This is a genomic window from Streptomyces sp. NPDC048479 (genome assembly GCF_040651435.1).
Classification (GTDB): domain Bacteria; phylum Actinomycetota; class Actinomycetes; order Streptomycetales; family Streptomycetaceae; genus Streptomyces.
Map to the genome: position 1 here is coordinate 112,457 of NZ_JBEZKA010000019.1, position 54,735 is coordinate 167,191.

Annotated in this window: 53 protein-coding genes and 2 pseudogenes (1 of these 55 running past the window's edge); 26 read left to right on the plus strand and 29 right to left on the minus strand. The window is 68.1% G+C overall.

Going from position 1 to position 54,735, the window contains the following annotated elements; all coding sequences use genetic code 11:
- Window positions 1–544 carry the end of a translation factor GTPase family protein gene (locus AB0D12_RS27260; RefSeq protein WP_362688043.1) on the plus strand. It extends 1,502 nt beyond the left edge of the window, so 544 of the gene's 2,046 nt are visible here — the last part of the coding sequence; its start codon lies beyond the left edge, outside the window; the stop codon is at window positions 542–544.
- A gap of 87 nt (window positions 545–631) precedes the next feature.
- Here AB0D12_RS27260 and AB0D12_RS27265 read toward each other — a convergent pair whose 3' ends face one another.
- A complete protein-coding gene (locus AB0D12_RS27265; RefSeq protein ID WP_362688046.1) occupies window positions 632–1,423 on the minus strand; it encodes a maleylpyruvate isomerase family mycothiol-dependent enzyme in 792 nt (263 codons plus the stop codon).
- A 310-nt stretch (window positions 1,424–1,733) separates the two neighbouring features.
- On the opposite strand from AB0D12_RS27265, the gene AB0D12_RS27270 reads away from it, so the two are divergent.
- Both AB0D12_RS27270 and AB0D12_RS27275 read left to right on the plus strand, forming a co-directional pair.
- A complete protein-coding gene (locus tag AB0D12_RS27270) occupies window positions 1,734–2,945 on the plus strand; it encodes a pyridoxal phosphate-dependent aminotransferase (RefSeq protein ID WP_362688049.1) in 1,212 nt (403 codons plus the stop codon).
- A 92-nt stretch (window positions 2,946–3,037) separates the two neighbouring features.
- Entirely contained in the window at window positions 3,038–3,424 is a 387-nt protein-coding gene (locus AB0D12_RS27275) for a hypothetical protein (protein ID WP_327325747.1), read from the plus strand.
- A gap of 197 nt (window positions 3,425–3,621) precedes the next feature.
- On the opposite strand, the gene AB0D12_RS27280 is transcribed toward AB0D12_RS27275, so the two are convergent.
- Both AB0D12_RS27280 and AB0D12_RS27285 read right to left on the minus strand, forming a co-directional pair.
- On the minus strand, window positions 3,622–4,212 hold the full coding sequence (locus tag AB0D12_RS27280; protein ID WP_362688052.1) for a helix-turn-helix transcriptional regulator: 591 nt from the start codon (window positions 4,210–4,212) through the stop codon (window positions 3,622–3,624).
- Window positions 4,213–4,437: 225 nt separating this feature from the next.
- Window positions 4,438–6,261 (minus strand): phosphoenolpyruvate carboxykinase (GTP), encoded by a 1,824-nt coding sequence (locus tag AB0D12_RS27285; RefSeq protein WP_362688055.1) that lies wholly within the window; start codon window positions 6,259–6,261, stop codon window positions 4,438–4,440.
- Between the two features lie 296 nt (window positions 6,262–6,557).
- Here AB0D12_RS27285 and AB0D12_RS27290 point away from each other — a divergent pair, with 296 nt between their 5' ends.
- Complete coding sequence (locus AB0D12_RS27290; protein WP_362688058.1) at window positions 6,558–7,235, plus strand: hemolysin III family protein; 678 nt, start codon at window positions 6,558–6,560, stop codon at window positions 7,233–7,235.
- A gap of 186 nt (window positions 7,236–7,421) precedes the next feature.
- Window positions 7,422–8,060, plus strand: coding sequence for a TetR family transcriptional regulator (locus tag AB0D12_RS27295; protein ID WP_362688061.1), 639 nt, complete (start codon window positions 7,422–7,424; stop codon window positions 8,058–8,060).
- Between the two features lie 74 nt (window positions 8,061–8,134).
- Here AB0D12_RS27295 and AB0D12_RS27300 read toward each other — a convergent pair whose 3' ends face one another.
- The 5 genes from AB0D12_RS27300 to AB0D12_RS27320 all read right to left on the minus strand — a co-directional run bounded on the left by AB0D12_RS27300 (window position 8,135) and on the right by AB0D12_RS27320 (window position 17,019).
- The gene (locus tag AB0D12_RS27300; protein ID WP_362688064.1) at window positions 8,135–10,570 is read right to left on the minus strand and encodes a galactose oxidase-like domain-containing protein; all 2,436 of its coding nucleotides are present in this window, start codon (window positions 10,568–10,570) and stop codon (window positions 8,135–8,137) included.
- Between the two features lie 73 nt (window positions 10,571–10,643).
- Window positions 10,644–11,828 (minus strand): glycosyltransferase, encoded by a 1,185-nt coding sequence (locus tag AB0D12_RS27305; protein WP_362688067.1) that lies wholly within the window; start codon window positions 11,826–11,828, stop codon window positions 10,644–10,646.
- Entirely contained in the window at window positions 11,825–13,480 is a 1,656-nt protein-coding gene (locus AB0D12_RS27310; RefSeq protein ID WP_362688240.1) for a phospholipid carrier-dependent glycosyltransferase, read from the minus strand. The genes AB0D12_RS27305 and AB0D12_RS27310 overlap by 4 nt, the downstream gene beginning before the upstream one ends.
- A gap of 86 nt (window positions 13,481–13,566) precedes the next feature.
- Window positions 13,567–14,781, minus strand: coding sequence for a glycosyltransferase (locus AB0D12_RS27315; RefSeq protein ID WP_362688070.1), 1,215 nt, complete (start codon window positions 14,779–14,781; stop codon window positions 13,567–13,569).
- 228 nt (window positions 14,782–15,009) lie between these two features.
- On the minus strand, window positions 15,010–17,019 hold the full coding sequence (locus AB0D12_RS27320; RefSeq protein WP_362688073.1) for a thioredoxin domain-containing protein: 2,010 nt from the start codon (window positions 17,017–17,019) through the stop codon (window positions 15,010–15,012).
- 124 nt (window positions 17,020–17,143) lie between these two features.
- On the opposite strand from AB0D12_RS27320, the gene AB0D12_RS27325 reads away from it, so the two are divergent.
- The gene (locus tag AB0D12_RS27325; RefSeq protein ID WP_362688076.1) at window positions 17,144–20,350 is read left to right on the plus strand and encodes a tetratricopeptide repeat protein; all 3,207 of its coding nucleotides are present in this window, start codon (window positions 17,144–17,146) and stop codon (window positions 20,348–20,350) included.
- Between the two features lie 209 nt (window positions 20,351–20,559).
- On the opposite strand, the gene AB0D12_RS27330 is transcribed toward AB0D12_RS27325, so the two are convergent.
- Together AB0D12_RS27330 and mca are read right to left on the minus strand one after the other, a co-directional pair.
- Window positions 20,560–20,811, minus strand: coding sequence for a hypothetical protein (locus AB0D12_RS27330; protein WP_362688079.1), 252 nt, complete (start codon window positions 20,809–20,811; stop codon window positions 20,560–20,562).
- Window positions 20,804–21,685: a mycothiol conjugate amidase Mca gene (mca, locus tag AB0D12_RS27335; RefSeq protein ID WP_362688082.1), complete on the minus strand. Its 882-nt coding sequence runs from the start codon at window positions 21,683–21,685 to the stop codon at window positions 20,804–20,806. Before mca ends, AB0D12_RS27330 begins: the two co-directional genes overlap by 8 nt.
- 151 nt (window positions 21,686–21,836) lie before the next feature.
- On the opposite strand from mca, the gene AB0D12_RS27340 reads away from it, so the two are divergent.
- Window positions 21,837–22,241, plus strand: a complete 405-nt coding sequence (locus AB0D12_RS27340) for a DUF4307 domain-containing protein (RefSeq protein WP_362688084.1) — start codon at window positions 21,837–21,839, stop codon at window positions 22,239–22,241.
- A 184-nt stretch (window positions 22,242–22,425) separates the two neighbouring features.
- The gene (gene greA / locus AB0D12_RS27345; protein ID WP_327325733.1) at window positions 22,426–22,926 is read left to right on the plus strand and encodes a transcription elongation factor GreA; all 501 of its coding nucleotides are present in this window, start codon (window positions 22,426–22,428) and stop codon (window positions 22,924–22,926) included.
- Window positions 22,927–23,061: 135 nt separating this feature from the next.
- Here greA and AB0D12_RS27350 read toward each other — a convergent pair whose 3' ends face one another.
- From AB0D12_RS27350 to ilvA, 3 genes are all read right to left on the minus strand, one after another.
- On the minus strand, window positions 23,062–23,913 hold the full coding sequence (locus AB0D12_RS27350) for an ABC transporter permease (RefSeq protein ID WP_362688087.1): 852 nt from the start codon (window positions 23,911–23,913) through the stop codon (window positions 23,062–23,064).
- Window positions 23,910–24,929, minus strand: a complete 1,020-nt coding sequence (locus tag AB0D12_RS27355) for an ATP-binding cassette domain-containing protein (RefSeq protein WP_362688090.1) — start codon at window positions 24,927–24,929, stop codon at window positions 23,910–23,912. Before AB0D12_RS27355 ends, AB0D12_RS27350 begins: the two co-directional genes overlap by 4 nt.
- A gap of 272 nt (window positions 24,930–25,201) precedes the next feature.
- Window positions 25,202–26,431: a threonine ammonia-lyase gene (gene ilvA, locus AB0D12_RS27360; RefSeq protein ID WP_362688093.1), complete on the minus strand. Its 1,230-nt coding sequence runs from the start codon at window positions 26,429–26,431 to the stop codon at window positions 25,202–25,204.
- 146 nt (window positions 26,432–26,577) lie between these two features.
- On the opposite strand from ilvA, the gene AB0D12_RS27365 reads away from it, so the two are divergent.
- The 4 genes from AB0D12_RS27365 to AB0D12_RS27380 all read left to right on the plus strand — a co-directional run bounded on the left by AB0D12_RS27365 (window position 26,578) and on the right by AB0D12_RS27380 (window position 28,116).
- On the plus strand, window positions 26,578–27,090 hold the full coding sequence (locus tag AB0D12_RS27365; protein ID WP_362688096.1) for a MarR family transcriptional regulator: 513 nt from the start codon (window positions 26,578–26,580) through the stop codon (window positions 27,088–27,090).
- Window positions 27,091–27,122: 32 nt separating this feature from the next.
- The gene (locus AB0D12_RS27370) at window positions 27,123–27,596 is read left to right on the plus strand and encodes a sigma factor-like helix-turn-helix DNA-binding protein (protein WP_362688099.1); all 474 of its coding nucleotides are present in this window, start codon (window positions 27,123–27,125) and stop codon (window positions 27,594–27,596) included.
- The gene (locus AB0D12_RS27375; RefSeq protein ID WP_362688102.1) at window positions 27,593–27,844 is read left to right on the plus strand and encodes a hypothetical protein; all 252 of its coding nucleotides are present in this window, start codon (window positions 27,593–27,595) and stop codon (window positions 27,842–27,844) included. The genes AB0D12_RS27370 and AB0D12_RS27375 overlap by 4 nt, the downstream gene beginning before the upstream one ends.
- 80 nt (window positions 27,845–27,924) lie before the next feature.
- Window positions 27,925–28,116, plus strand: a complete 192-nt coding sequence (locus AB0D12_RS27380) for a DUF1059 domain-containing protein (RefSeq protein ID WP_362688105.1) — start codon at window positions 27,925–27,927, stop codon at window positions 28,114–28,116.
- Between the two features lie 87 nt (window positions 28,117–28,203).
- Here the strand turns inward: AB0D12_RS27380 and AB0D12_RS27385 are convergent, their stop codons facing one another.
- Complete coding sequence (locus AB0D12_RS27385) at window positions 28,204–29,358, minus strand: cystathionine gamma-synthase (protein WP_362688108.1); 1,155 nt, start codon at window positions 29,356–29,358, stop codon at window positions 28,204–28,206.
- A 110-nt stretch (window positions 29,359–29,468) separates the two neighbouring features.
- On the opposite strand from AB0D12_RS27385, the gene AB0D12_RS27390 reads away from it, so the two are divergent.
- The 4 genes and pseudogenes from AB0D12_RS27390 to AB0D12_RS27405 form a co-directional block, all read left to right on the plus strand.
- A complete protein-coding gene (locus tag AB0D12_RS27390) occupies window positions 29,469–30,572 on the plus strand; it encodes a hypothetical protein (protein ID WP_362688111.1) in 1,104 nt (367 codons plus the stop codon).
- A 171-nt stretch (window positions 30,573–30,743) separates the two neighbouring features.
- Complete coding sequence (gene msrA, locus AB0D12_RS27395; protein WP_362688114.1) at window positions 30,744–31,409, plus strand: peptide-methionine (S)-S-oxide reductase MsrA; 666 nt, start codon at window positions 30,744–30,746, stop codon at window positions 31,407–31,409.
- 10 nt (window positions 31,410–31,419) lie between these two features.
- The gene (locus tag AB0D12_RS27400; RefSeq protein ID WP_362688117.1) at window positions 31,420–32,085 is read left to right on the plus strand and encodes a hypothetical protein; all 666 of its coding nucleotides are present in this window, start codon (window positions 31,420–31,422) and stop codon (window positions 32,083–32,085) included.
- Window positions 32,081–32,188: pseudogene (locus AB0D12_RS27405) on the plus strand (peptide-methionine (S)-S-oxide reductase); the annotation flags it as partial. The gene AB0D12_RS27400 and the pseudogene AB0D12_RS27405, both read left to right, overlap by 5 nt.
- A gap of 299 nt (window positions 32,189–32,487) precedes the next feature.
- Here the strand turns inward: AB0D12_RS27405 and AB0D12_RS27410 are convergent.
- Window positions 32,488–33,261, minus strand: coding sequence for a polysaccharide deacetylase family protein (locus tag AB0D12_RS27410; protein WP_362688120.1), 774 nt, complete (start codon window positions 33,259–33,261; stop codon window positions 32,488–32,490).
- Window positions 33,262–33,879: 618 nt separating this feature from the next.
- Between AB0D12_RS27410 and AB0D12_RS27415 the strand changes: the two are divergent.
- Window positions 33,880–33,987, plus strand: a pseudogene (locus AB0D12_RS27415) (peptide-methionine (S)-S-oxide reductase); the annotation flags it as partial.
- The gene (locus AB0D12_RS27420; RefSeq protein WP_362688123.1) at window positions 33,980–34,354 is read left to right on the plus strand and encodes a hypothetical protein; all 375 of its coding nucleotides are present in this window, start codon (window positions 33,980–33,982) and stop codon (window positions 34,352–34,354) included. The pseudogene AB0D12_RS27415 and the gene AB0D12_RS27420, both read left to right, overlap by 8 nt.
- On the opposite strand, the gene AB0D12_RS27425 is transcribed toward AB0D12_RS27420, so the two are convergent.
- Window positions 34,339–34,800: a DUF5958 family protein gene (locus tag AB0D12_RS27425; RefSeq protein ID WP_362688125.1), complete on the minus strand. Its 462-nt coding sequence runs from the start codon at window positions 34,798–34,800 to the stop codon at window positions 34,339–34,341. The genes AB0D12_RS27420 and AB0D12_RS27425 overlap by 16 nt on opposite strands.
- A 221-nt stretch (window positions 34,801–35,021) precedes the next feature.
- Window positions 35,022–35,321, minus strand: coding sequence for a nitrilase-related carbon-nitrogen hydrolase (locus tag AB0D12_RS27430; RefSeq protein WP_362688128.1), 300 nt, complete (start codon window positions 35,319–35,321; stop codon window positions 35,022–35,024).
- 214 nt (window positions 35,322–35,535) lie between these two features.
- Between AB0D12_RS27430 and AB0D12_RS27435 the strand changes: the two genes are divergently transcribed.
- Both AB0D12_RS27435 and AB0D12_RS27440 read left to right on the plus strand, forming a co-directional pair.
- Entirely contained in the window at window positions 35,536–36,528 is a 993-nt protein-coding gene (locus AB0D12_RS27435) for a S1 RNA-binding domain-containing protein (protein WP_362688131.1), read from the plus strand.
- Window positions 36,529–37,045: 517 nt separating this feature from the next.
- On the plus strand, window positions 37,046–37,333 hold the full coding sequence (locus AB0D12_RS27440; protein ID WP_362688134.1) for a hypothetical protein: 288 nt from the start codon (window positions 37,046–37,048) through the stop codon (window positions 37,331–37,333).
- Between the two features lie 1,226 nt (window positions 37,334–38,559).
- Here the strand turns inward: AB0D12_RS27440 and AB0D12_RS27445 are convergent.
- The 4 genes from AB0D12_RS27445 to AB0D12_RS27460 all read right to left on the minus strand — a co-directional run bounded on the left by AB0D12_RS27445 (window position 38,560) and on the right by AB0D12_RS27460 (window position 41,728).
- Window positions 38,560–39,120 carry a hypothetical protein gene (locus AB0D12_RS27445; protein WP_362688137.1) on the minus strand — a complete coding sequence of 187 codons (561 nt, stop codon included), beginning with the start codon at window positions 39,118–39,120 and terminating at the stop codon, window positions 38,560–38,562.
- A gap of 264 nt (window positions 39,121–39,384) precedes the next feature.
- Window positions 39,385–39,606 carry a hypothetical protein gene (locus AB0D12_RS27450; protein WP_362688140.1) on the minus strand — a complete coding sequence of 74 codons (222 nt, stop codon included), beginning with the start codon at window positions 39,604–39,606 and terminating at the stop codon, window positions 39,385–39,387.
- Window positions 39,607–39,873: 267 nt separating this feature from the next.
- Window positions 39,874–40,395, minus strand: a complete 522-nt coding sequence (locus AB0D12_RS27455) for a hypothetical protein (protein ID WP_362688142.1) — start codon at window positions 40,393–40,395, stop codon at window positions 39,874–39,876.
- Between the two features lie 466 nt (window positions 40,396–40,861).
- A complete protein-coding gene (locus AB0D12_RS27460; RefSeq protein ID WP_362688146.1) occupies window positions 40,862–41,728 on the minus strand; it encodes a GNAT family N-acetyltransferase in 867 nt (288 codons plus the stop codon).
- Between the two features lie 361 nt (window positions 41,729–42,089).
- Between AB0D12_RS27460 and AB0D12_RS27465 the strand changes: the two genes are divergently transcribed.
- Window positions 42,090–42,374 (plus strand): hypothetical protein, encoded by a 285-nt coding sequence (locus tag AB0D12_RS27465; RefSeq protein ID WP_362688149.1) that lies wholly within the window; start codon window positions 42,090–42,092, stop codon window positions 42,372–42,374.
- 42 nt (window positions 42,375–42,416) lie between these two features.
- Window positions 42,417–43,292, plus strand: a complete 876-nt coding sequence (locus AB0D12_RS27470) for an IS5 family transposase (protein WP_362688152.1) — start codon at window positions 42,417–42,419, stop codon at window positions 43,290–43,292.
- A gap of 21 nt (window positions 43,293–43,313) precedes the next feature.
- Here AB0D12_RS27470 and AB0D12_RS27475 read toward each other — a convergent pair whose 3' ends face one another.
- Window positions 43,314–43,769: a VOC family protein gene (locus AB0D12_RS27475; RefSeq protein ID WP_362688155.1), complete on the minus strand. Its 456-nt coding sequence runs from the start codon at window positions 43,767–43,769 to the stop codon at window positions 43,314–43,316.
- Between the two features lie 463 nt (window positions 43,770–44,232).
- On the opposite strand from AB0D12_RS27475, the gene AB0D12_RS27480 reads away from it, so the two are divergent.
- On the plus strand, window positions 44,233–46,167 hold the full coding sequence (locus AB0D12_RS27480) for a TerD family protein (RefSeq protein ID WP_362688158.1): 1,935 nt from the start codon (window positions 44,233–44,235) through the stop codon (window positions 46,165–46,167).
- Window positions 46,168–46,907: 740 nt separating this feature from the next.
- Here AB0D12_RS27480 and AB0D12_RS27485 read toward each other — a convergent pair.
- Window positions 46,908–47,195, minus strand: coding sequence for a hypothetical protein (locus AB0D12_RS27485; RefSeq protein ID WP_362688161.1), 288 nt, complete (start codon window positions 47,193–47,195; stop codon window positions 46,908–46,910).
- 585 nt (window positions 47,196–47,780) lie between these two features.
- On the minus strand, window positions 47,781–48,212 hold the full coding sequence (locus AB0D12_RS27490) for an ATP-binding protein (RefSeq protein WP_362688164.1): 432 nt from the start codon (window positions 48,210–48,212) through the stop codon (window positions 47,781–47,783).
- A gap of 179 nt (window positions 48,213–48,391) precedes the next feature.
- Here AB0D12_RS27490 and AB0D12_RS27495 point away from each other — a divergent pair, with 179 nt between their 5' ends.
- Window positions 48,392–49,717: an XRE family transcriptional regulator gene (locus tag AB0D12_RS27495; RefSeq protein ID WP_362688167.1), complete on the plus strand. Its 1,326-nt coding sequence runs from the start codon at window positions 48,392–48,394 to the stop codon at window positions 49,715–49,717.
- Here the strand turns inward: AB0D12_RS27495 and cutA are convergent, their stop codons facing one another.
- The gene (gene cutA, locus AB0D12_RS27500; protein ID WP_362688170.1) at window positions 49,718–50,038 is read right to left on the minus strand and encodes a divalent-cation tolerance protein CutA; all 321 of its coding nucleotides are present in this window, start codon (window positions 50,036–50,038) and stop codon (window positions 49,718–49,720) included.
- On the opposite strand from cutA, the gene AB0D12_RS27505 reads away from it, so the two are divergent.
- Window positions 50,021–50,602, plus strand: coding sequence for a DUF4291 domain-containing protein (locus tag AB0D12_RS27505; protein WP_362688243.1), 582 nt, complete (start codon window positions 50,021–50,023; stop codon window positions 50,600–50,602). The genes cutA and AB0D12_RS27505 overlap by 18 nt on opposite strands.
- Before the next feature lie 162 nt (window positions 50,603–50,764).
- On the opposite strand, the gene AB0D12_RS27510 is transcribed toward AB0D12_RS27505, so the two are convergent.
- Window positions 50,765–51,367: a sigma-70 family RNA polymerase sigma factor gene (locus tag AB0D12_RS27510; RefSeq protein ID WP_362688173.1), complete on the minus strand. Its 603-nt coding sequence runs from the start codon at window positions 51,365–51,367 to the stop codon at window positions 50,765–50,767.
- Between the two features lie 73 nt (window positions 51,368–51,440).
- On the opposite strand from AB0D12_RS27510, the gene AB0D12_RS27515 reads away from it, so the two are divergent.
- Window positions 51,441–52,268, plus strand: coding sequence for an alpha/beta hydrolase (locus tag AB0D12_RS27515; RefSeq protein ID WP_362688176.1), 828 nt, complete (start codon window positions 51,441–51,443; stop codon window positions 52,266–52,268).
- Window positions 52,269–52,484: 216 nt separating this feature from the next.
- On the opposite strand, the gene AB0D12_RS27520 is transcribed toward AB0D12_RS27515, so the two are convergent.
- The 3 genes from AB0D12_RS27520 to AB0D12_RS27530 form a co-directional block, all read right to left on the minus strand.
- Window positions 52,485–52,616, minus strand: a complete 132-nt coding sequence (locus AB0D12_RS27520; protein ID WP_362688179.1) for a hypothetical protein — start codon at window positions 52,614–52,616, stop codon at window positions 52,485–52,487.
- 8 nt (window positions 52,617–52,624) lie between these two features.
- Window positions 52,625–53,203, minus strand: a complete 579-nt coding sequence (locus AB0D12_RS27525) for a hypothetical protein (protein WP_362688182.1) — start codon at window positions 53,201–53,203, stop codon at window positions 52,625–52,627.
- A gap of 161 nt (window positions 53,204–53,364) precedes the next feature.
- Window positions 53,365–54,366 (minus strand): helix-turn-helix domain-containing protein, encoded by a 1,002-nt coding sequence (locus AB0D12_RS27530; RefSeq protein WP_362688185.1) that lies wholly within the window; start codon window positions 54,364–54,366, stop codon window positions 53,365–53,367.
- Window positions 54,367–54,735: the final 369 nt, after the last annotated feature.

The following is a 54,735-nucleotide window of genomic DNA, read 5'->3' on the forward strand; positions in this document are numbered from 1 at the left end:
CGTGAAAGAGACGCTGTACCAAGGGATTTACGGATGGGAGGTCACCGACTGCACGGTCACGATGACGCACTCCGGATACTGGCCGCGGCAGAGCCACGCCCACGGCACCTTCGACAAGAGCATGTCGAGCACGGCCGGGGACTTCCGCAATCTGACACCGCTGGTTCTGATGAGCGCGCTCCAGGAGGCGGGCACCAGGGTGTACGAGCCGGTGCACCGCTTCCACCTCGAGGTCCCTGCGGACACGTTCGGACCGGTCCTGCCCGTACTGGCCCGGCTGCGTGCCGTGCCACAAGCACCGGCGATGCGGGGTCCTTCGTACGTGGTGGAGGGCGAGATCCCGGCGGCCGGGGTGCACGAGCTGGAGCAACAACTACCGGCGCTGACACGCGGCGAGGGCGTGCTGGAATGCGCCTTCGACCGGTACCAGCCCGTCACCGGCACAATCCCGGCCCGTCGGCGGACCGACCACGATCCGCTCAACCGCCGGGAGTACCTGCTGCGCGTGGTGCGGCGGGTCGGCGGGCGTCGGGAGGACGCGTGATCTCCGAGAGTGGCCGGGGTGTCCTGAGGCCAAGGGCCGGGTCCTCGCGAGTCCAGGCTGATCGAGTGGCAGGCCCGCCGGTCAGGGTCAGCCGAAGCCGACCCGCTCCAGCCAGAAGTCGAGCAGCGTCCCGTCGCCGAGGATCTCGATGCCGTCGGCGCGGGCCGGCCGTCTGCGGTACACGACCAGCAGCAGGTCGGTCAGCGAGCCGCGCACCGCCACCGCGGCCTTCTCGTGCGTGCGGCGCCAGGCGATCGCGTCGCCGGTGAGGTCCACCAACCACTCCGCCGCCGCCTCCGGCGCGGTGTCCGTAGCGTGGAAGTGGAGCGTGCGGCCGGGGCCGAGGAGCTCGCGCTGCTCGGGGTGGTACTCGAAGATCTGTGGCAGCGAGCCGAGCTCCATCCACTCGTCCAGGGCGTCAATACCGACCTCCTCGTCGACGGCGAACCCCGCGCCGGCGGCCAAGGCCGCGTCGGCCCGGTGGATGACCGTCTCGTGCGCAAAGCGGCGGGCGTAGAACTTCGCCGTCTCTCCGGGGACCGGCGTCCACAGCTCCGCGTCGGGCCCGGCGGCGCGCAGTGCGTCCGCCAGCCGCGCGGCGCCCTCGGCGAGCCAGGGGCCGAGTACGGCCGGATCCTCGTCGGTGTACGCGGAGAGGTCGCGGAAGTGTTCGTCGGAAAGGGGGGACGCCGCCCGGGTCCGTACGATCGCCTCGGCCCAGCGGAGGCCGCCGCCGAGATGCCGCAGCAGCTGGCCGGTGTTCCAGCCCGGGCAGGAGGGCACGGGGACGGTCAGGTCCGCGTCCTCGATGGTGGACCTCAACAGCTCGGTCTGCGCGACGATTTCGTCGCAGTAGCGGTCATGGCTCAGAAGGCTCATGACACGACGGTAGGGCGCACCGCGGACAGCCGGACGGAGACTCGGCAATGACTCGGCGAGAGCTCGCGCCGGAGCCGTACGGCAGTCACAGGTCAATGCGAAGGAAACAGCGAAGGTGACGCGGACAACACCGAACCGATTCCCTCTCGCCCCCGCGACCCAATCCGCAGGTGTCCGGCCCGTCCGGGTGGCCCTTTCGAAGGGACGGAGCCGCTCTCACCGAGAGATACACCAAACCGGACATTCGCGTCCCCTCCCCGTGGCCGAAAACACGGGGCGATCAGCGTTACGCGCCCGTAAGCTCGCAGACATGCAGGTGATCCAGTCGACGAAGCTCGCCAACGTCTGTTACGAAATCCGGGGCCCGGTCCTCGAGGAGGCGATGCGGCTGGAGGCAGCAGGTCATCGCATCCTCAAGCTCAACACCGGCAACCCCGCCGCCTTCGGTTTCGAGTGCCCGCCCGAGATCCTCGAGGACATCCTCCGCAACCTCGGCGACGCGCACGGCTACGGCGATGCGAAGGGGCTGTTGTCCGCACGCCGAGCGGTGATGCAGCACTACCAGACCAAGGGCATCGACCTGGACGTCGAGGACATCTACCTCGGCAACGGTGTCTCCGAGTTGATCCAGATGTCGATGCAGGCGCTGCTCGACGACGGCGACGAAGTACTCGTACCGGCGCCGGACTATCCGCTGTGGACCGCCTCCGTCTCGCTCGCCGGCGGCACCGCCGTGCACTACCGGTGCGACGAGCAGGCCGACTGGATGCCCGACCTCGCCGACATCGAGCGGAAGATCACCGACCGCACCAAGGCGATCGTGATCATCAACCCGAACAACCCCACGGGTGCGGTGTACGGCGACGAGATGCTGCGCGGCCTCACCGAGATCGCCCGTCGGCACAACCTGGTCGTCTGCTCCGACGAGATCTACGACAAGATCCTCTACGACGGCGCCACGCACACGCCGACCGCTGCGATCGCCCCGGACCTGATGGTCCTCACCTTCAACGGGCTCTCCAAGAACTACCGGGTGGCGGGCTACCGCTCCGGCTGGATGGCCGTCTGCGGCCCGAAGGCGCACGCCTCCTCGTACATCGAGGGCCTGACGATCCTGGCAAATATGCGCCTGTGCGCCAACATGCCCTCGCAGCACGCGGTCGCCACCGCGCTCGGCGGCCGGCAGTCGATCGAGGACCTGGTGCTGCCGGGCGGGCGGATCCTGGAGCAGCGGGATGTCGCGTACGACCTGCTCACCCAGATCCCGGGCGTGACCTGCGTCAAGCCGAAGGGCGCGCTCTATCTGTTCCCGCGCCTCGACCCCAGGGTCTACAAGGTCAAGGACGACCGGCAGATGGTGCTCGATCTGCTGCGGACCGAGAAAATCATGGTCGTGCACGGTACGGGCTTCAACTGGCCGGAGCCCGATCACTTCCGGATCGTGACGCTGCCGGCGGCGAACGACCTGGCGGACGCGGTGACGCGGATCGGGACGTTCCTGGACGGCTACAGCCAGCCCTGAGCCAATCCCTAGCAAAAAATCACGACCCGACTCAACTTTAGACAGAATCCAAGCTAGGATGGTCTCCTGACATTGAGCAGGAGGCCATCCCCATGTACGAGCCGATTCGCACCAGGTCACTCCACTCGATGGCCGACGATGCCGAGTACCCGCACCGCAGCCGCGAGGAAGAGCTGGACATCCAGCTCGCCGGGCATCTGTCCGCGCTGCTCGCCGTCACCGACGAGCTCGGTCTCGATACGGCCGCCGAGCGCATCGCGTCCCAGATCTCCCGCCTGCGCGGCGCCCCGCCGGCCCGCCACGCGGGCCTGAGCGGCGCCGATCCTGCGGCCCTGCACCGCCGTGCGCACGCTCTCGCGGGCCGCGCGCTCGTCGTCGCGGCATCCCGCGCCGACACTGCCGCCGCCATCCTCTCCGCCGAGCGGATGGACGCGCACACCGCCGCGCTGACCGAACTGCATCTGGTCGGCGCCCACTGACGGCCCCGGTTCACGGGCCGCGGAGGCGCGTGGGCCGGGTGCCACCCACTGCCCGACGCCTCAACGCCGGAGCCTCCCTCCCCACCGCGGGAAGGGAGGCTCCGGCGTGTCGGCGAACAAGCGCGCCCGCCTCGAGCGGGAACCACGGGCCGCCGGCGGGCGCGGATCATGTGTCGACGCGAGCGTGGAGGTCCCGGTCACGTGCCGGTGGGGCGGGCCCGTACGTGCATGCGCTCGCCCTGCGCCCCGAACAGGCTGAGGAACTCGACGGGTTGGGGTCCGGCGTTGGCGAAGCCGTGAGGAGTACGGGTGTCGAATTCGGCGGCCTCGCCCGCGGTGAGGACGATGTCGTGCTCACCCAGGGCCAGCAGAAGTCGGCCGGACAGAACGTAGAGCCAGTCGTAGCCCTCGTGCGTCCGCTGGTCGGGCCGTACGCCCGACGCCTTGCTGACGGGGAGGATCTGCTTGTAGGCGTGCAGACCGCCGAGATGGCGGGTCAGTGGCACAAAGGTCTGGCCGTGCCGGGTGAAGGGGCGCGGGTGGATACGGGGATCGCCGGTGGGCGGCGCGCCGACCAGTTCGTCCAGTTGCACGGCGAACGCCTTGGCCAGCGGGAGCAGGAGCTCCAGGGTCGGTTTGCGCTTGCCCGACTCCAGTCGCGAGAGGGTGCTGAGCGAGATACCGGTCGTCTCGCTCAGCTGGGCCAGGGTGGTGCCGCGGTCGTGCCGCAGGGCCCGCAGCCGCGGGCCAACAGCGGTCAGCACGCCGGGAATGTCGTCGTCGGCCATCTCACCATTTGCCGCCTCGGCAAGAAAGTTTGTCAAGTCGGCCGGCGCTGACGCCAAGGAGACCGGCTGGGCTGTTGCCGCCCGTCGAGAAAGGCCCGGCCCCCGGTGCCGTGAGGGGGCTCCGGGGGCCGGGGACGCGGCGGACCTGTGTGACCCCACAGGTCAGGGCGGGTGTCGGATTGATCCGCCGCGACGTTTCTTCAGCTGTTCAGCCTTCAGCTGTGCTCAGCCGAGACGGGCGACCAGCGAGCGGTACTCGTCCCACAGCTCCTTCGGCGTGTGGTCGCCGAAGGTGTTGAGGTGCTCGGGGATCAGAGCGGCCTCCTCGCGCCACACCTCCTTGTCGACCTTGAGGAGGAAGTCGAGGTCGGCCTCCGGCAGTTCGAGGCCCTCCGTGTCGAGTGCCTCACGCGTCGGCAGGATGCCGATCGGCGTCTCGACGCCCTCGGCCTTGCCCTCCAGACGCTCCACGATCCACTTCAGTACGCGGCTGTTCTCGCCGAAGCCCGGCCACACGAACTTGCCCGCGTCGTTCTTGCGGAACCAGTTCACGTAGTAGATCTTCGGCAGCTTCGCCTGGTCCTTGTCCGCGCCGACCTTGACCCAGTGGGCCATGTAGTCGCCCATGTTGTAGCCGCAGAACGGCAGCATCGCGAACGGGTCGCGGCGCAGCTCGCCGACCTTGCCCTCGGCGGCCGCGGTCTTCTCGGAGGCGACGTTCGCACCGAGGAAGACCCCGTGGTTCCAGTCGAAGGACTCGGTCACCAGCGGGACGGCGGAGGCGCGGCGGCCGCCGAAGAGGATTGCCGAGATCGGCACACCCTTCGGGTCCTCCCACTCCGGCGCGGCGATCGGGCACTGCGAGGCGGGCACGGTGAAGCGGGCGTTCGGGTGGGCGGCCGGGGTCTCGGACTCCGGCGTCCAGTCGTTGCCCTTCCAGTCGATGAGGTGTGCCGGAGTCTCCTCCGTCATCCCCTCCCACCAGATGTCGTTGTCGTCGGTCAGCGCGACGTTGGTGAAGACGGCGTTGCCCCACAAGGTCTTCATGGCGTTGGCGTTGGTGTGCTCACCGGTGCCGGGCGCGACGCCGAAGAAACCGGCCTCCGGGTTGATCGCGTACAGCCGGCCGTCCTCGCCGAACCGCATCCACGCGATGTCGTCGCCGATCGTCTCGACGGTCCAGCCGGAGATCGTGGGCTCGAGCATCGCGAGGTTGGTCTTGCCGCAGGCGGACGGGAAGGCCGCCGCGACGTATTTCGACTCGCCCTGCGGCGGGGTGAGCTTGAGGATCAGCATGTGCTCGGCGAGCCAGCCCTCGTCGCGCGCCATGACGGACGCGATGCGCAGCGCGTAGCACTTCTTGCCGAGCAGGGCGTTGCCGCCGTAGCCGGAGCCGTACGACCAGATCTCACGGGTCTCCGGGAAGTGCGAGATGTACTTGGTGGAGTTGCAGGGCCACGGCACATCGGCCTGGCCCTCGGCGAGCGGGGCGCCGAGGGTGTGGACGGCCTTGACGAAGAAGCCGTCGGTGCCGAGCTCGTCCAGCACCGGCCGGCCCATGCGCGTCATCGTGCGCATGGAGACGGCGACGTACGCGGAGTCGGTGATCTCGACGCCGATCGCGGACAGCGGCGAGCCCAGCGGTCCCATGCAGAACGGCACGACGTACATGGTCCGCCCGCGCATCGAGCCGCGGAAGATGCCCTGCTCGCCCGCGAAGATGTCCTTCATCTCCGCGGGAGCCTTCCAGTGGTTCGTCGGGCCCGCGTCCTCCTCCTTCTCGGAGCAGATGAAGGTGCGGTCCTCCACCCGGGCGACATCACTCGGGTCGGACGCGGCGTAGTACGAGTTCGGGCGCTTGATCGGGTCCAGCTTCTTGAACGTGCCCTTGGCGACGAGCTCCTCGGACAGGCGCTCGTACTCGGCCTCGGATCCGTCACACCAGACGACGCTGTCCGGCTCCGTGATTGCTGCGATCTCGTCGACCCAGTCGACGAGCTCCTGGTGGTTGGTGGGGACGGTGCCGGGAGCCGCGATGTCGCGCGCCACGATCGCTCCTAAGTGAGGGGTTTGAAGGTTGTTGCCCCGTGGGGGCTGCGACCCGGATGCTTCGTAGCCCGCTCATCCGGTGCCGACCGCACTCATCTGATGATCGGTGTCCTGTGCGCATATGTCCAGAGGACCTCTCACGTGAGCATCACCACTCATCACTCAAAACCTGCAAACCGGAGGTGAGACCTGAGCTGCGAACCCGAAGCCGCGAACCCGGAGCGGGCTCGGGCCAACCGCTGTGAGCCTGGCGCGAAGCGCGCGTTACCTACGGTTGCGTAGGTACCATCCTCGACATGACCTCTGCCGCGCCCGAAGTGACCGAGATAGAGCCGACCCCGGTGAAACCGAGGCTGCGCGGCTGGCTGCACGCCGGAATGTTTCCCGCCGTACTCGTCGCGGGGCTGGTGCTCACGGCACTCGCCGATTCCACCCGCGCCCGGGTGGCCTGCGCGATCTACGTCTTCACAGCGTGCCTGCTTTTCGGCGTCAGCGCGATCTACCACCGTGGCACTTGGGGCCCGCGCGGCGAAGCCGTACTGCGCCGGCTCGACCACGCCAATATCTTCCTGATCATCGCGGGCACCTACACACCGCTGACGATGCTCCTCCTCCCCGATTCCAGCGGCCGGACGCTGCTGTGGGCGGTCTGGGTGGCGGCCGTGGCGGGAATAGCCTTCCGGGTCTTCTGGGTCGGCGCCCCGCGCTGGCTCTACACCCCCTGCTACATCGCGATGGGGTGGGCGGCGGTCTTCTTCCTGCCCGAATTCATGCGCGCCGGCGGAATCGCCGTGCTCGTCCTTGTGATCGTCGGCGGGCTGCTCTACAGCGCGGGCGGCGTGATCTACGGAATCAAGCGGCCGAACCCGTCACCGGGCTGGTTCGGCTTCCACGAGGTCTTCCACTCCCTCACCCTCGCGGCGTTCGTCGTGCACTACGTGGGCATCTCGATGGTCGCCTACCAGCACTCGTAACCCCTCTCACCCCTTCCGGGCGCTCCTTCCGACCACTCTTCCGGCCCTGGCCGTGGCATCGCCGCCACGGCCCATTTTCTTGACACCGGCCGCCTTTCGACAGTTGGCGTCATTTGGCATCAACTCTCCGTACGATGACCACGCGGACGTGACTCCCGCCCCGGTCGATACAGGACAATGACGAACATGGCCGCCACCACACGTACCCCCTCGCGCGACTCGTCCGTCGCCAATGCGCAGCCACAGCCGGGTCTGCGCGAGCGGAAGAAGCTCAAGACGCGGATCGCCATCCGCAGGGCGACGTACGGTCTCATCGCCGAGCAGGGGTACGAGGCGACCACCATCGAGCAGATCGCGGAAGCCGCGGAGGTCTCGCCCTCCACGGTCTTCCGCTACTTCCCGACCAAGGAAGACATCGTCCTCACCGACGAGTACGACCCGCTCATGGAAGCGGCGCTGCGGGCCAGGCCGGCCGGCGAGGACCCGCTGGAGTCGATCCGGCATGTGACGACGCACGCCCTGCGGACCTTCATCCATGAGGAGCGCGAGGAGGTCATCCAGCGCACCAGGCTGATGGTGGAGGTCCCGGCGATCCGGGCCAGGATGACCGAGACCATGGCCACCACCTCGGAGCTGCTGGTCCAGGCGCTGGCCGACCGCACCGGCCGCGACCGCGACGACCTGGACGTACGGATCTTCGCAGCGGCGGTGCTCGGGGCGCTGCGCGAGGTGATGCTGCACTGGGCCGCGCGCGACCACCAGGACGATCTGATCGAGCTGGTGGACCGCGCGCTGACCACGATCAAGGGCGGGCTGAAGCTCTAGCTCCAGCTCCAGGGACTCCGCCCCACCCCCGCGCCTCAAACGCCGGCGAGGCCTGTTCCGGCCCCGCGCCGGCGTCAATGGCCGGCCCGGTCCCCCTTCCCGCAGGCAAGTCCGTCCCTGTTCGGGTCGAGCCCCAGGGGATCGTCCTTGCCGTTGACCTTCAAGCGGCCGTAGTCATGCGCTGAAAGCCACTGACACCGCGCCGCCGTGCTCGCCTTCACCGTCCGCGGGAAGACCGTAGGAACACATACTCCGGCCGCCCCGTAGTGCCGGTCGCAGCCCGCAACCTGCGGGCTCACCGATACCGAACTCCGCTTCTTCTGCGCCTTCCTGGGCGCCGCCGCCGGCGCGTCCGCGAAGTCGTGGACATGCGCGGACGGCGCGTCCGCGGCAAGCGCCGCCGGGCCCCCGAGATGCACCCACTGGGCGAGAGACGGAATGCCGTTCGCGTCGACCGCGAAGAGCATGTACCAGCCGGGCGGCGCCAGATTCGGGTTGCTGGTGACATTGAGGTCGATGTTGTTGCCGTCGACGGTCATCGGCAGATCCACGAACCGCTGGTTGGGGTCGGAGGAGTGCGTCACCGCCGCCGGACGGATCAGCTCCGCCTTGGCGATGGGCCGGTCGACCGTGATCCGCTGCGTGTCCCCGTACGTCCACTGCCCGTCGATCACCGAAGTGATCCTCGGCCGGGCGCCCTTGAGCAGGTACGGCGGGGTGTAGACCGACACATTGTGGTTGTACGTGCCGTTGCCCGGGTTGTCGCCGACGGACATCACCCGCCCGTCCGGCAGCAGGAAGGACCCTGAGTGATACGTACGCGGGATCGGGTCGGTCGCCAGGCCCTGCTCGTACGTATTGCTCACCGGGTCGAAGAACGACGCCTCGTACACCGGATCAGCCCGGTCGTGCAGTCCGCCGCCCGTCTCCAGCACCTTTCCGTCCGGCAGCAGCACGGCGGAGACGAACATCTTGCCCTCGGCGCCCGACTGCGGCCGCTTGCCCTGTCCCTGGTCCACCTGGCCCTGCGGCAGCAACGGCCCGTTCGTGTACGCAGGGTTGGAGCTCTTCAGATCGATGATGTCGGTGAGACGGCCTGCCACCGGATTGCTCTCGTTGTTGCCGCCGCCCATCGTCAGGACCCGCTGGTCCTGGGCCGGCGGCAGCAGCACACTCGCCGACTCGTCGCGCTGGTCCTTGTTCTGCAGACCGGGCACATCGGTGATCGTGTTGGCGGTGTAGTCGTAGATCGAGGCGCCGGAACCCTGCGTTCCCTTGCCGAAGACATGGCTGCCGGAGTAGAAGAGCCGGCCGTCCTGCATCAGGATCATCGACGGATACAGACCCCAGTACGACCAGGTCTGGTTGACCTCGTTCATCGGCAGCCACTTGTTCTGCGCCGCCGAGAACTTCTCGGCCGTCACATTGCCGGTGGAGTCCTCCTTCAGACCGCCGAAGGAGATGACGTCGCCATTGCCGAGGACCGTCGCCGACGGATACCAGTGTCCGCCGTTCATGTCGTTCGTCCTGGTGTACGTCTCGGTCGCCGGGTCGAAGATGTACGAGTCCTTCAGCCCCTGGTAGCCGATCCTGCCGTCGGCCGACGGATAGCCCTTGTTGCCGCTCATCACCAGGACCTTGCCGTCCTGCAGCTGCACATGGCCGGAACAGAACATGTCCACCGGTGTGGGGATGGTCCTGAAGGTGCCGTTCGCCGGGTCGTAGACGGCCGAGGTGAAGGTGCCCGCCTCGAACTGCGCCTGGTCGTTCCCGGAACCCGCGATGACCAGCACCTTGCCGTTGTGCAGGACGACGGAGTGCATGGAACGCACCGGGTTCTGCACCGGCAGGACCTCCCAGCGGCCCTTGGCGCACTCCTCCGGTGTCGCCGTGCACTGGGGCTCGGGAGCGGGCGCGGTCACTTCCTCCATGACGTAGTCGTCGGTGGTGACCGAGCCGGTGCCGTAGACCGACACACCCCAGGTGATCTGGTCGGTGTGCGGCGGCACGGCGGGCGTCCGGACCTCGGCGCGCTCGTAACTGCCGCTCATCGGGAGGGTTTTGAGGTCCGTCCAGTACTGCCAGCCCAGCGTCGTGTCGTGCCGGAAGAGGGTGACGGACGTGTCGGGAGTGGTGCTCTTGTACCAGAGCGAGAGGTCGTACTGGCTCTCCGGTTTCACCTTGGGCGCGCATGTCGCGTCCTCGGTGATCATCGCCTTGCGGTCGCCGTCCACGCGGCGGCTCAGCGAGACCTTCATCGCCTTGCTGCCGGAGTGCGCGTCGGCCACGGTCTCGAAGGTGAAGTCGTTGTCGCCCCAGCCGGACTTCTCCCAGCAGGCGGGCATGTCCGCCGTACCGGCCGAACCGGCCGCCTCGAAACCGGGGTTGGTGATCAGGTTGGCTCCGGCGGAGGCGGGCTGCGGAGCGGATATCAGCAGCGCGGCGGTCATTGCGCCGACGCCCAGCAGTGCGGCCGGGCGCCGGCGCCCTCTCCGGATCGTTGATGGCATGAGCAGGTCCCTTTCTGTGCTGTCCTCGGCCGGACGGGCCTGAAGGAAGGCCCGTCCGGCGATCGAGGACGAACTACTGGCTCCGGGCGGTCCGGACACGGCCCTTGCGCGGCAGGTACACCAGCGCCTCCGTCGCCGCGAAACGCAGGACGAACGTGGTCAGCAGCGCCAACGTGGTCGCGGGCAGCACGGCCATCTGCAGATTGCCCACGAACAGCGCGATCAGCGGAATGCGCAGCAGAAGATCGGCGTTGGCGAGCAGCGCGAAGCGCCCGACCCGGTCCGCCCAGTGCCGATGGCCGCGCCGGTCCCGGAACAGCAGCACCTCGATGAGCAGGAAGTTCCATACGACGCCGAACTGATTGGCCACGATCTCGGCCGGCAGATAGTGCATTCCGGCGGCCGTCAGCAGTTGCAGCCCGAGCAGATTCGGTACGAAGCCGGTGAGACCGATCAGCCCGAAAGCCAGCATCCGCGCCGCCGGCGAGGCCGTACGAAGCGCCACCAGATGCCCGAGAAACCTCAGCCCTTCCTTCGCGGTCGACTTGGACTCGCCCGCGAATCTGTCCTGGAAGACAAACGGCACCTCCGCGACCTTCTCGGGACGGCACCGTACGGCCAGCTCCAGCAGGATCTTGTAACCGAGCGGCTTCAGCACATCGGCTGTCACCACATTTCGGCGGATCGCGAAGAAGCCGCTCATCGGGTCGCTGATCCCGCGCAGCCGACGCGGGAAGAGCCCCTTGGCCAGCCAGGTCGCACCGCGCGAGACGGCGATGCGGTAGCCGCCGGCGAGGCCCGCGCGGCTGCCGCCGCGGATATAGCGGCTGGCGACGACGAGATCGGCGCCCGACCGCTCACCCGCCGCCACCAGTTCGGGCACCAGCGCGGGCGGATGCTGGAGGTCGGCGTCCATGACGACAATCCAGTCGGAGCCCGCGGACTTCATGCCCTCGACGACGGCGCCGCCGAGCCCGCCGACCGGCGTTTCGCGGTGCAGCACCGCGACCGGAAACGGGCAGTCCTGCGCGGCGCTGCGGATCACGTCCGGGGTGTCGTCCGTGGAGTCGTCGACGAAGACGACCTCGCAGGGCAGCCGGGACGGCACCGAATCGGTGAGCCGGTGCAGCAGCTCCCGTACATTTCCGGACTCGTTGAAGGTGGGGATGATGATGGTGACGGCACCGGGCTCGGCGAGCTGGGCGCCGCTGAGTTCCGGATTGCCGAGTTCCTCTGCGCCTGTACGGGGTGTGGTCATCGGGCGCCTCCAGCGATACGGCGGATCTCGATCCGGTCCTCGCCGTCGCCGAAGACGGCGACCGGCTTCGAATGCTCCAGTGCCGCCTTGACGTTGGGCAGATCGACGGCGTCACGCCGGACGGTCGGCGACGACACCACATAGTCGAGGTCCCGCCAGCCACGCGGCATCGTCTTCGTCACCGCCGGGTCGAGGTCGGCCTTGTAGAACCAGATGGCGCCGGTGCCGGGCTCGAAACCGTCGTGCACCAGGTCCAGCCAGAGCGCGTCGTCGACCAGGACCCGGGTCGACGCGGGGTCGGGCACCTCGTCCTGGAGCCAGGAAGCGGCGGCCCGGTAGGGGCCGTTGGCGTCGACGGTCAGGGCGGCGCGGTTGCCGTCGTACCAGCGCGGCACGACGTAGGCGGCCGCGGCGACGGCGAGGAGCCCGGCCACGACGTGGCGAACCACCGGGGCTCCGCCCCGGATCCCGCGCCTCAAACGCAGGCGGGGCTGATTTTCGGCCCGTCCGGCGCTTGAGGACTGTGGGTCTGCGGGCGAAGCCCCCAGCGGGCGCCGCAGGATCGCATGCGCCACACTCGCGGCGCCCCCTGCCAGGACGATCGCCAGGAACGGCAGCGCCTGGATGACGTACATCGCCGGCAGATAGCCGGAAGGGCGCATCGCGACCAGCGCGAGGATCGCCACCACCAGCGAAGGTCCGGCGAGCGCCCGCGCGGTGACCGACCAGCGCAGCGTGACCAGCAGCAGCGCCGCGCCCGCGAGACCGCCGAGCGGCAGCACCCGGTCGTAGTAGAGCCAGGACCGGAAGACGCCGTGCGAACCGGAGCCCGCGTCGAAGATCGAACCGGAGCCCGCGCGCCCCATCTGGTACGTGATCCCGTCGATCAGCGACACATGGCCGGGCCCCGGGAACAGCTCATTGTTGAGCAGCGCGAAAAGCGGATACGACAGGCCTATCAGCGCGCATGCCGTTATCGCTCCGGTCACCGCGAACTTACGGGTGTCGCGATGGCTGTGCCGCCACATCGTCACCAGCAGCGCCGGCAGCACCACCAGCATCGTCTCCTTGGTGAGTACGGAGGTCGCCGCGGCGAGACCGGCGGCGAAGTGGTGCCACAGATGGCGGCTCGGGGACGCGGCCAGGCAGAACGCCAGCAGCATCCACATCACCGCGATGTTGTCCAGGAAGATCTCGCGCTGCAGAACCACGGACAGCGGTGAAAGACCGAAGAGCAGCATGGCAAGACCGGCCGCCCAGCGCGGCAGGAACAGCCTGCGCGCCAGTACGTAGAGGAGCACCGCGCACGCCGCGCTGACCAGCAGCATCGCGAAGCGCATCGATGCCACGGTCATCGTCTCCGGCGCGATCAGCGAAGGCAGCCAGGTGAGGAACGCGATCTGGATCCAGCCGAGCGGCGGATGGTCGTACCAGTACGTGTAGTGCGCGAGCCCGTCGCCCTGCTGCACCGCCCAGGCCTGTGCGAGATAGGTGCCCTCGTCGTCGCTGAGCGTCGGGAAGTGCGTGATGTTCCAGCCCTGGACGAGCAGGATCGCGACCAGCAGCCCGGCGCAGAGCAGCAGATCGGGGCGCGAGCTGCGGAACCGTATGACGGGCCGTATATAGCCCGGCGCCTCCGGCCCGGACTCCACGCCGGACTCCGCGCCGGAGGACGGGTCGGCGGACGGGTCGGCGGACGGGTCGGCGGAAGTGTCAGGCGCCGGCGGAAGTGTCGTGGTCACCGGTGGGCGTCCTCTCGGGTCTCGGTGAGATGCGCGCCGACATGACTGGTCAGCTCCCACTCGTTGCGGCCGCGCTGCTCCCGCCAGACGGCGCGCATCGCGGCACCGGCCAACAGGACCTGGTAGAAGGGGCCGCCGACGATGAGCTTGAGGTAGTGGACGGCGCGGACGCGCAGCCCGTACTGCTTGCCGAAGTCGTGCAGTCCGACGATCTCGAAGACAAAGGTGACCATCGCCGTGATCAGCGGCAGGAAGGTCACGATGGCGATGCCGACAGGGACGTCGAGAAAGAGCGCGACAGCGGCGTTCACCGGAATGATCACGCCCGAGAACGCCTGCAGGAACGGCGTCATCAGGGTGTAGCGGGCGAGCATCCGCTGCCCGCGTCCCGGCAGCTGCTTCCAGTCCTTCTTCCGGTAGACCTGCAGAAAGCCCTGGTTCCAGCGGGTGCGCTGCTTGAGCAGACTCATCAGGGTGCCGGGGGTCTCCTCGCGGGTGACCATGTCACTGTCGTACGCGACAACGACCTTCTTGCCTACGGAGGAGAGGCGTACGCCCAGGTCACAGTCCTCGGCAAGGCAGTTCGGGTCCCAGCCGTCCGCCTCACGAAGCACCTTCGTACGGACGAAGACGGTATTGCCGCCGAGCGGAATGAAACCCTTCTGGGCGTGCAGATGGAGACGGGAGCGGAACCAGAAGAAGTACTCCAGGCAGTTGCGCAGGCTGTACCAGCTGGAGTGGAAATTGATCAGCTGTACGCCACCCTGGACGACATCCGCGCCCGTGGAGGTGAAGGCGTGGTCGACATGGGCGAGCAGCTCGGGATGCACCTGGTCCTCGGCGTCGAAGACGCCCACAATGTCGCCGCGGCAGTGCGGCAGCGCCGTGTTGAGGGCCTTGGGCTTGTTCTTCACCTCGTGGGTGTCGGTGATCACGCGCACCCGGACGGGGTCACGGGCGGCGGAGCGCTCGGCGACCGCGGCGGTCTCCGGATCGTCATGCCCGACGATCACGATGATCTCGAAGTTGGAGTGGCCGGACTCCAGCAGCCGCTCGATCGTGTGCTCCAGCACGGCCTGCTCGTGCCGCGCCGGCAGCAGCAGGGAGAACGAGAGCCCGACACCGCCGTGGGGCCGGTCGAACCGGGTCGCCGCGAGCGTCTCGGGCGTACGCCAGGCATGCATCTGCCACCACAGCGTGAATGCCGCCATCCAGAAAAGCGCCACGGAAATGGCAGCAATGAACACCGATATGAGCACCGAAAGGTCCCCCCTTGGACCTGCGCCCCGGCAGCAGGACCCGCCTGGCCGGCGACACATCTGTTGCAGACCCGGCGCGGCACTCCCCAGTACACACGCCCGGCTACTCCTCGTGCCGAGGACCCTATAGGCGGAAGGTTAAAGTCCGGTGTTCGACTGATAAAAACTGGTGTTCCATTGTCAATTGGCGAGATTTCGGGCAAGTGCGGATGCGTCCGTGACAGGCGCGTCACAGGTAAAGTTCCGGCAGACGTACGCCGCCGGGCGACCGCCCACCAGCGGCCTGTCCCTCAGCAGCGGAAACTCCTCACTGTCCGCCTCCCCCGCCGCGACCACCGCACCCGGTGCCGGCGCCAGCAGCGCCGTACGGTGCAACTCCCGTGTCGCCGGGTCGTCCTGGGGCCCGACGACGGCCACCTCGCGCGGCCCGTCCAGCAGGGCCTCCGCCACCGCGAGCCCCCAGCCGATGAACCGCGGAGCACGCGGACCGAGCGCCTTCACCACACCCAACGCACCTTCGGCGGCGGCGCGATGAGCCGCCGAGCCGGTGTGCGCGGCATACGACAGCAGCGCTCCGGCCGCGGCCGACCAGCCGGACGGGGTCGCACTGTCCGTCGGATCCTGCGGCCGGCGGATCAGCCGCTCCGCGTCATGCGCGGTGTCGTACAACTCCCCGCCCTCGCCGACGAACTGGTCGACGACGATGTCCAGCAGGAACCCCGCGAACTCCAGCCACACCCCTTCACCGCTCACCGCCGCCAGCACCAGGAAGCCCTCCGCGACATCCGCGTAGTCCTCCAACACGCCGGCGTTTGCGCCAACTTGACCATCCTTGGAGGTACGGGCCAGCCGCGCACCGCTGTCCATGTGCAGCCGCACCAGCAGATCGGCCGCCTCGGTCGCCCGCTCGATCAGATCCGGCCGCTCGAAATACGCCCCGACCTCCGCCAGCGCGGCGATCGCCAGCCCGTTCCACGCGGCGACCACCTTGTCGTCCCGTCCGGGCCGGGCCCGCTGCGCACGCGCCGCCAGCAGCCGTTCCCTGATTTCCACATCCGCTTCGCCGTCCGGGAGTTGAAGGACCGAGGCGCCCTCCTCGAAGGTCCCTTCCTCCGTCACGCCGAAGAACTCGGCGGCCCGCCGACCGTCCTCGCCCCCCAGCACCTCGCGCAGCTGCTCCGGCGTCCATACGTAGAACGCGCCCTCGACGTGCTTGCCCGTACCGTCTTCGCTGTCGGCGTCGAGCGCGGAGGCGAAACCGCCTTCGGCCGTACGCAGCTCCCGCACCATGAAGTCCGCGGTCTCCAGCGCCACCCGCCGGGCCAGCTCGGAACCGGTCGCCCGCCACAGATGCGCGTACACCCGGCACAGCAGCGCATTGTCGTAGAGCATCTTCTCGAAGTGGGGCACGACCCACTCGCGGTCCACCGAGTACCGCGCGAAACCGCCGCCGAGCTGGTCGTACATCCCGCCGCGCGCCATCGCCTCACCTGTGTCGGCGGCCATCTGCAGCGCGCCCTCGGCGCCGGTGCGCGCGTAGTGCCGCAGCAGGAACTCCACGGCCATCGACGGCGGGAACTTCGGCGCACCGCCGAAGCCGCCGTGCCGCTCGTCGTAGTCGCGGGTCAGTCCGAGGAGCGCCTGCGCCAGCTCCTCCTCGCCGGGCACACCGTCCCCGCCGTACGCGAGCGACCGCCCGGCCAGATCACGGACGAACTTCCCCGCAACCTCACCGACCTCCTCCCGCCGCTCGCCCCAGGCGGCCGAGACCCCCTCCAGGACCTGCCGGAAGGAGGGCATGCCGTGCCGGGGCTCGGGCGGGAAGTACGTACCGAAGTAGAAGGGCGCGGCGTCCGCGGTGAGGAAGACGGTCATGGGCCAGCCGCCCTGCCCGGTGGCGGCCTGCACGGCCTCCATATAGACGGCATCGACGTCGGGGCGCTCCTCGCGGTCGACCTTGATGTTGACGAAGTGCTCGTTCACATACGCCGCGGTCGCGTCGTCCTCGAAGGACTCGTGAGCCATGACATGACACCAGTGGCAGCTCGAATAGCCGACGCTGAGCAGCACAGGCACACCGCGCCTGCGCGCCTCCTCGAAGGCTTCGCCCGACCACGGCCACCAGTCGACCGGATTGTCGGCGTGCTGCAGAAGGTAGGGGGAGGTCTCATGGGCAAGACGGTTCGGCATACAGTCCATCCTCTCTCAGGTGCGGTTGATCGTCAGACTCCCTCGCGCTGACGCGCCGCACGCAGGACACTTGTCGCCGGAACGGAAGTGGAACGGAAACCAGGGCTCTCGGAGGGGGACGCACATGCGGGACAGCCATCGGGCCGAAGCCGAGCGGCTGTTGGTACGCGCCGTCGAGGAAGAGGTACGGCGTTCGGGCGGGCGGTCGGACTCGGGTGTGCTGCTGGCACGCGGTCGGGCCGCCCTGGACACCATGGCGGCCAATGCGGGCGAGGAGTACGCCGCGTACGAGCAGGCGCTGGCGGAGGCGGAGGTCGGGCAGCAGCCTCTGGCCGAGAGCTTCAGCCGGAAGAACGTCTCGACTGCCGTGCTGGTGACGGCCGTTGCGGCGGTTGCCGCGATCGGTGCGGACATCGCGCTGGGTACGGCGACGGGCACCGCGCTCGGTGCCGGGGCCGTGGTCGCGGTGGCCGGGGCCGCGACCACCGTCGCCAAGGTGACGGCGTCGCACTGGCCGGCCGCGCACCGCAGAGCCGGGGCGCTGGGCCAGCCGGGCGGTGCCGAGCAGCTGCGGCTGCAGTGGCTGACCGCGCTGGAGGTACGGGGCATCCGCCCGTTCCTTGATCAGCAGCGGATGCTGGCCTCCTCCACCCGTGCGGCGAAGAAGGCGACCGGGGTGCCGCAGCTGCGCGGTACGGACCGGAGTGCGGCGGCGCGCCGGAGGTCGGTGCTGGAGCAGTCGTTCGGTCATCTGCCGGAACCGGAGGGTCCGTTCGCGGGCCGCCGGGACGAGATGACGCAGATCGCGCAGTGGGTGCATGCCGCCCGTGCGTCGACGGAGACCAAGCCGACGGTCGTGGTGCTGTACGGGGCAGCGGGCGCGGGGCGTACGACGCTCGCCGTGCGGGCCTCCCATCATCTGAAGGACCAGTTCCGCGGTGCGTGCATCGTCGATCTGCGCGGTGACAGCGAGCAGCCGCTCTCGACGCGCGATGCGCTGCTGCATCTGCTGAACCGGCTGGGTGCGCCGCGCGAGCAGTTGCTGTTCCGGGAGCGGTCGTCGGCGGAGCAGCAGGTGCGGCGGCTGAGCGAGCTGTACCACCAGCATGTGACGGGTCTGCCGGTGACGGTGGTGCTGGACGATGCGAGCGATGCGGCGCAGGTGCGGACGCTGGTGCCGGAGCGTTCGGACAGTCTGGTGCTGGTGACGGCGCGCAGGCGGCTCGAGCTGCCGGACGACATTCCGGCGTGGGTGCATCAGCTGCCGGTCCAGGCGCTGGACGCGGCGGGTGCGGAGGAACTGCTGCGGGCGTCGGCGGAGGATACTTCAACGGGGCCGTACGACGCCCAATCGGCGGACCAGGTACGGGAGTTGTGCGGCGGGCTGCCGCTGGCGCTGCGTATCGCGGGTTCGTCGCTCGGCACGCGCACCGCTCATCAGCTGGCGGCGGATCTTGGTGCGTACGGTCCGGTGGATCCGGTCGAGCGGGCGTTGTGGCTGCGCTACACCGACCAGTCCGAGCAGGCGCGGCGGCTGCTGCGCCGGCTCGCGCTGGCCGGGCGGGCGTCGCTGGGCGCGGCCGCGGCGGCGGCGCTGCTGGCCACGGACGAGCAGGAGTCGCAGCGGCTGCTGTCGGAGCTGGCCGGTGCGGGCCTGATAGATCATGTACGGGCCAGCCGTTTCCGGCTGCACGATGTCGTGCGGTCCTTCGCGCGGGCCAGGCTGCTGGACGAGGAGGAGGCGGCGGAGCGTACGGCGGCTCAGGAGCGGCTGATCCAGAACTACGCGGATCTGGCCGGCGCCGTGATCCGGATGGTGGACGGCAAGATGTCCACGCGTGCGGGCCAGTTCGGGGCGCACGGCTTCTCCTCGCTGGACGCGGCGCTGCGCTGGCTGGACGACGAGTCGAGCTTCATCACCTCGGCGCTGCGGCATGCCGAGGGTGTGAACCAGCAGGCTGTGCTCAATCTGCTGGGTGCGCTCTGCGACTACTGCCTGTTGCGCGGCGATCTGTACCGGCTCGGTGAGATCAGCGAGCTGTCGCAGGCCGTCGACCAGGGGCTGCTGGAGCGTTCCGTACGGTGGCGTACCGGCATCGCGGCCCGCCAGCTCGGCGAGCTCGACAAGGCGCGTACGACGCTGTCCTCGGTCGTCGGCCTCTACCGCGAGGCGCAGAACGACTCGGGCACGGCGCTCGCGCTCTGTTCACTCGGCATCACGCTGCACCATCAGGGCAATCTGACCGAGGCTGCGGCGAAGCTGAACGAGGCGATCGAGCTGCAGTCCTCGGACGAGCAGGCCGAGGACCGGGCGTGGTCGCTGCACGCACTGGCCGCGGTGGAGCGCGACCGGGCCAATATCAACCAGGCACTGGATCTGCTGGCGACGGCTCTGCGGCTGCACCGGGAGGGCGAGTCGCTGCACGGCGAGGCGTGGACGCATTTCCAGCTGGGCCAGGTGTGTCTGCGGATGGGGGATGTGCCGCGCGCGGAGGAGGAATTGCGTACGGCTCTGGATTCCTACGGCCGTACCCGCGACGGCCGCGGCGAGGCCTGGGCGATGACCCAGCTGGCCCGTGCCCGTCTGGTGGACGGCGATCCGGCCCCGGCGGTGGACCAGCTGCGCCAGGCGCTGTCGCGTCACCGGGACAACGAGGACGCGCGCGGTGAGGCGTGGACGCTGTACTACCTGGGCCAGGCGCTGGAGGAGTGCGGCGACCGCGATCAGGCGGTACGTGAACTGGAGCGGGCCCGCACGATGTTCTCGCGGATGCGCGATGTGTACGGCCTGGCCTGTGCCCGGCATCACTCCGGCCGGGTGACGCGGGACCAGCGGGCGGCCCAGACCGGGAATCTGCGCAACTCCGGCTTCGCCCGCCAGCTCCTGGTGGACGCCCGCGCCGACTTCCAGCGCATCGGTGTCGCGCACGGCGAGGCGTGGACGTGTCTGGAACTGGCGCTGATCGACGGCGGCAACAGCCGTCCGGCTCAGGCGCTGGCGCTGTGCGACGAGGCGGCGGCTCTGTTCACCTCGTACGAGGACCATCGCGGCGCGGACTGGGCGCGCTTCCTGCGCTGCACACTGCTGCCGTTCGCCTCACCGGGCGGCATCGAGGTCGGCACGGTGGTGGCCCAGGAGGAGCTGGCCGAGCTGATGGGGGCGACGCACCCATCGCGCGACGGCAAGCTGGAGGACTGCGCGGAGGCTCTGACGGTGATGCTGGAGCGGGGCGTGCACCTGGAGGACGGCTGGCAGGCGTGGCATCTGGGGATGGTGCCGAACCGGCATGCGCGGGAGGTGATGGGCGTACCGGTGACTGCGGCGAAGTAGACGGCGCCCTGGTGGGGCTGGCCCTTGCCGGGGCACTGCCCCGGACCCCGCGCCTCAATCGCAGGCGAGGCTTGGTTTCCGCCGGAAATCCAAGCCCGTCCGGCGATTGAGGACACGCCCCGAAGGCGTACCGGGGTCCAGGCGTGGGGCCCATGGTTTCGGGAAGGGGCGGGCTGGGGGGCTAGCCCGCCGCAGGCGCCCCACCCCCGTCACACCGCGGCAGGGCCCGACTTGCCCTTGCCGCCCCTGGGGGCGTCGGCCGCCGGTTCCGGGGCCTCCTCGAAGTCGACCTTGCCCATGTGGCGGTTCATCGACTTCATCAGCAGCCACACGCCCACGGCCAGCGCCGCGAAGACGATGAAGCCGAGGACGCCCGGGGTGACCTTGTTGTCGTCGACCTCCTTGGCGAGAGGGACGAGATGCGTCAGTGCGAGGTTTGCGCTTGCGCTCATATCAGGCATTGTCGCGGATGCCCGCGAAGAGGTCGTCCTCGGGGAGGGAGGTATCGACGAGAGACTTGGCGAGCTCGTACTCCTCCGTCGGCCAGACCTTCTTCTGGATGTCCATGGGGACGCGGAACCAGCCGCCGTCCGGGTCGATCTGCGTCGCGTGCGCGATCAGCGCCTTGTCACGGATCTCGAAGAAGTCGGCACACGGAACGTACGTGGTCAGCGTGCGCTCGGCGCGCTGGAACTCCTTCCAGCGCTCCAGCCACTCGCCGTACGGGGACTCCATGCCGCGCTCGAGCAGCGCCTCGTGCAGCGCGACCGTACGGGGACGGTTGAAGCCCTGGTTGTAGTAGAGCTTCTGCGGCTGCCAGACCGGGCCGAACTCGGACTCCGGGAACTTCTCGGCGTCGCCCGCTCCGTCGAAGGCCACCATCGAGATCTTGTGGGTCATGATGTGGTCGGGGTGCGGGTATCCGCCGTTCTCGTCGTACGTCGTAACGACATGCGGGCGGAAGGTGCGGATGGACTTCACCAGTCGGCCGGCGGCCGTCTCCACGTCCTCCAGGGCGAAGCAGCCCTGGGGAAGCGGCGGCAGCGGGTCGCCCTCCGGCAGACCGGAATCGACAAAGCCGAGCCACTCCTGGCTGACGCCGAGGATCTCCCGCGCCTCGTCCATCTCCTTCTTGCGCACTTCGTGAATGTGCTCCTCGATGTACGCGTCGCCCTGGAGCTTCGGATTGAGGATGGAGCCGCGCTCGCCTCCCGTGCAGGTCAAGACCAGCACGTCCACCCCCTCGGACACATACTTGGCCATCGTGGCCGCACCCTTGCTCGACTCGTCGTCGGGGTGGGCGTGAACGGCCATCAGTCGCAGCTGCTCAGTCAAGACTCGATCCTCATTGATTCGTCGCGAAATACCAGCGCTGTCCCGCAGGGACGTCGGTACGGGGCAGCCGTCGGGTGGCGGGCGGCAGGCTTCTATAGTGACCGAATCGGGGGCCGGAAAATTCCGGCCGCCCGCCCCGGAAGGAATGATCATGGCTGCGGTGCGCGAACAGCTCCCGGAGAGCCGCTACGGCCGCTCGGCGGACGAGCGCGCCGACCGCAAACTCAAGATCGTGGGCGCGGTCCTGGGGGTCGCGCTGCTCGGGATGATCGGCTGGTTCGGTTACGACTACATCGCCGGCCAGAAGATCAGCGCCGAGGTGATCAAGTTCGACGTCACCTCCGACTCCGAGGTCCAGGTGCACCTGGAGGTGCGCAAGGACAAGGAAGCGACCGGCACCTGTACGCTGCGTTCCCGCGCGAAGGACGGCGACGAGGTCGGGCGGCTGGACGTCGCCGTGGACCAGCGGGGCCGGAAGCGGATCGACCAGGTCGTGAAAGTGCGCACAACGGCGCGTGCCACCAGTGCCGAGCTGGTGGAGTGCACCGCCCGCTGAGCCGCCGGCCGGCCGTTTCACTGACGGCGGGTCTCGTCGCTGACCTGCGTTGATGTAATTCTGATGGCATTCGTCCTCCCCCTTCCGCCACGAAATTGTTAGGCTCGTGGTTTCGCCCACCCGGGGAGGCACATCCTTTGGGTAGGGCGATGCTTTGTATTCCCAGTACCTACGAGGAGCACCTGTGACCCAGACCAGCGAGAACGTCACCTGGCTCACCCAGGAGGCGTACAACCAGCTGAAGGCCGAGCTGGAGTACCTGTCTGGTCCTGCGCGCACGGAGATCGCCACCAAGATCGCCGCTGCGCGTGAGGAAGGCGACCTGCGCGAGAACGGCGGGTACCACGCGGCCAAGGAGGAGCAGGGCAAGCAGGAGCTCCGAGTGCGCCAGCTGACCCAGCTCCTGGAGCACGCCAAGGTCGGCGAGGCGCCTGCCGTCGCGGACGGCGTGGTCGCGCCCGGCACGGTCGTGACGATCGCCTTCGACGGCGACGAGGACGACACGACGACCTTCCTGCTCGCCTCGCGGGAGTACGCGAGCGCGGACATCGAGACGTACTCGCCGCAGTCCCCGCTGGGCTCCGGCGTGAACGGCAAGAAGGTCGGCGAGAACGCGGAGTACGAGCTGCCCAACGGCAAGACGGCCTCGGTGAAGATCCTCGAGGCCAAGCCGTACACGGGCTGAGACAGGAGGAACACCGGAGGGGCCGGACCGCCGCATGCGGTCCGGCCCCTCCCGTGTTTCAGGACCCTCCGGTGTTTCAGGACCCTCCGGTGTTTCGGGACCTTCCGGTGTTTCACCTGGTGTCAGCGTCCGGTCTCACGCGGTTGCCGAGCGGTACTTGCGCACCGACAGCGTCCGGAAGACCACGACGATCAGGACCGACCAGAGCATCGAGGCCAGGACGGGGTGCGCCATCGGCCAGGCGTCGGACGGCGAGGCACCGGGGTTGCCGAACAGCTCACGGCAGGCCTGGACCGTGGCGCTGAAGGGGTTCCACTCGGCGACGGGCTGCAGCCAGCCGGGCAGATTGCTGGATTGCACGAACGCGTTCGAGATGAAGGTGACCGGGAAGAGCCAGATCAGACCGCCGGAGGTGGCCGCCTCGGGCGTCCGGACCGAGAGCCCGATCAGTGCGCCGATCCAGGAGAAGGCGTAACCCAGCAGAAGCAGCAGCGCGAACGCGCCGAGCGCCTTGAGAATGCCTTCGTGGATCCGCCAGCCGACCAGCAGAGCGACGATCGCGAGGACGACGACGGTCAGCGCGGTCTGGACGAGGTCCGCGAGCGTACGACCGGTGAGAACCGCGCCGCGGGCCATCGGCAGCGAGCGGAACCGGTCGATGAGGCCCTTGTGCATATCGTCGGCGATGCCCGCGCCCGCGCCCGCCGTGGCGAAGGTGACGGTCTGGGCGAAGATGCCGGCCATCAGGAACTCGCGGTAGACGTCGGGGTCCGTGGTGCCGCCGACGTTCATGGAGCCGCCGAAGACATAGCTGAACAGCACCACGAACATGATCGGCTGGATCATCCCGAAGATGATCATCTCCGGGATGCGGGTCATCCGGATCAGATTGCGCTTGGCGACGACGAGTGAGTCGTTGACGGACTGGACGATGCCGCCGCGGGGCCTCGGTGCCGCCGGCTTCAGGGCTTCGGTAGTGGTGGTCACTTCGCGCTCTCCTTCCGGGACTTCTTGACCTTGCCCGCCACGGCGTCCTCGGGTTCGCCGTTCTCCTCGTTCTGGAGCTCGGCGGCATGGCCGGTGAGCGAGATGAAGACGTCGTCGAGGGTGGGGCGGCGCAGACCGATGTCGTCGATCTCGACGCCCCGGGTGTCCAGTTCCCGGATGACCTCGGCGAGCAGCTTCGCGCCGCCGGTGACCGGGACGGTGAGCTTGCGGGTGTGGTCGGCGACGGCGACATCGCCCTTGCCGAGGCCGAGCAGGACCTCGCGGGCGGGGGCGATCTGGTCACGCTCGTGCACGACGACCTCGACGCGCTCGCCGCCCGTCTGGGCCTTGAGCTGGTCGGCGGTGCCGCGGGCGATGACCTTGCCGTGGTCGATGACGCAGATGTCGTCGGCCAGGTGGTCGGCCTCTTCGAGGTACTGGGTGGTGAGCAGCAGCGTCGTACCGCCGCCGACCAGTTCCTGGATGACCTCCCACAGCTGCATCCGGTTGCGCGGGTCGAGCCCGGTGGTGGGCTCGTCCATGAACATCACGGGCGGGGAGACGACCAGGGCCGCGGCGAGGTCGAGCCGGCGGCGCATACCGCCGGAGTACGTCTTGGCCGGGCGGTCGGCGGCGTCCGCGAGGTTGAAACGGTCGAGCAGCTGGACCGCCCGTGCCTTCGCGTCGCGCGCGCTCATCTGGTAGAGCTGGCCGACCATCTGGAGGTTCTCACGGCCAGTCAGATACTCGTCGACCGCGGCGAACTGGCCGGAGAGGCCGATGCAGCGGCGGACTTCGTTCGGGTGCTTCAGGACGTCGATACCGGCGACGACTGCCTTGCCGCTGTCGGGCTGCAGCAAGGTGGTCAGTACGCGCACGGCGGTGGTCTTGCCGGCTCCGTTGGGGCCGAGAAGACCCAGGACCGTGCCTTCCGGGACGTCGAGATCTACACCGTCCAGAGCCCTTACTTCGCCGAAGGTCTTGACCAGACCTTCGGCGTATATGGCGCCTGGCATATGGGTTCTCCCAAGGTGGTGACAGGTGGGTGGGTTCTTGGTGCGAAAACACGGACGTGTACGTCTTCCAGCGCCCGGCGGGAGTATGGCAGGCCCTCACCGTAACGCGATACATCGCGACACTCAAGACTGTGTCGCGAGGCATTGATGTCTGAGGCCACGTCCCGGGACGTGTCCCGAGGCGATGTCCCGAGGCGATGTCCCGAGGCGATGTCCCGAGGCGATGTCCCGAGGCGATTCGCGAGAAGTGACGGCGAGCGCGTGCCCCCAGCTCAGCCCGTGATCGTGAAACCCGCCTCGCGCAGCGCCGTCGTGACCTCTTCGCAGTGCTCCGGGCCCTTCGTCTCCAGCTGCAACTCCACCTCCACCTCCGTGAGCCCGAGCCGCGGATCGGTCCGTACATGACTCACGTCAAGCACGTTAGCGTCGACCACTGACAACGCCGCCAGAAGTGCGGCAAGCGCTCCCGGCCGATCCGTCAGACGCACCCGCAGCGAGAGATAGCGGCCCGCCGCCGCCATGCCGTGCCGCAGGATGCGCTGCATCAGCAGCGGGTCCACATTGCCGCCCGACAGCAGGGCGACAACCGGCCCCTGGAACGACCGCGGGTCACTCAGCAGCGCCGCCACCGGACTCGCCCCGGCAGGCTCGACAACGAGCTTGGCCCGCTCCAGGCAGAGCAGCAGCGCGCTGGAGAGCGCATCCTCGCTGACCGTACGGACCTCGTCGACGAGATCGCCAATGATTTTGAACGGAACGTCGCCGGGCCGGCCCACCTTGATGCCGTCCGCCATCGTCGTCGGCGAATCGATCGACACCGGATGCCCGGCGGACAGTGACGGCGGGTACGCCGCCGCGCCTTCCGCCTGCACACCGATCAGCTTCACATCGGGACGCAGCGCCTTCACCGCCACCGCGATACCGGCCGCGAGCCCGCCGCCGCCGATACCGATGACGATCGTCCGCACCTCCGGGCACTGCTCGAGGATCTCCAGACCCACCGTGCCCTGCCCGGCGATGATGTCCGGGTGGTCGAAGGGGTGGATGAAGACCGCGCCCGTATCACGCGCGTACTCCTGCGCCGCGGCCAGAGTCTCGTCGATGACCTGACCGTGCAGCCTCACCTCGGCTCCGTACTCCCTGGTCGCTGCGACCTTCGGCAGCGGCGCTCCCATCGGCATGAACACGGTGGAATGCACGCCGAGCAGCGAGGACGCCAGCGCCACACCCTGCGCGTGGTTGCCGGCGGAGGCGGCCACGACGCCCGCCGCGCGCTCCTCCGGGGAGAGGCCGGCGATCCGTACGTACGCGCCGCGCAGTTTGAACGAACCGGTGCGCTGAAGGTTCTCGCACTTGAGGTGGACGGGCGCGCCCACCAGCCGCGACAGATGCCTGCTGCCCTCCATCGCGGTGGTCCTCGCGACCCCCGAGAGCATCTTCTGTGCACCGCGGATGTCGTCGAGAATGACGGGACGCAAGGTGCCAGACGTACTGAAGCTCATGACGCCCAGTCTCGCAGCTCATCGACCCGACGGCTGCCCGGATCCCGTGCTTCCCCACTGGTTTGTGCAGCGCTGGTACGCACCGGGTGAAGGCCGCGTACTCTGTCCCCCACCAACCGACCACCGCACGAGAGAGCCCCCTAGCCATGCCCACCTCTCAGGACATGACGACTCATCTCGACCCCGGCCTCCTCGATGCCCTCCAGCACCAGGTCGCCGTCTTCGCACGCCGCGCGGAACAGACCCGGCTCGGCGGAGTCGGCCAGGTCCGCAACTCCATGGACCGCGCCGCCTATCTGCTTCTCAACCGGCTCGACCTGGAAGGCCCGATGGGCGTCAAGGCGCTGGCCGCGGGGATGGGCATCGACTCGTCGACCGTCACCCGCCAGGTGGCGCCGCTCGTCGACACCGGCCTGGTCAAGCGCACCTCGCACCCGGAGGACGGCCGTGCGGTCGTGCTCCAGCTGTCCCCGCGCGGCCAGGCCAGGCTCGAAGAGGTCCGCTCCTCGCGGCGCGAGCTGATGGCCCAGGTGACGGAGGGCTGGACGGAGACGGAGCGTGAGTCGTTCTGCACTCTGCTCACCCGCTTCAACTCCGCGCTCTCCGCACGCCAGTCCGGCCTGCCGCCCGTGGACACGGAGACGCCGCCGACCTCTTGACCCCGGTAGCGCATCTGCCTCTATATGAGGAGGTGAGCGAGCGGCAGACGGCCCAGAGACGTCGCCGGGCCCGGGAGTTCGAGGCATTCGTCGCGGGCGCGGCCGGCCGACTGCTGCACGCGGCCACGCTGCTCACCGCGGAGGCGCCCGGCGTCAATCCGCACGCGCAGCAGTTGCTGACCGCCGCGCTGGCCCATACGTACGCCGAGTGGGACCGGCTGCGCGGCGAGGACCCGTACGACCGCACCCGCCAGGAACTCGCCGCCCGCTTCGCACGCAGCGGCTGGCGCTACCACAAGGCGCACGGCGGCGTACTGGAACGCCTCACCTCGCAGGAGCGCCTGATTCTGGTGCTGCGCCTGTACGAAGGGGTGGCCGAGGAGCAGACGGCGGCGCTGATCGGACTCCCGGTGGAACGGGTCCGCGCGATCTGCACGCGCGCGATCGCGACGATGCGCAGCGCTCCGCCGGCGCCGCCGCGCGCCCCGGTGCAGGCGGTGTCATGAGCCGCCCGGACCGCAAGGAGGACGAGGTCCGGCGGATGCTGGAGACCCGGCATCCGCCGGTCCCGGCCGATCTGGCGGCCCGTGCCGCGGAACACGGCACCCGCCTGCTGCGCCGCCACCGGGCGCTGCGCCGCGCGGCCTGGCTGCTGCTGGTGGCGGCGGCGATCGCGTTCGCGGTCTGGGCGGCGACGGCGGAGCCGTGGGTCACGCCGCCGACGAAGACGACTCCTCCGCTGGAGGGCTGGTAAGTCGCCTTTCGTGGCATATGTCTGCCCTGTACGGATCTATGCTGGAAGAAGCGGCGTACAGACCGACCGAGGAGGTCGCCATGACGAGAAAAGTTGCCGACTGTCGCAAGTTCCCCAGTGAGACGAACTGCTCCCTCACCATCACCGGTGAGGAAGAGGAAGTCGTACGGGCCGCCAGTGAACACGCGGTCTCCGTCCACGGGCACACGGACAGTCTGGAGCTGCGCGGGCAGATCCGCGAGACCCTCGAGGACGAGAAGGTCAGCGCCTGACGTCGTTCGCCGGACGGGCTCGGTCGAGCCCGTCCGGCGTTGCGGACCCACCGGCTGCCGGACGGACCGGCTGCCGGACGGACGCGGTCAGCCCAGCGCCTGCTTCAGGTCCGCCAGCAGGTCGTCGCCCGACTCGATGCCCACCGACAGGCGCACCAGGTCTCCCGGGACCTCCAGCGCCGAACCCACCACCGACGCGTGCGTCATCCGGCCCGGGTGCTCGATGAGGGACTCGACGCCGCCCAGGGACTCGCCCAGCGTGAAGAGCTTCGCGCGGTTGCAGACCTCGACAGCCGCCTCCTCGCCGCCCGCGATCCGGAACGAGACCATGCCGCCGAACGCCTTCATCTGCTTCGCGGCGATCTCGTGCCCCGGGTGCTCCGGCAGCCCCGGGTAGAGGACCTTCGTGACCTTGGGATGCTTGGTGAGCATCTCGGCGACGCGGCCGGCGTTCTCGCTGTGCCGGTCCATACGGACGGGCAGGGTCTTGATGCCGCGCAGCACCAGCCACGCGTCGAACGGGCCCGCCACCGCGCCCATCGCGTTCTGGTGGTACGCCAGTTCCTCGCCGACCCCCTTGTCCGCCGCGATCAGCGCACCGCCGACGACGTCCGAGTGCCCGCCCATGTACTTGGTGAGGGAGTGCACGACGATGTCCGCGCCGAGCGCGATCGGCTGCTGCAGGTAGGGGCTGGCGAAGGTGTTGTCGACGACGAGCTTCGCGCCCGCGCCGCGCGCCACGTCCGCCACGGCCGCAATGTCGGTGATGCCGAGCAGCGGGTTGGATGGCGTCTCGACCCAGATCACCTTCGTCTTCGGGGTGACCGCGGCACGTACCGCCGCCGGGTCGGAGGTGTCGGCCACCGACCACTCCACGCCCCAGCGCGAGACGACCTTCGCGAAGAGCCGGAAGGTGCCGCCGTACGCGTCGTTCGGGATCACCACATGGTCGCCCGGCGCCAGCAGCGTACGCAGCAGGCAGTCCTCCGCCGCGAGTCCGGACGCGAAGGCGAGCCCGCGCCGGCCGCCTTCGATGGCCGCCAGGTTCTCCTCCAGCGCGGTCCGCGTCGGGTTGGCGCTGCGGCTGTACTCGTAGCCACCGCGGAGTCCGCCCACGCCGTCCTGCTTGTAGGTGGACACCTGGTAGATGGGCGGGACGACCGCGCCGGTCAGCGGATCCGCGGTGTTGCCCGCGTGGATGGCAAGGGTCTCGAAGCTGTGCGAACTGTGCTGGTCACTCATGGGGCCGAGCGTAGTCCCCGCCGGGGCCCCGGACGTGGCCCGGCCCGGCCTCTGTCCGGATCACCGACCTCTGTCCGGAACACCCGACCCCTGTCCGGAACAATGGGGTCATGGAGATTCTCTGGTTCCTGATCGCGATGGGTCTGCTGGCCGCGGCCTTCGGTCCCTACCTGCTGCGCCGCCGCTCCGGCATCCGCCAGGTCGCGCCCGGCTCGCCCGACGCCGCCGACCCGGACACCTACGGATTTGTGCGCCAGGAGGAGCTGGACATCCGGCTGCCGGGACCTGACCAGGACCTCCTCGACGTACTCGATGTCGTCCAGCGCACCCAGGAGTGGCGGGCCGCCGCCCAGCTGCTGGCCGGCACCCCGAAGGAGGGCGAGGTGCGCTGGCAGCGCGTCCAGGCCTTCGCCGGCGCCGCGTCGCTGGAGCTCCAGCAGCGGCCTGGCGTCGGCGGCGCGTGGCTGCGCGCCTGGCGCACCGAGTCCCCGAAGGACGCGGGCGCCGCGCAGGTGCACGCCGAGTTCCTGCTGCAGCAGGCCTGGCGGTCCTCGACCGCCGGGACGGACGACTTCCGGATCATCCTGGAGGAGGCCCGTGCGGTCTGCGGCGAGGCGGCACTGCTCGCGCCCGGCGACCCGATCCCGTACATCGTCGAACTCGCCGTCGCGCGCGGACTCGGCTACTCCCCCGAACAGTTCGACCAGGTGTGGGCAAAGGTCATCGACCGCGCGCCGGAGCACATGGGGGCGCATCTGGCCGCGCTGCACTACTGGTGCGAGAAGTGGCACGGCTCGCGCGAGGAGGCGGACCACTTCGCGACAACGGCCGCGGCACGCGCCCCGCAGGGCTCGCTCCTTGCCGCTCTCCCGCTCTTCGCGGTGTACGAGCACATCCCGGACGTGGTTCTGGTCCAGGGCTTCTATGAGAGCGCGGTGGTCACGAAGGCGGTGGAGGGCGCGCTCTTCGCGGTGCATTCCGCCCGCGCCGACGACCCGATGCTCGCGCACGTACGCCACCTGCTGATCCTCTTCCTCGTACGTTCGGAGAGGTGGGCGGAGGCGATGAACCAGCTCGTGCGGGTGGACGGCCACATCGGCGCGCTGCCGTGGACGCACAGCGGCGACCCGGCGGCGGAGTACACGGTCTACCGGGCGCTGGCGGTGGCCGGGTACGAGGCGAACGGCGGCAGCCCGGCGACGCTGCCGCGCTGACGCGGCGGGACGCGTCGGCGGCAGTTCGACGACAGGTCGAGGCACTTCCCGACCCGGCGAAGGCGTACATCGCGGCCCGCGAGGAAGGGGTCCGCAAGGCAGCAGGCTGAGGAATGCCTGACGGGGTCCGTACGTTCCACTCTACGGACCCCACACCCTGAGGAGCCCCGCATGTTCCTGTCCCGCCGCACCCCCGAGCTCCCCACCCCCGACCAGGCTCTACGCGGCCGCCCCGACCCCGAATTCTCCGTCCCCGACCGCCACACGGTGCTGGGCAACCCGCTACTGGGCCCGTATCCGGAGGACCTGGAGATCGCGGACTTCGGCCTGGGCTGTTTCTGGGGCGCGGAGCGCAAGTTCTGGCAGACGGAAGGCGTCTGGACGACCTTGGTCGGCTACCAGGGCGGCTACACGCCGAACCCGGCATACGAAGAGGTCTGCTCGGGCCTGACGGGCCACACGGAGGCGATACGCGTCGTCTTCGACCCGAAGGTCGTGTCGTACGCGGAGCTGCTGAAGCTGTTCTGGGAGTCCCACAACCCGACGCAGGGCTTCCGCCAGGGCAATGACGTGGGCACGCAGTACCGCTCGGCGATCTACACGCACTCCGATTCCCAGGCGCAGGCCGCGGCGGCATCGCGGGAGGCGTACCAGAAGGTCCTGACGGGATCGGGATACGGCACGATCACGACGGAACTGCTCCCTGCGGAGGGGCGCCCGTTCTGGCCTGCCGAGGGATATCACCAGCAGTACCTGGACAAGAACCCGGCGGGGTACTGCGGGATCGGCGGGACGGGCGTCAGCTGTCCGATCGGCGTCGCCAAGGCTGACGGCTGAACGATCACTGGTGAGCTTCGGGACCTACGCCCGCACGGTGCGGAATGAGCAGCTGCCCCCGTCCAGACGCCATGCGGCCCTCAGATGTGCCGTCGGGCACTACTGTCCGCTCGGCTTCAACGCGACGTGGGCATACGTGACGGCCACGGCACGCCCTTCGCCCGACATCCGGCGCGACACCTCAGCGCTGCTGCGCGCGCTCGATGCCTTGGACACAAGCCGCTCGGTCTGGCTTCAGGACACGGAGGCCTTCGCGTCCACTCGCCAAACCGAGAAGGCCGCGGGCCGCCGATCACCCCGCCCGGCGGACATGGCGCGCTTTGTCATGCCCCAGTGGCCCAGCCGAACGACGCCTTCGCGACTGGGTCTGGTGGCTGCCGTGGCGAACCGCCAGACATGGTTCCGCGCGCTTCCGTTCCCGGACGAGACCCTGTCCAGCGATGTCCAAGCGTCCCGCCTGGCTGCGGTACGCACGAGCCTCGACAACTCCGCGGCAGAGTATCTCGCGCAACTCGGCCGCCTGGACAGCACGGGACGCCACTCTCTCAGCACGGCAGTGCAAACCCTGCACCAGACTGTGCATCCGGGCTACTCGCCCCTGAACACGTACGTGCTCCCATGGCTACGATTCGCCAACCTGCTCAACTACGTGGCAAGGACACAGCATGACCTCTGAGTGCTGCCACCAGCAGTATCTTGACCGCAACATTAACGGCTACTGCGGGATCGGCGGGACTGGGGTTTCTTGCCCGATCGGCGTAGCAAAGGCTGATGGGTGAGCTCCGGCTTCACCCCCGAGCTGTTGGCGGGGTTGTGGCAGGAACGGCGGCCGTCGGGTCTGCCCGTCGCCCACACGTTCCGCAGTACGTACGCGGACCGCTGGGTGCGCTTCCACAGCCTCCCCGAATCGAAGCGCTACCCGGAATCCGAGGACGAATACGCGATCGTGCTCGAGACCGTGGTCGTGCGCCCTGAAGGGCACGCTGTGGGCTCGACGCCGCTGAGCTGCCGGGCCCGGGCTGCGGGTGGCGCTCGCGCCGGGGCCGGGACCTCGAACGCCGGGACCGACCAGGGCCGCTCAACGCACCGGGAAGCCGCAGGAGTAGCCCTGCTCCTTGAGCCAGGGGAGGATCCGGCGCAGGGCCTCGACGGTCTGGGAACGGTCGCCGCCCGCGTCGTGGAAGAGGAGCGTCGGCCCCTTGGGCAGCTCCCGCTCGACGGTGGCGACGATGGCGTCCGTGCCCGGTCGTTCGAAGTCCTTGGTGTCCACGTTCCAGCCCAGCGGGCGCATCCCCCGGGAAGCGGCGAGCTTGCGGCTGTGAGGGGTGAAGGCCCCGCCGGGCGCCCGGTAGTACATCGGCCGTACACCTCCGGACGCCTCGGTGATCATGCGTTCGGCGTCGCGTATCTGCTGCGACTGGTAGGCCTGGGACTTCTTGTCCATGGTGGTGTCGTGCGACACCGAGTGGTTGCACAGCCGGTGCCCGGCCGCGACCACGTTCTTCACGAGGTCCGGGTGGGCCTGCGCCTGCATCCCCACCATGCAGAACGTGGCCTTCACCCCGTACTCCCGCAGCACGTCCAGCACTTGAGGGGTCCACACAGGGTCGGGGCCGTCGTCGATGGTGATGTTGACGCCGCGCGTCCCCTTGTCCGAGGCGTGCGCGATGGTCACCGCGACCTGCTTGACGTCACTGCCCGGCGTCGCCGAGGCGGCCGCCTTGGGCGACGAGCCGCCCACCGCACCGGCCTGCGCGGTCCACACCGAGGCACCGGTGGTGAGCACCGTCACCCCGAGCGCCGCCCCCACCAGCTTGCCGTACCAGCCCCGCCCGCCGCCGTGCCGTGCCATGTCCGCCCCGCTTTCGCGCAGTCCCTCGCCGATCCCCGGTCACATTGCGACCACCTGGCATGACGAGGGACGGCGGCCACGGGATGCGTCCGTTACCGTTCACGGACAATCTCGGGGGAGTTCGCGGACAACGCGGCCGGCAGCGGCCAGAACCGGTGGCTCCCCAGCAACAAAGCGGGGCCCTGACACCAGCAGTGCCTTTCGAGCTGTACGTGGGGCAAGGGCCCTTGAGGCGAAGCGACTCGGCTACAGCCTCGGGCATCGCATCAGCGGCGCGAATTTCCGGACGACGCCGAGCGGTGCACCAACCGCCATCGCCGATGTGGACCTCAGTGTGCGCGCAGCAGCGGCAGCCCAGAAGCAACCTGGTGCCTCAATCCGAACATCTCGCACAAGACTGCAGAGGCGTGCATCTTGCAGCCTGGAGAATCTCTGACGTCGCGTGTACAACTGCTCGATGCGGGGGGCGTACCACTTTCACCCACGCCGGGCATGAGGCTTGTGATCACCTTCGGTTTCCGCGACGCGGATGGCCAGTGGTGGAAGCGAGACATCGCCCCCCGCAGCACTGCGAGACGCGTCCGGTCGCCTGACTCGGGTCAAGGAAGCAACGGTGCAAGCGAGCTGGGCCACCAGCAGTACCTGGACAAGAACCCGGCGGGGTACTGCGGGATCGGCGGCACGGGCGTCAGCTGTCCGATCGGCGTGGCCAAGGCGGATGGCTGAGGCCCTCCCTCTGGACGTCGCGGCGACGCTGGACGCGCTGCTGACCGGCTCGGATCCGGTGAGCGGCGCGCTGCGTGCTCAGCTTCCGTACGCGCGGGTGGTGGGCAGGTGCGGCTGCGGCTGCGGCTGCGGCTGCGGCTGCGGCTGCGGCTGCGGCTGCGCGACGGTCGACCTGGCCGTGGACGATGCGGCGGTCCCACCGGCCCCCGCTCACGGCAATCCGGCCGCGGACGCCTGGTACGCCGAACCGGAGGACGCCGGAGCGATGGTCTTCACGAAGGACGGCTACCTCTCGCTGCTGGAGATCTACTCGACGTCCAGCGAGCCGATCACCACATGGCCGGAGCCCCACTACGTCGAGCGCTGAGCACGCCCGCGAACCCCATCGGTGTGGCTCCCACCGACGGATGCCCATGTAGAGCCCGGCCCGGCATCCTCGCGAGCGGCCAACTGGTGCCACTCATGGCCGCACCCGCCGACGCAGTAACGCTCACGCCGACGGGTGTCCGCGATGGCGAACAGCGCGACCAGCAGACGAAACGCCCTGGCACGGTCGTAGGGAGGCAGGTCGGCCATGTTCAGCCGCCAGCGCGTCAGCATCACGGCCGGCGTGTAGGTCGGGCGCAGCCCAGAGCGCGCGATGGCCTCCTCGGCATCTGTCTCAACGGCGCGTGCCTGAACGCAGAACTGCACCAACTCTGTGAGAACCAAACGCTGTTCGTCCTCCGCGAGAGCGGCGAACCACGCCGCGCCTTCCGACACCGGCCGAATCCCCTGCGCAAGCTCATTAAGAACGATCTGACGCTCGTGCACGCTCTCCACCCCCTCCGACGGAACAACGCGTGCGCCCTCGCGCCCTCCCCGATTGAACCAGGGCCCTCCCCTGAGCCCGAGGAAATATCGCAGCCGACCGAGCCTGAACGCGGTCCGACCGGCCGTGGTGTCGTCGGCGTGTGCGAGCCACGGCTCCGCAGCCCGCGGCCAGGGCCGTGGGCCACCCATGGTGCTGGCGCGCACACGGCCTGTCGCCGGGTTCACCGCACCGCGGGGGCCTCGATGGCGAGGACACGATCGCGCAGGACGGGGAGTTCGGAGCGGATACGGGCGACCTCGGCCATGTCGACATCCACCGTCACCGTCTCCTCCGCGGTGCGGGCCTCGCCCAGGACGGTTCCCCAGGGGTCGATGACCATGCTGTGCCCGCCCTGCCGCATGCCGCCATGGGCCCCCACGGCGGAACAGGCCAGGAGGAAGACCTGCTCCTCCAGGGCCCTCGTGCGGGTAAGAAGCTGCCAGTGGCTGAGTCGAGCCGCGGGCCATGCCGCGGGCACCACGATCAGCTCCGCGCCCGCTGACGATTGAGCGGACCATCACCCGCAGCGGCAAGACCTTCGCCCCCGACAACACCCCGTGGGAGCAGGCGCACGAGCCGACCGTCTACCGGACCGAGGCCACCGGCACGACCGGCTCACTACTCGAACTTGGTGAAGGCGAAGCGCTCTTCGGCGTCGACCGCGTACTGATCTATCCTTCGGACTGGAGGAGGCAATGGACGGATACGGCTTGGCCGCCCTCTTCTTGCCCGACTCGACCGGATATCACGACGGGGCAGAAGTCCCCCTCGCCGTGGCGTTGGAACTGCTACGGGCCATGCTGCGCGACAACGGGGCCTGGTGCCGCCTCGAAGTGCAGGACAAGTTCTTCACGCACGTCGGATGGGACCAGTACGTCTATGTCGGCAGCACCAAGCCTTGCAGACGTGCGATGGCCTATGCCAGTGAGCTTGGCTTGTTCGCGGAGCGACTCGACGCTTCTCCTTATGACCCGTCGTTCGACGACGAGCCTGGCGAGCAGCGCCCCGCCGACGACGCGTTCTGGGACCGACTGTCCTGGTGCATCTCCACAGGCGAAGCAGCCATCTTGGAGGAGGGCTACGTTCAAAACGCCTCCCGATGGCATCGCCTCACCCCGGCGAATCTCGACGCGGTCCGCGCCCGTCTCGCGCCTCGTGCGCAGTTGACCGTGTGGCCGGACCTGTCCACCGACATCGACGCCGTACGAGACGCCCTCCCGGAGGAAGGCACTATCGAGCTTGTCTGGGAGGACGAGGCCGGGCGGATCACAAGCACCTTCGCCGATGAGAAGTCGTACGAGGAACTGGCTGCCCCCCTCGCCGACGCCCGCGCAGCAGCGGTGCTGCCTCTGGCCCTCGATGAGCGCCACCCGCTGTTCGCTGCCGTCCTACCCGATCGCGACGGTGTCCTGAGAGCACGCTGGAGGACTCAACAGACGCCAAGCGACGTCCGGTGGCCCCAGATCAAAGCCTTGCACCGCGGTCAGGCCTGCTCCGGCGTCGTCACTTCGATCGCCGACCTCGGCGCGCTCGTCGACATCAGCGGTCTCGAAGGGGTGGTAACCGTCCCCGAGTTCTCCGGGAAGCAGCAATTCGAGCACCCGGGCGAGATCGTCGAAGTCGGTCAGGAAGTCACCGTCGAAATCATCGACATCGACATGGTGCGCGAACGAGTCGCGCTGTCGTGAAGGCAAGGCAAGACGTTCCTCACCAGCAACCTTCAGCAGCACCGGATCAGCCTCTCGCGTAACCGTGCGCCCACTCCGACACCTGCAGGACGGACCCGCGCGGCGGCGACGGGGATTCCCGGCCCCTCATCTCGACCGAGGCACCTCGGTCGAGATAGGCGGTGTCAACAGCAGTTGAAGCCACCACGTCAAGCATCAACCGGGACCGGACAAAGCCGACAGGCCGCGATCGGTCCAAAACTTCTTCACTTACTCAAGGCGCCGCGCAAGCGCGGCGCGCGCCGCGGCCCCCGGCCGCGGGCTTGCCTTTGTCTTCGCCCGGCTGCCCCCGGCCGGGCGGCGGCGCACCGAGCGCGGACGCGAAGCCGTCGGAGAAACGGCCGGCACGGGGCTGGGGCGTCTCTGCCGCTAGCATCCGGGTTGGGGGTGAGCCATGAAATTTGGCGTCTGCATTGTGCTGCTTGCGCTAGCAGCACAATCGGCGTGGAGCGCTGTGCGTGTTTGGCGGGAGCCCGCCATGGCCCGGAGTGAGGCCGAGACCTGGCAGCGCCTGGGCGACAGGGGGGCTTGGGCAGTCACCCGGGGCGTCGTTGCTGTGGCCTCCTTCTTCGGGTGCCTGGCCCTAATGGTGATCACAGCCATCGTCGCTGACTCGCGGGAGGAGCTGTATGGCCCGCTGTCAGCAGCTAGCAGCGTCTTCCTGGCCATGATGCTCGGATGCGGCCTCGTCCTCACCTGTATCGCGATCTTTAACAGGCCGCGGTTCCTCGTCCCGCCCTACCTCCGGGACAAACGGCGCCTGTAGCGATCACATAGACCCGCGGTCGCGCTGATGCCCACTGCTGACATCAGCGCCTGACACCAACAGCAGCACACATCGACGGTTACGACCGATCATCGACGACCGCCGAGGCCGGTGAACCGGCTCCATCTCCTGGCCTAGCAAGGGTGCGTGACCGACCTGACAAGGATGAGGCAGCGAGGTCAAAGCTGACCGCCGGTTGCCCTCTCAGTTGGCAAGCCCCTGCTTATGCAGGGCGGCACTGGCCCGAAAGCGGATCCGGCCGCAACGATCACGATCTTCATCCGAGGCTTCTGGGCCGCAGCAGCAATGCCCTGCCAGCCAGCGGAGGTCACTGGGAGCGAGCCAGAGGGCGACCCGCCCCATCTCGTGCTCTCTCTGCGGATCAGTCGGATCAGTCGGATCAACAGCAGTCATGACCACAGAGGCTATCCGTGCCCCTATCGTGCACGTTCGACCGGGGAGCCACGGGGAACACCGGGCGCCAGCGGTGCCAGGACATGCCAACGGCCCCTGCCCGATCGAGCAGGTCAGAGGCCGTTCACCTGCGGTGGGTGTGGGATTTGAACCCACGGCGACATCGCTGCCACAACGGTTTTCAAGATCGTGTGGCGCAGGCCAAATCCTGTCGACGCAACCCCCAAGCTCTGAACTTGCCGCTCACGAAGACGCCGACACCGATGGACAGAGCGATCAGCAGGGCCGAGGGCCCAGTCCCGAGCCCCACAGGCCGCCTGGCAGCCACCGACACTGTGGACATGATCATCGTGAGGGTCATTGCTGATCCGGCGAGGAAGATCGCAATCTCGGTCCACCACATCGCCCGTGTTGGTTGAGTCGCCACGGCGTCGTTGTACACCCCCAAGCCGGTGCTGTACAGCAGCGCAGTACCGCAACCACCCCGACCGCTACCGGCTGACAGCGCCCTCCAGAGACCTCGAATGGCCTGAATGACCGCAGGCCACGATGCGGCTAGAGCTACGGATCAGATGTTCGCCGTGCCACAGCCGCGCCAGATCAGGCGGGGAGCCACGAGGAACAGGGGGCGCCGACGGTGCGTGCAGCCCGTGTCTGTCGAAGTCGACATGCCCCAGATCGGCACCCAACTCGCCCCACCACGCTCCTAAAGCGGGGGTCGCAGTTCAGATTCTCCTCCCGGGCCGCAGCTTTGCCATGTCAATCGCCATGCCACTCCGGCGCCACGGCTCGGGCGGCCTTCTCGCACTCAGTCAAAGCGGTGCCATGGCCAGCTCGCCGATCGCCCGCAAGCCAACCTGCGCAGCCAGCCAAGGCGCACGTTCGGCCTCGACCTGTTTGACGTGGACGAACACGGTGTGAACGTCAGCGGGCTCATTCAGGTACAGGTCATGGGCATGGGCCGCCAATGTGACGTACGCGCCCCTGGTCCCGCCCCGGCCGAGATTGACTTCTGGCGCTGCCGGCCATCCATCGAAGTCCCAGCGGACCATCGCTGAAGCGCTTCCCGCGGCAGCCAGGAACACTTCCGCCATGTGGATCGGCCGAGACCAGTCCGACAGGAATACCGGTAGGTGGTCAGCGGCGGTTCCGCCCTCGCGGGAAGAACCTGGCCTGTCGGATCCGTACGCCCACCAGTCAGCCTCTGGTACAACTTCGGCCAGCCTCTTCAACTCCCCCGGTGTCCGAGCGACAGCCTGCAAGTCCACCTCGACGCTACTGGTGTCAGCCAGCTCCAGAAGCTGCCGGACCACTCGGAGCGCCTCAGCCAGGTCCCCGGTCCTTAGGATCGGCTGTGCGTACGAATTCGACATGCGCGCAGTGTGCCAGTGCGTACCGATCCTCGGCCTCTCGATTGCGTGGAGGAGCAAAGCGGGGCGACGACGTGATGAGCCAAGAACGAGAGTGGCCGGTCCGCTCCGTGTTGGTCATCGGCTCCGTGCCCGATGCGTGCCCGCCGAGGCGGGGAACCACGGTCAATCGCGGGTGCTGGACCACGCAGCCAGGCTTGGATCCAGCAGCCCATTGAGCCTGGTCAGGAGCCATATCGGGTCGCCGAAGGGCGGTGATTCCCAAGCTCAGGCGAACGGCGAAATCCCCCTGCTCGCCAAGTGGTCGAGTGTGGCCTCAAGACATGCGTCGGCGGACGACAGGTCAGTCCTGAAGAACGACTCCGCGCCCAAGGCACCGCCAGAGACGATCACCATCCAACGATGCCCCCGCTCGCGCTCACCGTCAGCCTTGAAGACCACCGAGCACTCTCGCTCGGCCAGCCACTCCATCAGTTCCAGAACCTCCACGTCCGCCCCCTCTCCAAGGCCCGTCGTGGACGGGCCAAAGCGCACCAGACTGGCACCAGAACAACCAGTCAACAGCGGTCACTGCGAGCGAGGCCCACGCCGTCCGACTAAGCCTAGATGGCGTTGCTGCCGCAGTTCAGCGCCTCAACCGTCCTCAAACGACCAGTGATTACCAAGCTCAGAGCTTGGAGGGCTGGACGACCTCCGAGGTGTCTTTGTGTGCCGGCCACTGCGGCTTGCCCTGGGCCGTGTGTCGGATGTGGATCTCTAAATCTCACGCTCGGCCTGCCGTGCTGCTTCAATGAATGAGTCGACCGAGGCCAGGTAGGCGTCAACGGCCCTGCGGAAACTCTCAGCCCCGCGTATGTCTTCCTGGACGGCGATGAGACGGCCGTACGCCTCGCCGGACGCCGCGTGGACTGCGTTGGCCGCCGCTATCGGCTCTGGGCGGCATTCCAGAGAGACTACGGCCAGGGAACGCAGGAAGGGCCCGTAGGAGTCACGCAGTTGATCCCGGAGCTCTGTGAGGGATGCCAGCCGTTCCCCTTGGTTCTCCACCTTCAAGTACTTGGGGATCCTGCGGTACAGGATCCCCATTTCATTGGCCTGCTGGATGAAGTCCAGCTGTGTGGCTCTGCGTGCCTCGCGCTCCCGAGCGATGTGCGCGGCTTCGGCGGCGGCTTGGGCCTGGATGCGAGCGGCTTGCGCGTTGCCCCTGCTGGTCACCCAACTGGCGACCACCGCTGTGGTAGCGGTCAGCAGGGCCACCCACAAAGCGCCGTTGTCCATAACGCACAGTGTGTGTGACACCGACCAACGTGCACAGAGTGCGCCGGTTCCCGGGCTCCCTCGGCCGGGGCACATGGCGGGCGCAGCTGGCCAGAGCAAGCGGGTGCCCGGGCCATGGCATCGGAGAGAGGAGGCCGAGATGCGGCAGGGCGGGCGTCCCCGGTCGTCAGAGCCCGCCCAGGTCGGCTGGAGCAGGTAGCGCCGATAGTGGCTGAGCAGTTGGAGAAGATCCAGCGCGGTGTTGCTGTACAGCAGCGGAGTACAGCAACCATCGCGACCGCTGGCGGCCCTCACTGCTCGCAAGCGACCACCCCAACGGCCCAGTAGACCCCAGCGACCGCCCCGCCGATAGTTCGCATCGAGGGGCAGCTGACGCCCGCGTCGGGTGACAGTGCCAACCAGCGGCAGCTCCAGCACACGGCGCTCCACCGGCCCCACACCACACACGGCGGTGAGTCAGCCGCTGTTAGTAGAGGATCGACGGTAGGTACGCTCCGGTCGGCTCGCTGTACAGGCCGACCGACATAAGGCTCATGAGTTGCTGCACCTTCAGGTTGTTACCCAGACACCAGTGGAGTAGCTGGCTGTTGCTCGCAGGCACAAGGATTCCGGGGCCGCCGAAAGCGGCGGCCGACGCGATGAGGGCTCTGATTTCCGTGGTGGTCTCGCCCACTGCGTGAGCGAAGAACGCCAGGTCTGTGGCGTAACCGGTGATACGTCCGTCGTGCTCGACCACACGAGCCGTGCCCTGCTTGAGCGCGTCGGCGACCTCGCCGCCGCGGTCGACACCGTGGACGCTGCGGCATAGATCATTGCAGGACTCAAGATCGGCGTCCGTCGCCTCGCGGACGGTGTAGCCCGTGACCGACCGCATGATCGGCGGCCCCTGCAGACAGGCGAGGGTTTCGCGGAACTCGAATCCGAGGCTCGCGTACAGCGCGAACGACCTGGTGTGGTAGCCGCTCTGCAGCAGACGGATGCCGGGTACACGCCGCTCGGCGGCACGGTCCATGACGTCCCGCATGAGCAGACGGCCCACGCCCTGGTTCTGTACGGCGGGATCGATGGTGATGGGCCCGACGCCGACGACGGTCGAGCGTTCGTCGAGGAAGTTGCTGCCCACGATCCGCCTGTCGAGCTCCGCGACGACCCCGTAGAAGCCCGGATGCGTCAGGAGCGTCTCGACTAGGGCGACTCCCGCTTCCGGACTGGGCACGTCGGGCGGAAACCCGTGCTTATTGGCGAGAGCCGCAAAGGCTTCAAAGCAGATCCGCCCGCACTCTGCGGCATCGGCCGGCGTGCCGGGGCGGAGTACGAGACCCACGATGCTCATCTCCCTCTTCGCGTGGCTTGCGCGCAGGGTAGTTTGTGCCTCTTCTTCCATTAAATTACATGCGTGACGTGCCCGCCATGGCCTGTCCGATCGCCCGTAGAAGGAGTGCGGCCTTCAGGGGGATTCGGAGCCAGGTGTCGACCCATCGCCTACCGGGGCCGTAGAGGAGCTGGGCGAAGGAACTGACATCTACAGCTGACATCAACGGCGGTGGATCGCAGCAATCGTGCGTGTCTCCTCGCAGCACGGGCAGCCATGCCAGTGCCCAGCTAGCGTTGGCATCCGGTCGAACTCCTAAAGCGGTGGTCGGGATGTGCATAGGCACGACGGCCAACCGTCTGGTAGCTGGCATCATCGCTGCATGGCAGGCGAGCAGCTACCCACAGGGTGGACCCTTGAGGAGATCCGCAACGTCTCCAGGGACCAGGACGCCATCCCTCTCGAAACTGATCGCACAGTGACGTGGCAGGGCTGGCCGGCGGACGACGAGAGCGTCCAGCCCGACATCGTGTTGGGGTTTCACAGCCTGTGCCTGGTGAAGCCGGTCAGCGACGATGAGTGGTACATGGGCAGCCTGAACGACGACGGCAGTATCGACTGCTGGAGCGCATACGGCGACCTTCGCCAGGCTCTTCGAGGCCTCTAGGTGTATCGAAAATGGATCTTGAGTGATGAATGATCGTGGCTCATGGCGCGGGGAGATCTCACGGATGCCCAGTGGGCGGTGTTGGAGCCGTTGTTGCCGAAGAGGGCGAAGGTGGGACGGCCGCCCGTCTGGCCCCGGCGGCAGCTGATCGACGGCATACGGTTCCGGGTTCGGACAGGAGTTCCTTGGCGGGATGTGCCCGTCGAGTACGGGCCGTGGGGCCGGATCTATGATCTGTTCCGCCGATGGCAACGAGACGGCACCTGGCACCTGGTCCTCACGCGACTTCAGTCCCAGGCCGACGCGAAGGGCGGGATTACGTGGGACCTGAGCGTCGATTCCACAGTGTGTCGCGCCCATCAGCATGCGGCAGGGGCCAGGAAGCATGGAGACCTACAGAAGGAACCGCCGGGCGGAGTTGTGGCCGAGCCCTGTGATCACGGGCTGGGCCGCTCACGTGGCCGGTTCACCACCAAGCTGCACGTGGCTGTCGAGCAGGGCCAAAAGCCCATGTCGATCGTGGTGACGGCCGGGCAGCGCGGCGACTCGCCGCAATTCGAGCCCGTGCTGGAGAAAGTCCGCGTACCCCGCATCGGATCGGGCCGGCCACGCGTCCGCCCCGATCGAGTACGCGCCGATCGGGCGTACTCCTCCCGCAAGAACCGCGCCTACCTGCGCCGCCGTGGAATCCGCTGCACCAACCCATACAAGGCTGGCCAGGCCCGCAATCGCAGGAAGCTCGGCTCCCGTGGCGGCCGACCGCCGCGTTTCGACGCGGTGGATTACCGCGAGCGCCATGCGGTCGAGTGCGGGATCAACCGACTTAAAAGGCACCGGGCAGTGGCCATGAGGTACGACAAGCTCTCCGTCCGCTACGAGGCGACGGTGCTGGTCGCAGCCGTGAACGAGTGGCTGTGACCAGCACCGTCGCAACGGCCCTCAGACGACGTCGAATTCGTTGCCCCCGGGGTCCTGCATGGCGGCGGCGTAGAGCCCCATGTCCGGCTCATCCTTAATCCGCAGCACGGTGGCACCAGCTTTGACCAGCCGTTCCACCGTAGCCTTGACCCGCTGTATGCGGACGTCCAGTGGGACGTCACGGCCCCCACCGACCTTCAGGTCGAAGTGCCACCGGTTCTTGCCGACCTTCGGCTCCGGAACCTGCTGGAACCACACCCTCGGTCCACGTCCCGCAGGATCGATGATCGACTCCGGAATGTCCCCGGCACCGGCCGGCAACTCTGCCTCGGGCACCCCCATGGCCGCCCAGTAGGCACGCCAGGTGGCATGCCCGCCCGGCGGAGGCTCAGGCACGTAGCCCAGGGCCTCGGCCCAGAAGGTCACCATTCTCTGCGGATCGGAGCAGTCGATCGTCAGCTGCACTGTCATCTCCATGCTCAGAGCATCCCAGGCAGGTCTGACAGAAGATCCACTTTCGCAACAGGCCCTAGGTCTCAAGGGCATGCGCACCAGATACGCACCAGAACGAGCGGTGAACCACGGTCAACGACGGTCGGGCCAACCAGCCTTGCCCCCTCGCGTGGTCGGCGTACACCCAGATCAGGCTAGGCATATCGCCTAGACGATCAGTGATTCCCAAGCTCAGAGCACGTCGTTGGGTCGGCGCGATACGGTGTCGGCAGTCTCAGAGTAGGGGGATGCGACGTCTGATCGGACCTGGCATCTGATGCGCGGTGAGATGCACCATGGCACGCTCACCCTCGACTACATCGTCTTCCCAAAACGTTCCTTTTGGCGCGGCCCCCGATCGGTCAGCACGGCATGACAGGCTTCCAGACGGGGGCAAAATCGCCATGTAGGTTGAAGCAGGGGCGAATATCGAATCATCCTTAGCGCCATGAGTCTCGCCTCCACCTCCTTCGACCTGCCCGACATGGGCGACTACGCCTACGACTGGGCCTTGATCGACGTGGAGACCTCGGGCTTGATCGCGCGGCGGGACCGTGTGCTGTCTGTCGCGGTGATGACCGTCAGCCCGGACGGCGAGCAGACCGGGGAGTTCTCGACGCTACTCAACCCGGGATGCGACCCCGGGCCGGTGCATGTGCACGGGCTGACCGCCGAGCGGCTGCAAGGCGCTCCCACCTTCGACCAGGTCGCCGGGCGGATCGGGGCCATGCTTCAGGACCGGGTCCTGGTGGCCCACAACGCCCAGTTCGACTACGACTTCCTAGCCCACGAGTTCGCCCGCGCGCGGCTGTGGCTGCCGGTGTCACAACGGCTCTGCACCCTGGCGCTCAACCGCCAAATGGACCCGCCGACGGACGACATGAAGCTGGGCACGCTGGCCGCCCACTACGGCGTACCGCAACTGAATGCACACGACGCGTTGGACGACACCCAGGTACTGGCCGGGATCCTGCGGGCGTCGCTGCGCGAGGCGACTCGACTTGATCTGCCATTGCCGCTGGTGACCTGCCCACCCCGGCAGGAATCCCAGTTCACGCCGCAGCCACCCAAGACGCCCTGCTCCTACCGCAACCCGGGACGACTGGCTCCCAGCGGCCCGCTCGCCCAAGGCATGAAGATCGCCATCACCGGCGAGACCGCCACCTCCCGGGCAGAACTCGTCGGGCGGGCTGTTGCCGTCGGGTTGAACATGATGACGACCGTCAGTCGGCACACCAGCGCCCTGGTCACCAACGAGCCGGCGTCGGAGTCCGCGAAAGCTCGCCGAGCGGCCGCCGAAGGCGTGCCGATCATCGATGAACACACCTTCCTGCGGCTGCTGAGCGATGTGCGGACCGGCACATCCCACGAGGCGACGGCTGTTGCCGTCGCGATCGCCTCTGTTCGCGAGCCAGGAACGACAGACGTCTCGGCGCCGGAGCCTGTGGCGACCACGGCCTCCGCTGCTTCGGTGCCAGCCGTCCCGGAGGCGCCTGCTCTCCTGACACCTTCCTCCGTATCCGTCCCTGCTCCACGGCGACCGGAGAGCGCCGGCACCGTGTCGCCGGACGGCGCACCGGACAAGCCGCTGGCGGGACGCCGGGTGCTGGTGCTCGGTGGTACACATGCCGATGCCGCAGCGGCCCGCACCCGCGTCGTCGCACTCGGCGGGTCCGCGGCGGTCAACCTGTCGGCCAGCGTCACCGAAGTCGTACTCCTTGCCGGCGGTGAGAACGACCGCCGCATCCGCCGCATCACCGCCCTTGAACTTCCCATGCACAGCGAGCACTGGCTCACCGCCCCGACGGCCGCCAACGCAGACGGGCCAACCGCCCGGCCTCAAGCGCCAGATGTGTTGCCAAGGGGCGGCGTCATAGACTTGCCCATGCCGCACGGAACGCCCGCGCCCGAGTGGTACGTCACCGGCAGCTGGTCTCCGCAGGCCGGCTGCGAGGTCGATGTCGTTGCCTTCATCCTCGACGACGATGAACAAGTCACCTGCGACGACGACTTCATCTTCTACGGGGCGCCGGAGAGCCCGGCCGGCACCGTGCGGCTCCTAACCGGCGGCCCGGCCGAACAGACCATCGCGGTCGACCTCGCGTCCCTGCCACCCGCGACCCGCAAGATCGTCGTCGCCGCGTCCATCGACGGCGCCACCACCTTTGGGAACGTCGGCGCGATCCAGATAGCCGCCGCCCCCGGCAGCAGCGCGGCACCACTCGCGAGGGCCACCCTGGACGCCGCCACTACCGAACGCACCATGCTCCTCGCCGAGTTCTACCGCAGAGGTCCGGTGTGGCGCCTGCGTGCAGTCGGCCAGGGCTACGACCACGGCCTCGACGCCCTCGCACGCGGATACGGGGTCGACATCGCCAACTGATCGGCCGGCGCCGCATGCCTGGCGTGAGTAGATCAAGCATGGCAGCTCCGCGCTGCCCAGGCTCCGGCGACGGGTTGCACAAGCCAGAGTCACTAAGGTGCCCGACCAGCGTCCAGCCGCCGGCCCCGATGTAGCCGAACTGGATTCGGTCTATGAACGGTTCGAGGGGCGCAAGCACGACTTCGAGGCGCTGGCCTCAGCCGTGGCATGTGTGCTGCCCGGATCAGGGCACAGCCATCTCGAAGGCTGGCTGACGCGCAGGTCCGGCGGCGGAGGAGCCGAAACTGGACACGCTACGCCGGCAGGTGAAGGCGTGCTCGGTCCGGAACGCCGCGCTCGGCTTCCCGTAACAGCCAGCGCCCGTCTCAGTTTCCGTCTCGTTCAGCGCCGTACCTGGCCGTCCGTGGCCGTTCAGTCAGCCTGCCCCTGATGCCGTTTGCACGGGAACGAACGCGAGCGAGCCGATCCAGTTCACGTCCTGACCAAACCGGACAGACCTGCAAAGCGAGTTACTCCGGTCTGACTCAGGTCGAAATCTGCATGGGCCCTCTGGCGCATCCTCTCGATGGTCTGCCGTCCCGAGTTGCGTCCCCTGCGGAGCCGGCGTCACCTACCTGCCGGGGAGCCAAGGGAGCCACGCACGGCGACAGTCAGCCAATCCCAGCGGACACTGACGGTTGATCGTCAAGCTCGCCGCCGGGAGTCCCGGGTGCCAACACTCTGTGTCATCGACAACTGGCTCAGCTCGCCTTGCCCAACCGAGCAACCGCCCGCACCAGCGCTGCCACGTCATGAGCCGCTGCCGCCGACAGCACCAGGCGCACCATCCCGGTCCCGTCCGCATTCGTCCTGGCCTGCCAATTGAGCCCTGCCGTATCGAAACCCGCACTCTCCAGCACGTCCGCCAACTCCGCGCCGGCGTCCGCCGCATCACGCCAGCCCGCGACGTAGTCGACCCCGCGCACCCACACCACGTCGTCAGGGTCGAACGGCTCGCTCTCGTAACTCGCGTCCTCTGGGTCGTGCATCAGCTTGCAGTCCCTTCCCCGTCGCTGGCTCAACTCCGACCATGGGTGGGGGCATCGATCATGGACACGACGATGCCCCCGGTACCATCGGCACCGGGGTTGTATCTGCGCCCCAAACCGGACCGCCCCCGAATGCTTCCAGGCCTAGGGTGTGGTCCGGCCTGCATCCGGCCTACGCGGGCCAGACGCCAAAAGGATTACGAATAGAGATCACTGATCACCGCCAACGGCACGTAGACCGCGATCCAGAAGACGACGATTCTGAGGGCGCATAATCGCTGCCTCATGAGTCCGAACCATCACTTCGCGCGTTGACCAGAGCGGCGCGGAAGAACGCGGTGGTGATTCCGCGGAAGCCGGTGTGCCCGAGAGCGCCCGCGTGCTGCAAGCACCAAAGCTCCGGCTCGTCCTTGCTTTCCGCCGCGCTGGAGGACTCGCCGCACGTCGTGCACTCGGCCTCATAGACTGGTCCGCTGCCTTGCCTGTCCGTGCTCAACATCCAGTCGGCGAACCGCATCACTGCGCGAGGTCTCGTCGACTGAGGCTCCAACGCACCGGCGTCCACAGGCTTCTGAGCACCGTCCATCAGCTGTCTCCGTCCTGCGGCGGCACCGACATCAGTGCCCATACGGACTTTCCGACCCCGCCGCGCTCGCTCACGCCCCACTGGTCCGCAAGCACGCCGACCATGACGAGTCCCCGGCCGCACTCGGAGTCACTGGCAGCGGCATGCCTGTGAGGCCACTCATCAGCGGCGTCGTGCACCTCGATGCGCAGGTCGTCACTAGCCAGTTGAAAGCGGGTCTCGATCTCTCGCCCCGGCGAAACGTGCGCATGCCGGACGGCGTTCGTGACCAGTTCGGAGAGCACGACGGGAGCCGTGTCCTCAATCTTTGCCAGGCCCCAGGCGGCGAGCGCCTTGCGCAGCTCTACGCGAGCCAGGCCGACGCACCGCGGATGGCGAGCCCATCGGCACACCATCTCCGGGCCGTTCAGCGCATCCTGTCGCTCCTGCATGCCTCAGAGAATGGGCGTCTCATCGCCCCATCGATTCCCGGCCATGGGGGTACCCATGATGGGTAACCTCCGCGCTGAGAATCGCTGATATTCCTTGTGCCCAGGCAGATTTGGGGAAGCGCGTGTCAGGAGACCTCTCACCGACGGCATTACCGACCCATGTCCTTGGCCGAGCAGATGTGCAGACCGCGCTGAAGCGACACGACTTCGGACAGGTCTTCAAGCTGGCCCGGCAATGGGGCGGGATCAGCTTCCTGAAAATCGCCGACGCGTGCGACATCAAGCCGGAACGGGTGGGGAAGCTGGCGCGAGGCGACGGCGCGATCACCACGTACGAGAAGATCGCGTACATCGCAGACGCCCTGAGCATCCCCGGCCACATGATCGGGATGGCACCGCGCCCATGGGAGCAGGTATTAACGCCCACATCCGCAAGTCGCCCGGAGCTGATCTCTCCCCTCGCGACTGCCGCCCCAAGAATTGCGGGTGTTCCCCAGTCCGATGATGTGGGAACCGTCGATCTCGAAGGAGACGAAGTGCAGCGCAGGAGGTTCCTCGCAGCTTCTGTCGGCATCGCCACCGGCGCGGCCATGACGCCAGGAGCTACGGCCGGCCGCCGCATCGGACAGCGACAGGTGCAGCACCTTCAGCGGCGCACAACCCGCCTTCGCAGCCTCGATGACGTACTCGGCGGAGCCGACACCCGGCACATCTACCGCGCCGAGCTCGGCACCACCATGAACCTGCTGCGCAACGCCTCATACACGGAGACCACCGGCCGACAGCTCCTCAGTCTGGTGGCCGAGCAGGCGCAACAGGCGGGCTGGGCAGCGTTCGACGCAGGACGGCAGACCGAGGCGTCAGCCCTCTACGAGAAGGCCTTTCAGGCAGCGACCGAGGCCCAAGACACGGCGCTGGCAGGCAACTCCCTCGCGTTCCTCGCCTACCAGCAGGTCAGTACCGGCACGTCCGGAGTGGCGACCGCCGCCGCATCCTGCGAGACAGCCAGCGCAGACGCGCCCGCGACTGTCCGTGCCCTTCTCTTCGAACGTCGTGCTTGGGCCCATGCCAAAGCAGGCCAGGCCAAGGAAACCGAGCAAGCACTCGGCCAGGCCGAAGAGGCGTTGACGGGGAGCAGCAACGACCGTCCAGGGCCCGACTGGTCGTCGTGGGTCGACACCCGCGAGCTCCAGATCATGAAGGGCCGCTGCTGGACCGAGCTGCACCGGCCACTGCGAGCCGTCCCCGCTCTCGAAGCAGCCTTGGCCGATTTCGACGATGCTCACGCCCGCGACAAGTCGCTGTATCTCACCTGGCTGGCACACGCCTACCTGGACGCCGGGGAGATCGAGCAGTCAGCAACAGTGATCACCAAGGCGATGGATCTCTCCGCCGGAATCGGTTCCGTCCGGCCGCAGCAGCGCGCGAGCGAGTTCCTGCTCAGGCTTCAGCCGCACCGGACGATCGCGCGCGTTGCCGAGCTGCTGGACCGCGCGGCCATGTGATCACTCGGCGACGCTGCGGGCGATCCAGTCCAGGCCGGCCGCAGAGCCCGCCACGATGGGTACCGCGTTGATCTCGGGGTTCTTCCACGGGTGGAGCTCCAGCAGATGCGCCTCAAGTTCGGGGTATCGCGCCGCCGTTGTCTTGAAGATCACCTGCCATTCCTCGCCCTCACCGAATTCGCCCAGGTGCCAGAACACCGAGGTGACAGGGCCGACCACCTGCGCCCCCGCAGCCAGACGTGCCTCTGTCGCACCCCGGGCCAGTGCTACCGCCGCCTCACGGCTCTCCGTCGCTGTGTACACCTGCACGCACTCAGTCATGAGCCAGAGCCTAGGCCGGACCACGACCCGCCAACCAGGCCGCGCAAGGGGTACTGCTCCGACCCCGCGCGACAGCTACCCAACCAAAAAGGCTACGAAGAATCCTTGACTTGGATCAAGCCGTCGTTCCTGTGGATGATGTACCGCTGCGGATGGGGCACGAAGGCCGGTCAGGAGACCGTCCTGGCCTTCGAGATCTCCCGCGGCGGCTTCGAGTGGGCGTTGCGCCACGCGTGCCTGTCGAGCTACGTGCGCGGGGTGCATCCCGACCGCAGCACCTGGCAACGTCAGGTGAAGCGCGCACCCGCCCGCGTCCAATGGGACCCCGAGCGCGACCTGCACCTGCGACCCCTGCCGCACCGCTCGCTGCAACTCGGGCTCTCCGGTGAGGCCGTACGACGCTACGCGGACGAGTGGACGGTCGCCATCAGTGACGTCACTCCGCTCGCCCGTGACATCCACGCGCTCGTAAGTGACGGCGACCTGGACTCCGCGGCCCAACTGCTGCCCCAGGAGCCTCCTTACCCCGCCGGGGACGACCTGCTGACACACCTGCATCCGTGACCGGGCGGGCCCGCCGAACGACCAACTGTCGCTCTGGGTCACATGGCAGCACAGGATCGGCGGCACGGGCGTCCTCTGCCCGATCGGCGTCGCGCCTGCGGAGGCTGACCCCAAAGGGCGTCAGCGCTCACGTAGGGCCGGTCCCGGTGCTCCAGGAAGTGCTCAGGAATCGACCCGGAGCCGGTCACGCTGGATCTGGTGAGCGAGGGCGCGCCGCACGGAGGCCGAGGTGGTGGTGGTGACCTTCGAGGGGACATCGAGACCACGGCTGATCTTGTCGTACGCGTCCTGGTAGCTGCGAGGCATCTCTGCCCGGTGCAGTCTCAGGTCCTCTTCGACGAGGCGTCGCAGCTCGTCGACGTTCTGGGGCGTGAAGCGCCTCTTCCCCCGGGCGATGGCGTTGACGTAGCGGGTGCAGCGGGCGGTGTCGTCGAAGGTCTCGGAGATTTCCTCGGCGAGGCCCCACAGGCGACCTTCGAGCCATGGGGCGTCGTACTGGTCGAGGGAGAGCCCCATCGGGGGCAGTGACTCGCCAATCCCGTACTTCGCCACCTGCTTGGACACGGCGGGCTGACTCATGCCGGTGAGCCGGGCAATTCTGTCCTGGGTCCAGCCGAAGCCGGCGAACAGCTTGATCATTTCGGCGCGAAGCTTCCGCATCTCCTCCCCTGCACGGATGACGTCGTTCATGTCGGTGAGCATCCGCTCGGCCTGTTCCTCCGTCAGCGTCTCGGGGTCCTGACGCGTGTCCTCTTCGCCTGCCATAGCTCGGTTATAGCCTGAACCCGCCACCATAACCAGGTTGTACAACCCGGTTATAGCTGACAGGCTCCACACCATGCCCACCTTCTCCGCACCTGACGGCACCCAGCTCGCCTACCGCGTACACGGGGCCGGCGACCCGCTCGTCTGCATCCCGGGAGGTCCCACGGACGCCCTCTACCTCGGCGACCTCGGCGGCCTGTCCGCACACCGCCGGCTGATCCTTCTGGACCTCCGCGGCACCGGCCGATCCGCGATGCCCGAAGACACCGCCTCTTACCGCTGCGATCGCCTGGTCGACGATGTCGAAGCCCTGCGCGAACACCTCGGACTCACCCGGATGGACTTGCTCGGCCACTCCGCCGGCACGAACATTGCGGTGCAGTATGCGGCCCGATACCCGAAGAACATCGGCAGGTTGACCCTGATCACCCCCAGCTCCGCAGCCGTCGGCATCACGATCACCGGAGCGATGCGGCGCGAGCTTGCGCAGCTCAGGAAGGGTGAACCGTGGTTCCCGGCGGCGTTCGCCGCCTTGGAGGCGATCACCGAGGGCACGGGCAGCGACCGGGAGGCCATCGCCCCCTTCTTCTGGGGCCGGTGGGATGCCGCCGCACAGAATCACCCTGCGGCCGACCCGCCGCGCAACAAGGAAGCTGTCGCTCTCTTCGCAGCCGAGGGCGCCTTCGACACGGAGACCACTCGTGCGGCGCTCGCCTCCCATGAGGGCCCCGTGCTGCTGCTCGCCGGGGAGTTCGACGTGAACAGTCCCCCTCCGGCGGTGGCCGAGCTTGCCGGCCTGTTCCCCGATGCCTCGCTCGTCGTGCAGTCGGGAGCAGGCCACTACCCATGGCTCGACGACGCCGACCGGTTCGTGGCAACCACTGCAGCATTCCTGCGGTAGGGACCTGCTCATACGCTGCCTACCAGCCAAGAGCCTGAAATCACGGCCGCAGTCCTCGCGTTCCCGCCGTGGGGCCGTAACGGGACATGACATTGCAGGGACATCGCGGGGAGGTACCCGCGGCGGATGTCCGGGACGAAGAGACCGGGGTGAGCCGAGACGCCGAGGGCCGGATCCCGCACGTGCAGGATCCGGCCCTCACAGGCAGCGGCCTACTCAGTGACCGCGAGACTCGAAGCCGACCCGAACCCCCTGCATGCTGCCGGACCGGGCCATCGCCATCGGCGAGTCGATGAAGACCATCAGCCCGGCCATCCCAGCCGGCACGGCGATACGCGACTTCTTCACACGTCCCCTCAGACCGAGAACTTCGAGGAGTTGATGTTGCAGACGATGTTCGGCGTGGCAGCCCCGGAGCAGCCCTTCGGGTGCGACGTCCACACCCAGCCCGGGGTCATGAACGCGCCGTGCATCTCGTTCTGCACGTACAGGCTCTTCGGGCGCTTGACCGTAGCGGTGACCTCAGCAACCGTAGGAGTCGGATCGATGGCGTTGATGAAGCTCCACTTGCCGTCGGCAACGGTGCTTCCGTTCTTGCCGTCGAGCAGGCGCGCCCGGATCTCCCCGGTGATCTGAGGCCCGTCGGGGCCGACCGCCGCACAGAAGAAGCTGGCGGTGCCGGTGACCTTAGTGGGGTTACCGGCAGTCCACGCCGCCTTGTGGTTCCACTCGCACAGCACGGTGCGGGCCTTGACCTGCTTGCCGGTCCTGGGGTCGATCTTGGCCACCTGGGCGGTGAAGGTCCTGCTGCCTGCCGTGGTGGTGACGGGCTCCGCGGCCGAAGCCGGGTGATGGCTGTCGGCGTGCGCCGTGCCGGCCAGGACGCCGAGTCCGAGCACGCTGGTGGTGGCGATAGTTGTGACAGTACGTCGCACCTGCAAGGAATCCCCCTGTTGTCTTTGATGGTCGTCTCGCTTCAGCACGGTGGTCTGCCGCGCCGGAAGCCAATGTGGTCAGCCGACGCCTCCCCGGCGGCAGCTGTCAGCCAGCCTGCCGGAGATACCGTCGGAAGTCGTTTGCGCAGCGTCCACAGTTCTTAGCAATGAGTCCACGCGGTCGACTCAGGGCTGCGGAGGGCTTGGTGTCGGTAGTCCTTGGGCGGCATGCCGTAGGCAGTGCGGAAGGCGCGCGTGAAGTCGGCAGCGCGGGTGAAGCCCCAGCGGGCGGCGATGGCGTGGATGGTGGTGGAGCACATCGCGGGGTCCGCGAGGTCGCGGCGAGCATGTTCCAGGCGCTGGTGGCGGATCCAGGCCGCGACGGTCTCGTGCTCGGTCTGGAAGAGGCGGTGCAGATAGCTGGTGGAGATGTTGTGCGCGGCGGCGATCGCACGCGGGGTCAACCGCGGGTCGTGCAGGTTCCGTTGGACGTAGGCCCGGATACGCAGCACCAGAGTCCGGCTACGGGTTTCCGGCGGAAGGGAGCGGTCGGCGCCCAGAGCGTGAGCGAACAGTGCGGACAGCAGGTCGACCACGACCGTTCCCAGACGGGGGCCGTCGGATGGCAGGTAGGGGCTCGTGTCCACCGTCAGCTGAGTGAGGAACTGTACGAGCAGGGTGCCAATCCCTTCCCGTCCGGACATTCCATGGGCGAACAGTGGGTCCATCCTGTTCTGCGGCAGGTGCAGTAACGCCTTGGGGATCTCGATCCCGATCCCCGAGAACAGATCGGGTCCGTTGGCGGAGTTGACTTCGAAAGCCCTTGAGCTGTCGAAGACCTGTATCTCGTAAGGCCCGTACACGGATTTCTGGTCGGCCCAAGTGACTCGGTTGGTCCCGTGCAGAGGGATCCCGATGTGGTACTGCTCGGGATCGGACTGGCGGATGAGCTTGGGGGTCCGGCGAAATCGAAGGGCCTGGTAGGTCGTGGGCCAGACGTGAACCGCGCCGAGCTCCAGTACTCGCTGATGCGCCCGGTAATCCGCCGCGTATTCGCTGTGAAGGTCCAGCGGCGCATGGGTTCGGCCGATGCGCTCGCACCAGAAGTCGAACCGGTCCGCACCAGCCAGATCTTCGGTTCGGAACTCGGTCTCGGTCAGCATCCCGTCTCCTCCGCCTCGTGGCCTCAATACCGCCTCGTCGCCCTGGATCAGGCGCCGATAGGTGGGCTTCGATTCTCACGCATCTGTTTCATTCCACGTCGTCGGGCGCGCGCATGAGGCGGCGGCCATACACCTGAAGCGTCGTCGTGCTTGACTCGTCGAGTGGGTCAAGCCGGTACGGGTCACTACGCGGCCGATACCTCTGGAGTCGAGGCTGGAGGAGCTCATTGAGGCCGATCCGTGGAGGAGCTGGACGAGGCGTTCGCGCTGCGATTCGGAAGCAGTCCGCCGGACGCACTGAACGGCACCCGTACTCTGACCGTCATCGCGAGCGAGATCGACGCCGCGACTGAGCGGATCGTTCACCTA

What these genes read in the sequence shown, in the direction of transcription:
- AB0D12_RS27265 (WP_362688046.1), bottom strand. Translation starts at nt 1,423, where the DNA reads ATGAGCCTTCTGAGCCATGACCGCTACTGCGACGAAATCGTCGCGCAG.
- AB0D12_RS27270 (WP_362688049.1), top strand. Translation starts at nt 1,734, where the DNA reads ATGCAGGTGATCCAGTCGACGAAGCTCGCCAACGTCTGTTACGAAATC.
- AB0D12_RS27275 (WP_327325747.1), top strand. Translation starts at nt 3,038, where the DNA reads ATGTACGAGCCGATTCGCACCAGGTCACTCCACTCGATGGCCGACGAT.
- AB0D12_RS27280 (WP_362688052.1), bottom strand. Translation starts at nt 4,212, where the DNA reads ATGGCCGACGACGACATTCCCGGCGTGCTGACCGCTGTTGGCCCGCGG.
- AB0D12_RS27290 (WP_362688058.1), top strand. Translation starts at nt 6,558, where the DNA reads ATGACCTCTGCCGCGCCCGAAGTGACCGAGATAGAGCCGACCCCGGTG.
- AB0D12_RS27295 (WP_362688061.1), top strand. Translation starts at nt 7,422, where the DNA reads ATGGCCGCCACCACACGTACCCCCTCGCGCGACTCGTCCGTCGCCAAT.
- AB0D12_RS27300 (WP_362688064.1), bottom strand. Translation starts at nt 10,570, where the DNA reads ATGCCATCAACGATCCGGAGAGGGCGCCGGCGCCCGGCCGCACTGCTG.
- AB0D12_RS27305 (WP_362688067.1), bottom strand. Translation starts at nt 11,828, where the DNA reads ATGACCACACCCCGTACAGGCGCAGAGGAACTCGGCAATCCGGAACTC.
- AB0D12_RS27315 (WP_362688070.1), bottom strand. Translation starts at nt 14,781, where the DNA reads ATGGCGGCATTCACGCTGTGGTGGCAGATGCATGCCTGGCGTACGCCC.
- AB0D12_RS27320 (WP_362688073.1), bottom strand. Translation starts at nt 17,019, where the DNA reads ATGCCGAACCGTCTTGCCCATGAGACCTCCCCCTACCTTCTGCAGCAC.
- AB0D12_RS27325 (WP_362688076.1), top strand. Translation starts at nt 17,144, where the DNA reads ATGCGGGACAGCCATCGGGCCGAAGCCGAGCGGCTGTTGGTACGCGCC.
- AB0D12_RS27330 (WP_362688079.1), bottom strand. Translation starts at nt 20,811, where the DNA reads ATGCCTGATATGAGCGCAAGCGCAAACCTCGCACTGACGCATCTCGTC.
- AB0D12_RS27340 (WP_362688084.1), top strand. Translation starts at nt 21,837, where the DNA reads ATGGCTGCGGTGCGCGAACAGCTCCCGGAGAGCCGCTACGGCCGCTCG.
- AB0D12_RS27355 (WP_362688090.1), bottom strand. Translation starts at nt 24,929, where the DNA reads ATGCCAGGCGCCATATACGCCGAAGGTCTGGTCAAGACCTTCGGCGAA.
- ilvA (WP_362688093.1), bottom strand. Translation starts at nt 26,431, where the DNA reads ATGAGCTTCAGTACGTCTGGCACCTTGCGTCCCGTCATTCTCGACGAC.
- AB0D12_RS27365 (WP_362688096.1), top strand. Translation starts at nt 26,578, where the DNA reads ATGCCCACCTCTCAGGACATGACGACTCATCTCGACCCCGGCCTCCTC.
- AB0D12_RS27375 (WP_362688102.1), top strand. Translation starts at nt 27,593, where the DNA reads ATGAGCCGCCCGGACCGCAAGGAGGACGAGGTCCGGCGGATGCTGGAG.
- AB0D12_RS27380 (WP_362688105.1), top strand. Translation starts at nt 27,925, where the DNA reads ATGACGAGAAAAGTTGCCGACTGTCGCAAGTTCCCCAGTGAGACGAAC.
- AB0D12_RS27385 (WP_362688108.1), bottom strand. Translation starts at nt 29,358, where the DNA reads ATGAGTGACCAGCACAGTTCGCACAGCTTCGAGACCCTTGCCATCCAC.
- AB0D12_RS27390 (WP_362688111.1), top strand. Translation starts at nt 29,469, where the DNA reads ATGGAGATTCTCTGGTTCCTGATCGCGATGGGTCTGCTGGCCGCGGCC.
- msrA (WP_362688114.1), top strand. Translation starts at nt 30,744, where the DNA reads ATGTTCCTGTCCCGCCGCACCCCCGAGCTCCCCACCCCCGACCAGGCT.
- AB0D12_RS27410 (WP_362688120.1), bottom strand. Translation starts at nt 33,261, where the DNA reads ATGGCACGGCACGGCGGCGGGCGGGGCTGGTACGGCAAGCTGGTGGGG.
- AB0D12_RS27420 (WP_362688123.1), top strand. Translation starts at nt 33,980, where the DNA reads ATGGCTGAGGCCCTCCCTCTGGACGTCGCGGCGACGCTGGACGCGCTG.
- AB0D12_RS27435 (WP_362688131.1), top strand. Translation starts at nt 35,536, where the DNA reads ATGGACGGATACGGCTTGGCCGCCCTCTTCTTGCCCGACTCGACCGGA.
- AB0D12_RS27440 (WP_362688134.1), top strand. Translation starts at nt 37,046, where the DNA reads ATGGCCCGGAGTGAGGCCGAGACCTGGCAGCGCCTGGGCGACAGGGGG.
- AB0D12_RS27445 (WP_362688137.1), bottom strand. Translation starts at nt 39,120, where the DNA reads ATGTCGAATTCGTACGCACAGCCGATCCTAAGGACCGGGGACCTGGCT.
- AB0D12_RS27455 (WP_362688142.1), bottom strand. Translation starts at nt 40,395, where the DNA reads ATGGACAACGGCGCTTTGTGGGTGGCCCTGCTGACCGCTACCACAGCG.
- AB0D12_RS27460 (WP_362688146.1), bottom strand. Translation starts at nt 41,728, where the DNA reads ATGAGCATCGTGGGTCTCGTACTCCGCCCCGGCACGCCGGCCGATGCC.
- AB0D12_RS27465 (WP_362688149.1), top strand. Translation starts at nt 42,090, where the DNA reads ATGGCAGGCGAGCAGCTACCCACAGGGTGGACCCTTGAGGAGATCCGC.
- AB0D12_RS27470 (WP_362688152.1), top strand. Translation starts at nt 42,417, where the DNA reads ATGGCGCGGGGAGATCTCACGGATGCCCAGTGGGCGGTGTTGGAGCCG.
- AB0D12_RS27475 (WP_362688155.1), bottom strand. Translation starts at nt 43,769, where the DNA reads ATGGAGATGACAGTGCAGCTGACGATCGACTGCTCCGATCCGCAGAGA.
- AB0D12_RS27480 (WP_362688158.1), top strand. Translation starts at nt 44,233, where the DNA reads ATGAGTCTCGCCTCCACCTCCTTCGACCTGCCCGACATGGGCGACTAC.
- AB0D12_RS27485 (WP_362688161.1), bottom strand. Translation starts at nt 47,195, where the DNA reads ATGCACGACCCAGAGGACGCGAGTTACGAGAGCGAGCCGTTCGACCCT.
- AB0D12_RS27490 (WP_362688164.1), bottom strand. Translation starts at nt 48,212, where the DNA reads ATGCAGGAGCGACAGGATGCGCTGAACGGCCCGGAGATGGTGTGCCGA.
- cutA (WP_362688170.1), bottom strand. Translation starts at nt 50,038, where the DNA reads ATGACTGAGTGCGTGCAGGTGTACACAGCGACGGAGAGCCGTGAGGCG.
- AB0D12_RS27510 (WP_362688173.1), bottom strand. Translation starts at nt 51,367, where the DNA reads ATGGCAGGCGAAGAGGACACGCGTCAGGACCCCGAGACGCTGACGGAG.
- AB0D12_RS27515 (WP_362688176.1), top strand. Translation starts at nt 51,441, where the DNA reads ATGCCCACCTTCTCCGCACCTGACGGCACCCAGCTCGCCTACCGCGTA.
- AB0D12_RS27530 (WP_362688185.1), bottom strand. Translation starts at nt 54,366, where the DNA reads ATGCTGACCGAGACCGAGTTCCGAACCGAAGATCTGGCTGGTGCGGAC.